Source organism: Nocardioides ginsengisoli (assembly GCF_039537225.1).
Taxonomy (GTDB): domain Bacteria; phylum Actinomycetota; class Actinomycetes; order Propionibacteriales; family Nocardioidaceae; genus Nocardioides; species Nocardioides ginsengisoli.
Genome location: NZ_BAABAC010000027.1, coordinates 1 through 43,559 on the forward strand (window position 1 = coordinate 1; position 43,559 = coordinate 43,559).

A 43,559-nucleotide genomic window follows, 5' to 3' on the forward strand; every position below is an offset into this window, starting at 1 on the left:
CGCGTCGGCCTCGGGGCGCTCGGGACGACGGCTCGCGACCGCGCCCGCGGTGCCGGCGGCCGGGCGGGACTCGGCCGGCGTCTGCGGCCGGCTCGCGTCACGCCGTACGGCGGTCTCGTCGCGGCGCTTGGGCAGGACGGCGTCGAAGCCGGCGGCGATGACGGTGACCCGGACCTCGTCGCCGAGGGCGTCGTCGATGATCGTGCCGAAGATGATGTTCGCGTCGGCGTGGACCGCGTCGGCGACCATGGCGGCGGCCTCGTTGATCTCGAAGATGCCGAGGTCGGAGCCGCCCGCGATCGAGAGCAGCACGCCGTGGGCGCCGTCGATGGACGCCTCGAGCAGCGGGCTGCTGATCGCCATCTCGGCCGCGGCCAGCGCCCGGTCCTCGCCGCGCGCGGAGCCGATGCCCATGAGCGCGGAGCCGGCGTTGCTCATGACCGCCTTGACGTCGGCGAAGTCGACGTTGATCAGACCGGGGGTCGTGATCAGGTCGGTGATGCCGGAGACACCCTGCAGCAGGACCTGGTCGGCCTGCTTGAAGGCGTCGAGCATGGAGACGTTGCGGTCGGAGATCTGGAGCAGGCGGTCGTTGGGGATCACGATGAGGGTGTCGACCTCCTCGCGGAGCCGCTCGATGCCCTCGTCGGCCGACTTCTTGCGGCGCGCGCCCTCGAAGGTGAACGGCCGGGTCACGACGCCGATCGTCAGCGCTCCGAGCGAGCGCGCGATCCGCGCCACGACGGGCGCGCCGCCGGTGCCGGTGCCGCCGCCCTCGCCCGCGGTCACGAAGACCATGTCGGCGCCCTTGAGCACCTCCTCGATCTCCTCCGCGTGGTCCTCGGCGGCCTTGCCGCCCACGTCGGGGTTGGCGCCCGCGCCGAGGCCGCGGGTGAGCTCGCGACCGATGTCGAGCTTGACGTCGGCGTCACTCATCAGCAGCGCCTGGGCGTCGGTGTTGATCGCGATGAATTCGACACCCTTGAGGCCGACCTCGATCATCCGGTTGACGGCGTTGACGCCGCCACCACCGATGCCGACGACCTTGATGATGGCCAGGTAGTTCTGTGCTGCTGCCACGGCTGCACCTCTCCAGATAGGTGTGTGTTGTCGTCGTCTGTAGGCGGTCGGCCACCCTTCCCCGGCGGCCGTCCGGCGTGTCGCACAACCCTTACCCTCAGCCTGAGGGTTATAGTTATGTCAACCTCGTCGTGCTCATGACAGTAGGGACGCCGACGGCCGTCGCGGCGCAGACACGCCGACTCCCTGGCCTTTACTTGCGCTTCCTGACGGTTGCAACCGTCAGGAAGCGCAAGAATCCCCGCTGAAGCGGGGATTCCTGCATCCGCTCAGCGCGTGGTCGGGGCGCCGGGGACCGAGACGTCGTACAGCGTGGCCTTGCGGTTGAGCAGCTGGAGCAGGACGGCGGCCTTGTCCTTGGCCCGGTCCGAGCTCCCCCACCGGACCAGCCGGCCGTCGCGCAGGTGGAGCACGATCTCGTCGACGGTCTGCACCTCGACGTAGTCGACGAGCTGGGTGACCTGTGGGTCGAGGGCGGCGACGACGGCGGCGCCCTCGGCGAGCGCGTCGCCGTCGGCGGCGGGGCCGACCTTGACGCGGGGCAGGCCGGCGGGGGCCTTGGCGAGGTGGCCGAAGGCGACGCCGGAGGCGTCGAGGTTGGTCAGCCGGTCACCCCGGTCGAGGACGGCGACCGGGGTCCGCTCGACGATCTCGATCCGCACCTGGTGCGGCCACTTGCGCGAGACGTCGACCGTCTTGACGGTCGCGAGCGCCTTGAGCCGCAGCTCGATGGCGTGCAGGTCGACGGTGGCCAGCGGCCCGTCGAGCGGCACCGCGGCGGTGGCCAGCACCTGCTTGTCGGTGAGCTGGGCGTTGCCGACGACGTCGACGCTCTGGGTGCGCAGCCACGACGAGAAGTAGATGGCGTAGACGCCGAACCCGATCGCGCCGACGATCAGCACGCCGGCCAGCAGGTAGCGCCAGGTCAGCCAGCGGCGGGCACGCTGCCGCCGGGCGAACGCCTTGCGGGTCCGCTCGAGCGTGCTGTCGGCACCGCCGGGGCGCTTACCCCTCGCCATCGCCTCGCTCCGCGTCTGCCAGGGCGGCGACCAGCGCGGGCGCGATCGTCGTGACGTCGCCGGCGCCGAGGGTGAGCACCAGGTCGCCGGGGCGCGCGAGCCCGACCAGCGTCGGTACGACGTCGGCCCGCTCGCCCACGAACCGCACCCGGTCACCCGGCAGCCCGACCGCCCCGGCCACCAGCGCGCCGGTGACGTCGGGGTCGGGGTCCTCGCGGGCGACGTAGACGTCCATCACGACGACCTCGTCGGCGGCGCTGAGCTCACGGCCCATCTCGGCGCCGAAGATCCGGGTCCGGGAGACCAGGTGCGGCTGGAAGCACACGATGAGCCGGCCGCCGTCGTCGGCACCGTCGACGAGCGAGCGGGCGGCCTCGAGGTCGCCGCGGATCTCGCTCGGGTGGTGGGCGTAGGAGTCGTAGACCTGGACGCCGGCGACCGAGCCGATCGGCTCCATCCGCCGCTTGGCGCCCCGGTGCTGGGCGAGCCCGCGGATCAGGGCGGCCGGGTCGGCGCCCAGCTCGAGGCCGACGGCCAGGGCCAGCAGCGCGTCCTGCGCGTAGTGACGCCCGGGGACGGCGAGCTCGACCCGGCCGAGGTCGGCGCCCCGGTGCGTGACCCGGAAGCGGGTGCGGCCGCCGTCGATGTTGAGCTCGGAGCCGTGCAGGTCGGCGCCGTCGAAGAAGCCGACCGTGACCGAGGCCAGGTCGGTGCGCTCGGCGAGGGTCACCTGCGCCCGCGCGGCGAACTCCGCGAACGCGGCCTCGTAGGCCTCCTCGGTGCCCCAGTGGTCGAGGTGGTCGGCGTCGACGTTGGTGATGACGGAGATCTCGGGGGTGTAGACGAGGAAGGCGCCGTCGGACTCGTCGGCCTCCACGACGACGACGTCGCCGGAGCCCACACGGGCGTTGGTGCCGAGGGTCTCGACCTCGGCGCCGATCGCGAAGGTCGGGTCGAGGCCCGCCTCCTGCAGCGCCACGGTCACCATCGCGGTGGTCGTGGTCTTGCCGTGGGTGCCGGCGACGGCGACCACGCGCCGTCCGGCGAGCACCGACTGGAGGCCGGCCGAGCGCGGCCACAGCCGCAGCCCGCGGGCGATCGCGGCGACGATCTCCGGGTTGTCCTCGCGGGCCGCGGTGGTCGCGATCACGGTGTCGACGCCGTCGAGGTGGGCGGCGTCGTGGCCGACGTGGACGGTGATCCCCTCGTCCCGCAGCGCCCGGACGACTGCGGAGTCGTTGGCGTCGCTGCCGCTGACGGCCACGCCGGACTGGTGCATCAGCCGGGCGATGCCGGACAGGCCGGCGCCGCCGATGCCGACGAAGTGGACCCGGCCGAGCCGGTCGGCGGCGAGGATCTCGCCGGGGACGGGGATCTTCACCGGGCGACGTCCTGGATGATCCGGGCGAGCTTGTCATCGGCGTCACGCGGCACGAGCTGCGAGGCGGCCGCGCCCATCCGCGCCAGCCGGTCGGGGTCGCCGAGCAGCGCCGGGACGGCGTCGGCGACGTAGTCGGCGGAGAACGAGGCGTCCTCGACGAGCAGCGCTCCCCCGGCCTCGACGACCGGACGGGCGTTGAGCGCCTGCTCGCCGTTGCCGATCGGCAGCGGCACGAAGATCGCGGGCACCCCGCTCGACGACGCCTCGACGACACTCGACGCTCCGGAGCGGCACACCATCAGGTCGGCCGCGGCGAGGGCGTAGTCCATCCGCTCGACGAACGGCAGGACGACGTACGGGACGCCGGTCGCCACCGGCTCGCGCCAGCTCGGGTCGCTCGCGCCGTTGGGGCCGATCACGTGCAGCACCTGGATGCCCGCCGAGCCGAGCACCGGCGCCGCGCCGCTGACCGCCTGGTTGAGCCGGCGCGCGCCCTGCGATCCGCCGGTCACCACGAGGGTGGGCAGGTCGGGGTCGAGGCCGAAGAAGGCCCGTGCCTCGGCGCGCAGCGCCGGCCGGTCGAGCGTGCTGATCATCCGGCGCACCGGCAGGCCGACGTACTCGGCCTTGCGCAGCGGCGTGTCCGGGAAGCTGACCGCCACCCGGCGCGCGACCCGCGCGCCGAACTTGTTGGCGATGCCGGGCAGCGCGTTCTGCTCGTGGACGACGAGCGGCAGCCTGCGGCGCCGGGCGGCGACGTAGGCCGGCATGGAGACGTAGCCGCCGTAGCCGACGATCGCGTCGGGCCGGATCTCGTCGACGATGTCGAGCGCGGCCTTGACCGCGGCGCGCAGCCGCGAGGGCACCAGCGCGAGGTCCTTGCCGGGCTTGCGCGGCAGCGGCACCGGCGGCACCAGCCGCAGCGGGTAGCCGGCCGCGGGCACGACCTTGTTCTCCAGGCCGCGGGGCGTGCCGAGGCAGGTGATCTCGACGTCGGGGTCGAGGCGGCGCAGGGCGTCCGCGGTCGCAAGCAGCGGCGAGGTGTGCCCCGCCGTTCCCCCACCGGCCAGAAGAATCCTCACGCGGGAGAACCTACCCGCGCGCCGAGAGCCCGGCCGACCGGGCCCGGCGCCGCTGCGCCAGCGCCCGCGCGGCCGCCGGCTCGCGCCGCGCGAAGCCGATCACCAGGCCGAGCGCGGCCAGGGTCGGGAGCAGGCTCGAGCCGCCGTAGGAGACGAGGGGAAGCGGAATGCCGATGACCGGCAGCAGCGCCAGCACCATGCCGACGTTGATCATCATCTGGCCGAGCAGCCAGACCACGATGCCGAAGGTGCAGTAGCGCACGAAGGGCTGCTTGGTCTCGCGGGCGACCCGGACGCCGGCGTAGGCGATGACGAGGAAGAGGCCGATCACCAGCAGCGTGCCGATCAGGCCGAGCTCCTCGCCGAGGACGGCGAAGATGAAGTCGGTGTGGGCCTCCGGCAGCCGGCTCCACTTCTGCTGGCTGGCGCCGATGCCCTCGCCGAAGATCCCGCCGCTGGACAGCGCGTAGAGACCGTGGGCGGGCTGCCAGCCGGTCTTGGCGAAGTCGCGGAACGGGTCGGTGAAGCTGGAGATGCGCTCCATGCGGACCGGGTTGGTCGCGACCAGGCCGAGGACGACGACCGTGACGCCCAGGAAGGCCATCAGGAACATCTTCCCGGGGGCGCCGACCACCCAGAGCATCGCGACGAGCAGCGCGAAGAAGATCAGCGCGGTGCCGAGGTCCTTGCCGGCGACGACCAGTCCGGTCGCGAGCATCATGCCGGGCACGACGGGCACCAGCATCTGGTGCATGTTGCCGAGCCGGCGCTCCTTGTTGGCGTAGATGTGGCTGGCCCAGATGATCAGCGAGAACTTCGCGATCTCGGAGGGCTGGATCTGCACCGGCCCGAGCACCAGCCAGTTGGTGTTGCCGTTGACCTCGCGCCCGGCGAAGGCGGTCACGACGAGCAGCAGCAGCGAGATCGAGAAGGCCGGGTAGGCCAGGCCTCTGACCCACTTCACCGACACCCGTGAGGCGAGGAAGGCGCAGGGCACGCCGAGCGCGACCCACATCACCTGGCGCTTGACGATGGCGTAGGAGTCGCCGGTCGCCCGGTAGGACGCGACGCTCGACGCGCTGAGCACCATGATCAGGCCGATGGTCAGCAGCAGCGCGGTGGCGCCGAGCAGCAGGTAGTAGGTCGTCAGCGGCCGGTCGAGCGCGTCCTTGAGCGAGCGGGTCCAGCCGTGGCGGGGGCTGCGCGCGGTGCGCAGGCTGCCGAGCTGGGGCACGCGGACCTGGGGCACCTTGGGCCGCGGGACGCGACGCAGCAGCGCGGCGACGCCGGGCCGGGTGCGCTCGGGGTTCGCGGTGGTGATGACGGCCCCCTTGCTCCTTGTCCGGTGGTGATCAGCTCGTGCCGACGTGCTCCCGCACGGCCGCGGCGAAGGCGTCGCCCCGGGCGGCGTAGTCGGTGAACTGGTCCATCGAGGCGCATCCCGGCGCCAGCAGGACGGTGTCGCCCGCCTGGGCGACCTCGGCCGCTGCCGCCACGACCCGCCTCATCAGGTCGTCACCGACTGCCCCACCAGTCTCAGGGCTCTCGACCTGGAAGACCGGCACATCGGGTGCGTGTCGCGAAAGCGCGTCGGCGATCACCTGACGGTCGCGCCCGATCAGCACGGCGGCGCGCAGCCGCCCGCCGACGGCGGTCACCAGCTCGTCGAAGGCCGCGCCCTTGGCGAGCCCGCCGGCGACCCACACCACGGGCTCGAAGGCGGCCAGCGAGGACGCCGCCGCGTGTGGGTTGGTGGCCTTGGAGTCGTCGACCCACGTGATGCCGTCGTGCTCGGCGACCACGGCGATCCGGTGGCCGTCGGGACGGAACGCCTTCAGCCCGTCGCGTACGGCGGCCTGGCTGATGCCGTGCGCGCGCGCCAGCGCCGCGGCGGCCAGCGCGTTGGCGACGAAGTGCGGCGCGCTGGAGGCCAGGTCGTCGAGCGTGCAGAGCTCGGCGGCGCTGGTGGAGCGCTCCTCGATGAACGCGCGGTCGACCAGGATGTCCTCGACCACGCCGAGCATGCCGACCGCGGGCGTGCCGAGCGTGAAGCCGATGGCACGGGCGCCCTCGATCACGTCGGCCTCGCGGACCAGCTCCTCGGTCGCCGGATCGGCCACGTTGTAGACGCAGGCCCGCTGGACGTTGGTGTAGATCCGCCCCTTGTCGCGGGCGTAGTCGTCCATCGAGTCGTACCAGTCGAGGTGGTCCTCGGCGACGTTGAGCACCACGGCGCTCTCGGCCGACATCGAGTCGGTGTAGTGCAGCTGGAAGCTGGACAGCTCGACGGCGATGACATCGTAGGGCTCGGGGTCCATGACGGCCTCGGTCAGTGGCAGCCCGACGTTGCCGGCCGCCACGCTGCGCAGCCCGGCGGCGCGCAGGATGCTGTCGAGCATCTGCACGGTCGTGGTCTTGCCGTTGGTGCCGGTGACGCACAGCCAGGGCGCCGGCTGCTCGGGGTCGCGCAGCCGCCAGGCGAGCTCGACCTCGCCCCACACCGGCACGCCGCGCTCGCGCGCGGCCACGATGATCGGGGCGTCGGGCCGGAAGCCCGGCGAGACGACGAGGACGTCGACGTCGTCGGGCAGCGCGGCCGTCGCGCCCTCGTGGATGTCGATCCGGGCGCCGAGCACCTCGAGCAGCTCGACGCGCTCGAGCAGCTTGGGGCTGACCGACTCGGCGACGGCGTGCACGTCGGCCCCGAGGTGGAGCAGGTTGTCGACCGCCGCGGCGCCGCTGGCGCCGAAGCCGGCGACGACGGCGCGCACGCCGTCCCAGGCGTCCGTGCGTCCGAGCGTGGAGACGTCTCGGCTCACAGCCGGGCCACCCATTCCGCGTAGAAGATGCCGAGGCCCGTGGCGACGAACAGGCCGGTGATGATCCAGAACCGGATCACCACGGTCACCTGCTCCCACCCGAGCATCTCGAAGTGATGGTGGATCGGCGCCATCCGGAAGATCCGGCGGCCCTTGGTGAGCTTGAAGAAGCCGACCTGCATCATCACCGAGACCGTCTCGAGCACGAAGAGGCCGCCGAGGATGACGAGGAGCAGCTCGGTGCGGGTCAGGATCGCGAAGCCGGCGAGCGCGCTGCCGAGCGCGAGCGAGCCGGTGTCGCCCATGAAGATCTTGGCCGGCGAGGCGTTCCACCACAGGAAGCCGAAGCAGGCGCCGGTGATGGCCGCGGCGATGATCGCCAGGTCGAGCGGGTCGCGGACGTTGTAGCAGCTCGCGCTCGGCGCCTTCTGGCACAGCTGGTTGTTCTGCCAGATGTTCACCAGAGTGTAGGCGCCGAAGACCATGACCGAGGCGCCGGCCGCGAGGCCGTCGAGCCCGTCGGTGAGGTTGACCGCGTTGCTGAAGCCGGCGACGAACAGCCAGATCAGCAGGATCGCCAGGACCATCGGCAGCACGAACCAGTCGAGCTCGCGCAGGAAGGAGACCTTCTCGCTGGCCGGCGTCCGGCCGTGGGAGTCCTCCAGCCAGGGCGACAGCGCGAGCCCGCCGAAGACGAGCGCGATCACGGTCTGACCGGCCATCTTCGCCTTGCTGCGCAGCCCGAGGCTGCGCTGCTTGGAGATCTTGATGAAGTCGTCGAGGAAGCCGACCAGGCCCATCCCGACGAACAGGAAGAGCAACAACAGCGCCGACGCGCTGGGCGTCGTCATCGTGATCAGCTTGGCCAGGAAGTAGGCGATGACCGCCGCCAGGATGATCACGACACCGCCCATGGTGGGCGTGCCGCGCTTGGTGTGGTGGCTCGTCGGGCCGTCGTCCCGGATCTCCTGGCCGTAGCCCCACTGGGTGAACAGGTTGATGACCACCCGGGTGCCGAGCAGCGAGATCAATAGGGCGATGCCACCACCGAGCAGAATCGCTCTCACGCCGTCGTCTCCTCCAGGGTCGCATCGGTCAGCGCTACCGGGGCATTCTGCCGCACGCGGGGCCCCGGCCCCGACTCCCCCGCCGTGACGCTCACCTCAGTCGCCCCGGGGCAGCGCGGCGAGCACCTCGCGGACGACGTCGCGGTCGTCGAACGGGTGGACCACGCCGGCGACCTCCTGGCCGCTCTCGTGCCCCTTGCCCGCCACCAGGACGACGTCGCCGGCGCCGGCGCGCGCCAGTGCCTCGGCGATCGCGGCCCGCCGGTCGCCGATCTCGAGGATCTCGGCGGTGCCGGTGCGGGCGCCGGCCAGGACCTCGGCGCGGATGGCGGCCGGGTCCTCGGTGCGCGGGTTGTCGTCGGTGACGACGACCAGGTCGGCGAGCTCGGCGGCGATGGCTCCCATCACCGGGCGCTTGCCGGTGTCGCGGTCGCCGCCCGCGCCGATCACGACGATCAGCCGGCCGCGGGTGACCGGACGCAGCGTGCGCAGGACGGCATCGACCGCGTCGGGCTTGTGGGCGTAGTCGACGACCACGGTGAGGTCGCGGTCGGTCAGGATGCGCTCGAGTCGCCCCGGAACGCCGCCGGAGCGGCCGATCCCGTCGGCGACCGCGTGCGGGTCGAAGCCGGCCTCGGCGGCCGACGCGATGGCGGCGAGAGCGTTGGCGACGTTGAACTCCCCCGCCAGCGGCACGCTCCCCGTCACCCGTACGCCGTCGGGCCCGTGCACCACGAACGTCGAGCCGTCGGCACCCAGGCTCACCTCGGAGACCGTCCAGTCGGCCGCGCGGTCGGCGCCCACCGCATAGGTGCGCACCGGGATCGACGCCTCGCTCACCAGCCGGCGGCCGTGCTCGTCGTCGACGCAGACCAGGCCGAACCGGGCGTGCTCGGGCGTGAAGAGCATCGCCTTGGCCTGGAAGTAGTCCTCGACGTCGGCGTGGAAGTCGAGGTGGTCGCGGCCGAGGTTGGCGAAGACGGCGACGTCGAAGACGACGCCGTCGACCCGGCCCATCACCAGCGCGTGGCTCGACACCTCCATCGCGCAGGCGGCGACGTCGAGCTCGAGCATCCGCGCGAAGAGACCGTGCAGGTCGGGCGCCTCGGGCGTGGTGAGCGCGGTCTTCACCTCCTGCCCGGCGATGCGGGTGCCGACCGTGCCGACCACCGCGCTGCGGACACCGGCCGCCAGGAGGCCGCCGTCGAGCAGCCGGGTGATCGTCGTCTTGCCCTGGGTGCCGGTGACGCCGATCGTGCGCAGCGCCGCCGCGGGCCGGCCGTAGACCTGCGCGGCGACCGCGCCGAGGACGGCGCGCGGGTGCATCACGACGAGCGCGGGCAGCCCCGAGGAGCGGGCCAGGTCGGCGCCCTCGGGGTCGGTCAGGATCGCGACCGCGCCGGACGCGGCGGCCTGCGCGGCGAAGCTCGCCCCGTGGGCCCGCGCGCCGGCGACGGCGGCGTACAGGTCGCCGGGCCGGACCCGGCGCGAGTCGAGGGTGATGCCGGTGACGGCGACGTCGGGCTGTCCGCCGGCCAGTCCCAGCGCCCGGGCCAGCTCCGCGAGGGGCGTGGCCGGCGGGTGCGCGGGACGCGCGGCGAGGGCGTCGGCGCTCACCACTCGACCGGCGTCTGGTTGGGCTTCGCGCCGGTGGGCGGCACGCCGTACCGGCGCAGGGTGTAGCTCATCAGCTTGGCGAAGGCCGGACCCGCCACGCTGCCGCCGCCGCTGCCGGCCCGCGGCCGCTGGACGACGACGTAGATCGTGAAGCGCGGCTTGTCGGCGGGCGCGAAGCCGGCGAAGGAGACTGTGGTCGAGCCGTCGTAGCGGCCGTCGACGACGCGCTGCGCGGTGCCGGTCTTGCCGGCGACCCGGTAGCCCGGGATCGCCGCCCGCGGCGCGACGCCCGCGCCCTCGGCGACCACGCGCTCCATCATCAGCATCGTCTCGTGGGCGGCCTTCTCGCTGACCACGCGGCGGCTGGCCGCGGTGTCGCTGCCGACCAGGGCGCCGGAGTCGGTACGGGCCTCGCCCTTGATCAGGCTGGGGCTGATGTAGACGCCGCCGTTGGCGATCGTGTTGACCGCCGCGATCATCTGCACCGCGTTGACCGAGAGCGACTGGCCGAACGCGATGCGGTCGCCGACCTGCGACGTCCACGCCGCGCCGGTCGGCAGGATGCCCGGGCTCTCGCCGCGGCCACCACCGAGGAGGTTGGTGCGCGCGCCGAGGCCGAACTGCGTCAGGTAGCGGCGCAGCTGGCCGGACTTGAACTGGTCGGCGGCGAGCACGGTGCCGATATTGGACGACTTGGCGATGATGCCGGCCAGGGTGAGCCGGATGGTGCCGTGCTGCCAATAGTCGCCGATCGGGCGGTCCTGCCGGTAGAGCCGGCCGGGGACCTTGAACCGCTGGTCCTTGTAGGCCAGGCCGGCGTCGACCAGGGAGCTGATGGTGAGCACCTTCTCGACCGAGCCGGGCTCGTAGGGGTCGGTCAGCGCGGACGACTTGTAGAGCTTGGGGTCGTACTCGTAGGGGTTCGAGGCGTCGTAGGTCGGATAGTCGGCGAGCGCGAGGAGCTGTGCGGTGCGGCTGTCGAGGATGAGCGCCATACCGGACTCGCCGCCTGCGTTGACGACGGTCTGCTGCAGCACCCGCTGCGTGTAGTACTGCAGGTCGCGGTCGATCGTCAGGTGGAGCGTCTTGCCGTCGACCGCGGGCGTGACCGTGTTGTTGCCGAGCGGGATCTGGGCGCCGTTGCTGATCTCGTAGGTCGCCTTGCCGTCCTTGCCGGACAGGTACTTGTTGAAGGTGTCCTCGAGACCGGCCAGCGCGCGGGCCGATCCGTCTGCGGTGGGCGTGCCGAGGAAGCCGAGCAGGTTGGCCGCGACCGTGCGGTTGGGGTAGACGCGCAGCGGGTCGCGCTCGGTCGACAAGCCCGCGAACAGCCGGCCCTTGTCGTCCTTGAACTGCTCCTTGATGTCGCCGACGACCTTCTCGGCCTTGGCGGCGGGCACCTGGCGGGCGATGTACTGGAAGCGGCCCTTGCCGCGCAGCCGCTCCAGCGCGTCGAAGTAGTCGACCCCGAGCTTGTCGGCCAGGATCGTCGCCAGCTGGGGCGCGACCTTCGAGGTCACCATCGGGTCGGCCACGATCATCCGGCCGTCGATGGTGTCGGCCATCGGGTTGCCGTCGCGGTCGAGGATCTGACCGCGGGTGGCGGGCAGCACGACCGGCACCGAGCCCTCGCGGGCGGCCATCTCGGCGTACGACTGCGGGTCGACGCCCTGCAGCTGGACCAGGCGCGCGGCGAACAGCGACAGCACCATGGCGATCAGGACGAACCCGACCTTCATCCGCAGGTGCGGCGACCCGCGCCGGACCTCACCGGTCAGGCGCCGGGCACGGCTGGGCTTGGGACGGTTCAACGCGTCGCTCTCTGGTCTCTCTCGGATGGGTGACGGCTGGCGTCCAACCTACGTCCGGGAGGTCAGTGAACGCGGTTGGGCGCGCCGTTCGTGCCGGCCTTCACCGGTGTCTTGCCCGAGGTCTTGCCCGAGGTCTTGCCCGAGGTCTTGCCCGAGGTCTTGCCCGGGGTCTTGGCCGGAGTCTTGGCCGGAGTCTTGGCCGGAGTCTTCGCGGGGACCTTCACGGTGCCCGGGTTGAGCGAGGCCGGCTTGCGCGGACCGGGCTGGTGGAGGGGCAGACGGTCGGCGGCCGTCGCCGGCGTCGGCGTGCCGGTGATCCTGCCCGACCCGAGGTGCAGGACGGCGGCCGGCGCGGTCGGGATGACCATGCCCTGCCGCTCCGCGCCCGCGGCGATGCGGGTGCCGTCGTTGAGGGTCTGGATGTCCTGCTCGAGCGCCTCCTGCTGGACGCCGAGGTCGGTGGCCTGACGCTGCAGCGCGCTCTCCCGGAAGGCCGCCTGCTGCATGGAGGTGTTGAACATGAGCAGCCCGATCACACCGCCGAGCAGGATCACCGTGACGAAGGCGATGAACGGCATCCGCGGGGCGGTCGAGCGGCGCCGCGGGACGACGGTCAGCCGGGCGCGCTCGAGGGCGGCCTGGGCGATCCGGGGCGCGACGTACGGGAGCCGGTTGCGGAGAGGTTCGTTGCTGGACATCAGACGGCTCCCTTGCCTGTGGATGTGCTGCTCGGACGGATGCGCTCGACGGCGCGGAGACGGACGGAGGCGGCGCGAGGGTTCTCCTCGACCTCCTCGGCGTTGGCCTGCTCGGCACCACGGGTGACGAGCCGGTACGACGGCTCGGCGCCCTCGGGGACGAACGGCAGGTCGTCGGGGACGTCGAGTCGGGTCGCGGCCGCGAAGGTCCGCTTGACCAGCCGGTCCTCGAGCGAGTGGTAGGACTCGACGACCACCCGGCCGCCGACGGCGATCGCCTCGACCGCCGCGGGCATCGCCCGCTGCAGCACCCGCAGCTCGTCGTTGACCTCCATCCGCAGCGCCTGGAAGGTGCGCTTCGCGGGATGGCCGCCGGTACGGCGCGCGGGCGCCGGGATGGCGTCGTAGAGCAGGGCGACGAGGCGGGCCGAGGTGGTGAACGGCTCCTTCTGGCGCTCCCGGACGACGGCGTCGGCGATCCGGCGGGCCATCTTCTCCTCGCCGTACTCCTTGAGGATCCGGGTCAGCTCGGCCGCGCTGTAGGTGTTGAGGACGTCGGCGGCGGTCGGGCCGCTGTCGCCCATCCGCATGTCGAGGGGCGCGTCGACGGCGTACGCGAAGCCGCGCTCGGGCAGGTCGAGCTGCATCGAGGAGACGCCGAGGTCGAACAGGACGGCGTCGACCTCGGCGAGGCCCTGGCCGGCGATCACGTCGGCGATCTCGTCGTACACGGCCTGGACGCCGACGAAGCGGTCGCCGAAGGGGGCGAGCCGCTCGCGGCTCATCGCCAGCGCCTGCGGGTCGCGGTCGATGCCGATGACCCGGGCCTGCGGGAGCCGCTGGAGCACCGCCTCGGTGTGGCCGCCGAGGCCGAGCGTGCAGTCGACCATGACCGCGCCGTCGTGCTCGAGCGCGGGCGCGAGAAGAGAGACGACCCGGTCCAGCAGGACGGGGACGTGGCGGGGGCTGCTCATGGTCCTCAGCGCCCCGCGACCGGGGTCAGCAGGAGCAGGAGGGCGCAGCCGACCGAGACCGCTGCGGAGAAGGCCATCAGGGCGACGGCGTCGCGGGCCTGCTCGCGCACACGACGCTGACCGGATGCCTCCGGCGGCTGTGTGCGGACCACGCTCATGTCTTCGACCCCTCGACCCTGGGAAATGGAGAGCGGATCCGCAGAGCCAGGTCCCTGCCCGCTCCCGGCCCGAGTTGTTCGGGGTGCCGTCTGGCGCCGGGGAAGGTGCCCCAGAAGGCGGGGTGCTCGGGCGCGGGTGCCGCCTGTGGCCGGGGAAGGTGCTACAGGTGGCGATGCGCCGGGAGCGATCGGGAGCGGGAGCGGGCTGAGACCTCGTCCTGCGGATCCGCTGTTGTGTTGTCAGTGCTGCTGCTGGTGCTGGTGCTAGTGCCGCCGCCGCGGTGGTGGTGGTGGTGGTGGTGCCTGGTATTGCGTGCGGATCAGTCGTCGTCCTCGTCGAGGTCGGCGAACTCCTCCAGGGCCTCGAGCTGGAACTCGCGCCAGGCGGCCGGGTTCCAGATCTCCAGGCGGTCACGGACGCCGATCACGACCACGTCGCGCTCGAGGTCGGCGTACTCCCGGAGGTGGGCCGGGATTCCGATCCGCCCCTGCTTGTCCGGAGTGCTCTCGTCGCCGCCGGCGAAGAGGACCCGGGCGTAGCGCCGGGCGGCGCGGTTGGTCATCGGCCGGGCGGCTGCCCGCTCGGCCTCCTCGGCGAAGACATCGGTCGGCCAGACGACGAGGCACTTGTCCTGTCCCTGTGTGACCACGAGGCCCTCCGCCAGTCGATCCCTGAACTTCGCCGGAAGGAAGAGGCGGCCCTTGTCGTCGAGCTTCGGGGTGTAGGTGCCCATGAAGAGCATCCGGCACCCCCAGCAGGTCGACGTGGATCACCTTTCCTCCACTTTCCCCCACACTACTCCACTTTCCCCCACCGTCAACCACCGAATCGCCCGTTTTCGCGGTCGTGTCACCCCACCGCGCCCGAAAAACCCCAGGTCAGCCGCCTGAGAGCGGCGGTGGAGCGGGGTGGAGGGCGGTGGAGGAGAGGTGGAGCGCCGGTGGGGAGAGATCGGCGTCGCGCGTCCTGGGGAGAAGGGAGGACCATGGAGGGGAAGATCCGCGCCGGCGGGCCGCGCCGGTTGGGCACCCTGTTCTAGGGTGTGCCCACCCCAGCAGCATCGAGAGGAAGTCATCGCCGTGGAGACGTCGTCCAGCGCCCCTGCACCGGCCTCGCCCGGGAGCACCGACGTCGACACCGTCGCCCGGGTCGCCGCCCGCATCCAGGCGAACGTCGAGAAGGTGATCGAGGGCAAGGGCGAGGTGGTCGCGGCGGCGATCGTCGTCCTGCTCGCCGAGGGCCACCTGCTGCTCGAGGACGTCCCCGGCGTCGGCAAGACGATGCTGAGCAAGGCGCTGGCCCGCAGCATCGACTCCACGGTGCGCCGGGTGCAGTTCACGCCCGACCTGCTGCCGTCCGACATCACCGGCGTGTCGGTCTACAACCAGTCGACGCGCGAGTTCGAGTTCCGCCCCGGCGGCGTCTTCGCCAATATCGTCATCGGCGACGAAATCAACCGCGCCTCCCCCAAGACCCAGTCGGCGCTGCTCGAGTGCATGGCCGAGCGCCAGGTGACGGTCGACAACGTCACCTACCACCTCGAGTCGCCGTTCATGGTGATCGCGACCCAGAACCCGGTCGAGATGGAGGGCACCTATCCCCTGCCCGAGGCGCAGCGCGACCGCTTCCTCGCGCGGGTGTCGATCGGCTACCCGGTGCCGGCCGCCGAGATCGCGATGCTCGCCAACCACGGCGAGATCAGCCCGCTCGACGACCTCGAGCCGGTCACCGACAGCGCCGAGATCCGCAAGCTGTGCGCGATCGTCAGCCAGATCCACGTCTCCGACGCGGTCCAGCGCTACGCCGTCGCGCTGACCTCCGCCACCCGCCAGAGCCCCGAGCTGCTGCTCGGCGCCTCCCCGCGCGCGACCCTCCACCTGGTCCGCGCCGCCAAGGCCCGCGCGGCGCTGCACCGCCGCGACTACGTGCTGCCCGACGACCTGCGTGCCCTGGCCCAGCCGGTGCTCGCACACCGCCTGCTGCCGAGCGCCGAGGCCGCCGTCGGTGGCCGGAGCGTGGCCACCATCCTGGAGGGCATCGCGGCCCAGGTGCCGGTGCCCGACGGCTCCGGCTTCTCCGGCACTTCGTGACGGGAGATCCCGTGCGCCGTGCCCTGTCCTCACTGACGCTCCGCGGACGCGCCTTCGTCGCCGCCGGGGCGACCGCGGTCGTGTGCGCCGTGCTCTTCGGCCAGCCCGCGCTGACCCGCGTCGGCATCCTCGTGGTCACGCTGCCGCTGCTCGCGTCCTTCGTGGTCGGCCGTCGCCGGCACGATCCCACCGTGAGCCGGACCGTGTGGCCGCGGCTGCTGCGGGCCGGCGAGACGGCGCGGATCGACCTCACCATCGCCAGCGATCGGCGCCGCTCCGACGGCGCGCTGCTGGTCGAGGACTCCCTGCCCTATGCGCTCGGCGGCCGCGCGCGCTTCGTCCTCCAGGGCCTCGGCAGCACCTGGGAGCGGACCGTCTCCTACCCGGTCCGCTCCGACATCCGCGGCCGCTACGTCATCGGCCCGCTGGTCGCCCGGATGGTCGATCCCTTCGGCCTGGTCGAGCAGCGCCGCACCATCGGCGGCACCGTCCAGCTCACCGTCACCCCGCGCGTGATCGCGCTGCCCGCCATCCCACTGTCCGGCGGCTGGCAGGGCGCCGGCGAGCACCGGCCGCAGGCGTTCGCCGCCGGCTCGGCCGAGGACGTCAGCGTCCGCGAGTACCGCCGCGGCGACGACCTGCGCCGCGTCCACTGGCGCAGCTCGGCGCGGATGGGCGACCTGATGGTGCGCCGCGAGGAGCAGCCCTGGGAGGCGCACGCCACCGTGCTCCTCGACAACCGGCACCTCGCCCACCGCGGCCAGGGACCCGCCTCCAGCCTCGAGTCGGCGATCATCGCCGCGGCGTCGGTCGCGGTCCACCTCGAGCGCCACGGGTACGCCGTCCGGCTGGCGACGGCCGACGGCGGCGCCGCCGAGGGTGCCGAGGCGGCCCTCGAGGAGCTCGCCACCCTCACCCAGAGCCACCGCTCGCGGCTCGACCTCAGCTGGTCCGGCGAGTCGGCGCGCGGCGGCGTGGTGGTCGCCGTCCTCGGCGGCTTCCTCGACGGCGACACCGCCGCCCTGCGCCGGATCCGCCACGACGCCGGCGCCGCGATCGCGCTCGTGCTCGACGTCGACCAGTGGTCGCCGACGCGGGTCAGCCCCGGACCGGCCGCAGCCGCCGCTCCCCTGCTCTCCATGTCGTGGCGCGCCGCCGGGCTTGGCCCGCGCGACCAGCTCGACGCGGCCTGGCGCGACCTCGGCCGCTCCCCGGTCCGCGGAGGGACGCTGCGATGAGCCGCCGCAGTGAGCCCTTCGGCCCCGCCTTCCTCCTCAGCGTAGTGGCCGCCGTCACCACCTGGCTGGCGCTGACCGCCTGGTCGGGCTTCGTCGTCGTCCAGAGCAGCTATCTCAAGCCGCTCGCGCTGCTCGCCTTCCTGCTCGCCTGCTCCGGCAGCCTGCTGCGCTGGTCCGGCACGCCGCGCTGGGCCACGGCGCTGGTGCAGCTGCTGCTCACCACCGTCATCGTCACCCACGAGATCACCGGCTCGCTGCTGCCGATCGGCGGCGCCGCCCACGAGCTGTGGAACGCCCTCGGCACCTCCGTCGACACCGCACGCCAGTACGCCGCCCCGATCGGCATCCACGTCCCGCCGGTCTGGCCGCTGCTGTTCGCCTCGGGCGCGGCGTTCATCGTCCTCGTCGACATCGTCGCCTGCACCTACCGCCGCGTGCCCGGCGCCGGACTCGCCCTGCTCGCCGTCTACTCGGTGCCGAGCGGCTTCCTCGACGACGGCCCCCAGTGGACCAGCTTCGTCGGCGCCGCCGCCGGCTTCCTCGTGCTGCTGCACCTCGAGGCCCGCGAGCACCTGACCCGCTGGGGCCGCCCGGTCGGCCCCGAGGAGGACTCCCTCTGGCACGGCCACCCCGTCGTCGAGGCGATGCGCGCCGGCGCCGGCCGGATCGGCATCACCGCCACCGCGCTCGCGCTCATCGTGCCGGCGTTCGTGCCGGTGCTCGGCGTCGACCTGCTGCACCTCGGCAAGGGCAACGGCAACGGCGACATCCAGATCCGCAAGCCGCTCGTCGACATGCGCCGCGATCTCGAGCGCGGCAAGGACGTGCCGCTGATCCGGATCAAGACCAACGACCCGTCGCCGTCGTACCTGCGGGTGTCGGTGCTCAACCGCTACACCGGCGACGAGTGGAGCAGCGGCGACCGCAATGTCGCGAGCAAGGATGTCGCCGACGGTCCGCTCCCCCGCCCGCAGGGACTGTCGCAGGACGTGCCGTTCACCAAGTACCGCTACCAGGTCGACGTCGGCGACGACTTCGACTCCACCTGGCTGCCGACCCAGTTCCCGGCGGCCTCGGTCACCGCCACCGGCGACTGGCGCTACGACCCCACCACGATGGACTTCCTGGCCGCGAAGGGCGACCTCGACACCCGGGGGCTGAGCTACACGATGGTCGGGCTGAACCTCGACTACGGCACCGACGGACGCTTCTTCGGCAACGCGCGCACGGGCGACGTCCCCCAGGAGCTGCTCAGCGTGCCGACCGGTGTCCCCACGATCGCGCGCTCGCTCGCGCAGAGCGTGACCCGCGGCGCGAGCGACGACTACGAGCGGGCGCTGCTGCTGCAGCGCTGGTTCCGTCAGGACGGCGGCTTCCGCTACGACCTGCGGCGCGCCCCCGACGGCACCGGCAACCAGACCCTGGAGACCTTCCTCGCACGCAGCGGCCGGGTCGGCTACTGCGAGCAGTACGCCTCCGCGATGGCCGTGATGGCCCGCATCCTCGGCATCCCGGCCCGGGTCGCGGTCGGCTTCCTGCAGCCGCAGCCGCTCGGCGACGGCATCTGGGAGTACAGCAGCCACGACCTGCACGCCTGGCCCGAGCTCTACTTCGAGGGCACCGGCTGGGTGCGCTTCGAGCCGACGCCCGCCGGCCGGGTCGACAGCGTGCCGGCCTACAGCCGGGTGCCGGTCGACGGCGGCTCCAACGAGCCGGGCGGACTCCCCTCGCAGAGCAGCCAGCCGCCCACCGGCAGCGCCACCGGCGCGACCACCGGCCCGAGACCGCACCGTCGCCCCGAGGTCGACACCACCAACGGCGGCAAGGTCACCACGCAGGAGAGCGGACCCTCCACGATCGTCGTCGTCGGCGGGGTCGCCCTGCTGATCCTGCTCCTCGCCGGGGCCGCCCTGGCCGGCCCGCGCTCCGTCCGAGCCCGGACCCGCACCCGCCGCCTCGCCGGCGACCCCGAGCAGATCTGGGCCGAGCTGCGCGCCTCGGCGATCGACCTCGGCCTGCCCTGGCCCGACGGCCGCTCCCCCCGCGAGATCGGGACCCTCCTCGTCGACCGGCTCGGCGACCCGGCCGAGCCGCCGCAGGAGCGCCCCCGCACCGGCGCCGACGTCGCCCCCGAGGCCGCCGACGCGCTGGAGCGGGTGGTGCGCGCCGTCGAGCGGCTGCGCTACGCCCGACCGGCCACCTCGGCCGCCTCGGCCGCCTCGGCCACACCCTCGGGCGGGGTCGCCACCCTGGCCGGACCGGCGACGCTCACCGACGACTCCGCGCTGGTGGTCGCCGCGCTCCAGGCGGGCGTGACGCCGCAGGCGCGGCGTCGGGCGCGCTGGGTCCCCCGGTCGACCTGGGGCACGCTGACCCGCCGGTTCACCCGGTAGGCGGTTTCCCCCCGAGACGCAGATGGCCCGCCCGGCGTGGGGCCGGCTCAGCGCCTGACGCTGCTGCAGGAATCCCCGCTTCAGCGGGGATTCCTGCGCTTCCTGCCCGTTGCAACCGTCAGGAAGCGCAAGTTTCCGTCAGGAAGTACGCCGCACGAACGGCGTCAGGTACAGGGCCGTGAGCGCCCCGATGGCTCAGCGGTGGTGGGTCAGAGTGATGGGACAGCGATGCGGACTCAGAAGTAGCCGCCGTCGCGGCGACGACGCCAGCGCGCCTGCAGCGCGTCCATGAAGCCCCCGTGCGAGCGACCCCGGCCGTGGTGGCCGTGGTGGCGGCGCCCGCCGTCGACGACGCCGAAGCCGGACGGGTGGGAGGTCACGTGCGGAGCGGATCCGCCGCGCTGACCGCGCAGCGAGCTCAGCAGGATGGTGGCCGAGGCCAGCATGATCAGGAAGCCGGCGATGCCGACGGGCCACAGGTGGCTGACCGCGCCGCCCATCATCACCGCGATGCCGCCGGCGAACACCACGCCGGCCATGATGGCGCGGCGGCGGGCGGCCTGGCGCAGAGTGGTGCCGCGCAGCGTCGAGGCGAACTTCGGGTCTTCCTCGCTGAGGGCGCGCTCCATCTGCTCCAGCAGTCGCAGCTCCTCTTCCGAGAGTGGCACCGGTTCCTCCGACACGTGCGAGGCGTATCGCTACGCCTTGTTTGACCTTCCTCCAAGTGTAGGCAGCCAGATCCAGCGGGGGTAGGGAGTCCCCCGAAATAGTCCTTCCGGCCCCTGTGACGCCTCAGAGGAGACTGGCCCGGCGCACCGCCGCGGTGCCGAAGCGACCCACCGCCCGGTCGACCGCCCGATCGGCGTCGGGCCAGCCGGGATCGCGCTCGCCGAGCGCCATCTGGCGCCCGTCACCCTCGCGCAGGTGGCGCAGCCCCTCGACCCGGACGCCGACCAGCCGCACCCCCGGCGGCCGGTACGACGAGCCGGGCGGATGGCGCTCGTCGAGCAGGCCGTCGAGCAGCACCACCGCGATGGCGTAGACCTCCTGGGTGACGTCGGTGGGCTCGGGCAGGGTCCGCGAGCGCTGCACCGTGGTGAAGTCGGAGAACCGGACGGTCACCGTCACCGTGCGCCCCACCCGCTGCGCGCCCCGCACCCGCGCCAGCACCCGCGCGGTCAGCCGGAGCAGCTCGCGGCGCAGCCCGGCGCGGTCGCGCAGGTCGACGGCGAGCGTGTGCTGGGCGCCCATGCTGCCCTCGGGCTCGCCCTCGCCGAACCCGAACACGCCCGCCCCGCCCGGCACCAGCTCGGTGCGGTCGAGCCCCCACACCAGCGCGTGCAGGTGGGCGCCGAGATGGTTGCCGAGCATCCGGCGCAGCTGGTCGACGGGCAGCGCGGCCACGTCGCCCACCGTGATCAGCCCGAGACGGTGCAGGCGCAGGCGGGTGGCCTCGCCCACGCCGTACAGGTCGCCGACGTCGAGGGGATGCACCTCCGCGACGAACCGCTCGGGCGTGATCACCCGGACCCCGTCGGGCTTGGCCTTGCGGCTGGCGAGCTTGGCTACCGACACCGACGCGGCAATGCCGACCGAGCAGGTGATGCCGTGCTCAGCGAGGATGCGCGAGCGGATCCGGGCGGCGATCGCCTCGGGCGGCCCGAACAGCCGGACCGCCCCACGGACGTCGAGGAAGGCCTCGTCGAGCGAGGTCACCTCGACGACCGGGGTGATGGTGCGGAAGGTCTCCATGATCGCCTTGGACACCGGCGTCAGCAGCCCGAAGTCGGGCGGCATCGTCACTGCCTGCGGGCACAGCCGCCGCGCCTCGGTGCCGGACATGCCCGAGCGGATGCCGAACCGTCGCGCCGGATAGTTGGCCGACAACACCACACCCCGGTGGCCGCCGCCGACCACTACCGGCACGTGGTGCAGCTCGGGCCGGTCGCGGATCATCACCGACGCATAGAAGGCGTCCATGTCGACGTGCAGGATCGGGCAGTGGGGCCGCTCGCCCGGCCCGACCGCGGCGCTCATGGCGCCGCTCGGGCGTCAGGCGCGCGTGGCGAGCAGGTGCAGCTGGGTGGCGAGGGGAAGGTACTCGGGGCGCTGGGCGACCGCGCGCTCCAGGTCGACGAGCGCCGCGGCGGCGCCGGGCTCGTAGTCGACGATCGCCGCGGGGACCAGGTCGGCGAAGACCCGGACCGCGTGGACGGTGACGCCGGTGAAGCCTGCCGCGGCCAACAACTCCTCGATCTCCGGGGCCGTAAACCGGCGGCCGGTGCGGGCGTCGACGGGGGCCGGGTCGTCGAGGAGCCCACGCGCCTGCTGGAAGTGACCGGCCATGGCGCGGGCGATGACGGCCGCGTGGCGCTGGCCGACGACCAGGCTGAGCAGGCCGCCAGGGCGCAGCACCTGGGCGATGCGGTCGAGCGCGAGGGCGGGGTCGACCACCTCGAGGACGCCGTGGCACAGGACGACGTCGGCGCTGCCGGCGCCGACGACCTCGACCAGCTCGGAGACGTCGCCCTGGAGACCGGAGACGGCGAGGTCGGCCTCGTCGGCGCGCCGCGCCAGCGCGGCGAGGGCGTCGGGGCTCGGGTCGACCACCCGGACCCGGTGCCCGGACTCCGCGAGCCGGACCGCGAACCCACCCGTGCCGCCGCCCAGGTCGACCACGTCGCGCGGAGCACCCGCCAACGCCGACTCCAGGGCGTCCCAGACCACCGCGGTCCGGACCGATCCACGCTGCTCGCGAGAGGCCATGCGCCGAACACTACTGATCCTCCGTTCCCCTGCCCCGGCGACCCGCTGCCCGACCGTGCTCAGACCGCGTGGCGCCCGGCGAGCTGGTCGCCGAAGGTCAGATGGGGCGCGAGACCGAGCGCGTGCTCGACCACCGCGAGGAAGCGGTCGGCGTCGCGGACCAGGTCGTCGGCCTCGCGCTCGGTCACCGCCCGCGAGGAGCCGGCCTCGGCCGCCGCGCGCTTGGTGGCGCCGGCCGCGAAGAAGGTGGCCCACTCGCCCAGCTCGGGCGCCACCTCGGCGAGCAGGACCCAGGCGTTCTTCTGGCCGCGGCGGCGCCCCGGCGCTGTCGGCCGGGCCCGGGCGGCCAGCAGCGCGGCGGCGGCGCGGAGCGCGGCGACGTGGGCGCAGGCGTAGCGCGTCGGCACGTCACCGGCGGCGACCGCCTCGCTCAGCGACTCGGCGGAGCGGAGCAGGTAGTTGTGGGTCGTCGCCGGCAGGGCGTGCGGGTGGGGCGTGAAGGGTGCGTTGTGCGGGGCCACGGCGGGGTCTCCTTCGGAATGGCGTTCGAACACATGTTCGAACAATCCGAAGGTACACCCGCCCTCCGACACAACGTCAAGAGTCGGCGGGAGCCTCCGTCGCCGACGCCTCCACGGGCTGCTCGGCGCCCTCGGCGGCCGCCTCGGCCGCGCCTTGGGCCGCCTCCTGGGCCGCCTCCTGGGCCGCCTCCTGGGCCGCCGCCTCCCGCAGCGCCCGCGGCGAGAACGACCGGACGTAGTCACGGCTCTGGGGGTGCCACAGGAAGACCAGGGTCACCGCGGCGACGACCGCCGCCGCGATGGAGATGCCGTCGACCAGCGTCGGCGGGTTGGTGCGGACCGTGGCGATCGCCATCACCACCACACCGGCCGAGATCGCTGCCAGCGAATGGCGCGCCCAGTTGAGGCCGGCGCGGAAGAGGGCGACCAGGGTCAGCGCGAGGCAGGCGATGACGCCGTAGAGGACCAGGATGACCGGCACGAACTCCACCGGCTGCACCGTGCTGTCGCCGACCTGCATCGGCGACCACACCGAGCCCAGCTCGTCGCGCTGGACGACGACCAGCACGCAGACGAGCAGACCGGCCCCCACCATGAACCACAGCAGCCAGCAGGCGAGCCGTACGGCGGGCGGGCGCTTGGTCATGGTTCCTCCAGGGGTGGGGGTCGGGTCGGGGTGGATAAGGTCAGCCCCATGTCGGCCGAGCATCCCTCGATCACCCGGTTCCGCGGCGAGCACGAGCGCCGGGGTGGCACCGGCGAGATCGTCATTCTGCCCGACTCGGTCCACACCGCCGCACTGGCCGCCGAGGCGCTCGGCTGCGAGGTGGGGGCGATCGCCAACAGTCTGCTCTTCGATGCCGACGCAAACCCCGTGCTGATCCTCACCTCGGGCGCGCACCGGGTCGACGTCGAGCTGGTGCGCACCACGATCGGCGGGCCGGCGCTGCGCCGCGCCAAGCCGGAGTTCGTCCGCGAGCACACCGGTCAGGTGATCGGCGGGGTCTCCCCCATCGGCCATCCCGCGCCGGTGCCGACGTACCTCGACTCGTGGCTGCAGCGCTACGACGTGGTGTGGGCGGCGGCGGGCCACCCGGCGGCCGTCTTCTCCACGACCTACGACGAGCTGCTCGCGATGACCGGCGCCGAGCCCATCGACGTCGCGAAGGACTGATCCGTGACACGCATCGTCGTCGTCGGCGGCGGCCTCGGCGGCATGGCCGCGGCCGCCCGGCTGGCCAAGCTCGGTCACGAGGTCGCCCTGCTCGAGGCCTCCCCCCAGCTCGGCGGCGCGCTCGCGCCGGTCGAGCACGAGGGCTACGTCTGGGACGCCGGCCCGACGTCCACGCTCCTGCCGGCCGCGCTGCGCGACCTGTTCCGCAAGTCGGGACGGCCGCTGGAGAAGGAGCTCGGCGCCGACCTCGAGCCGCTGCCGGTGCTGCGCGAGCACCGCTTCTCCGACGGGACGTCCGTGCGGCTGCCCGGCGGCTCCCGCGCCGACCAGATCACCGCGTTCGACGAGCTCGAGCCGGGCCTGGGCGAGAAGTGGGCGACCCACGTCGACATCTACGGCCCGGTCTGGGACCTGCTGCGCCGCCACTACGTGGAGGCGCCGTGGGACCCGTACACGAAGGGCGCGCTGCCCAAGGAGCTCGACTCGCTGTTCAACATCCGCGAGACGCTGCACAAGCGGCTGCGTCACGCCTTCCGCGACGAGCGGCTCGCGCTGGTGGCCGGCTATCCGGCGATCGCACAGGGCCACGATCTGCGCAACGTGCCCTCATGGGTGGGCGTCGACGCCTATCTCGAGCAGTGCTTCGGCGGCTGGCGGGTGCCGGGCGGGATGGGGCGGATCGCCTACCTGCTGCAGGCGCGGCTCACGACCCGCGGCGTGCAGGTGCGCACCGGCGTCGACGTCCGCGACCTGGTGGTGCGCGACGGCCGCGCGGTCGCCGTCCACACGGCGGAGGGCGACGCCGACGCCGACGCCGTGGTCGTCGCGGTCGACCCGCGGCGGCTGCCCGCGCTCGCGCCGTACGTCGAGAAGACGATGCCCGCGATCCCGCCCGTGGTGGCCCACATCGGGATGGTCGGCGACGTGCCGCCGATCGAGCACGAGCTGGTCATCCACGAGGAGCCGATGCTCACGGTCCGCCCGGGCGGCATCGCGCCCGACGGCGGCACCGCCTGGACGATCCACGGCCGCGGCAAGATCGCCGAGGACCTGCTCACCGCGCTGGCCCGCCACAAGATCGACGTCCGCGAGAATGTCGTCACCCGCGTCGACCTGTCGCCGCGCGACCTCGTCGAGCAGTGGCGCGGATCGCCGATGGGCGTGCTGTGGCAGGGCCGCGGCACGGTCCGGCACCGGCTGGGGCCGGCCACGCCGATCGCCGGCGTCTACGCCGCCGGCGCCCACGCCGCCCCCGGCGCGGGCGTGCCCTTCGCGACTCTCTCGGCCGCGCTGGTCGCGCAGCTGATCGGGCCCGCATAGTCGCCTTCGGCGACCCGGGCGCGCCAGCGCCCGCATAGTCGCCTTCGGCGACCCGGGCGCGCCAGCGCCCGCATAGTCGCCTTCGGCGACCCGGGCGCGCCAGCGCCCGGAAGGAGCTCGCTTCGCTCGCCGGCCTTCTTGTTTCGTCTGACAGGCTCGCTTCGCTCGCGTCAGACGATCAGACGGTGATCTGCAGCGCCTCGAAGATCTCGAGCGTCGCCTTGGAGCGGTTGAGCGTGTAGAAGTGCAGGCCCGGCGCACCCCCGGCCAGCAGCTCGTCGCACAGCTCGGCCGCGATCTTGATGCCCTCGGCCCGGACGGCGGCGGCGTCTCCGTCGTAGGCGCTGATCCGAGCGACGACGTCGTCGGGGACGCTGGTGCCGATCAGCTCGCCCTGGCGGCGGATCGCGCTCAGGTTCAGGATCGGCATGATGCCCGGCAGGATCGGGATGTCGACGCCGCGGGCGCGCACCCGCTCGACGAGCCCGAAGTAGTCGGACGCACGGAAGAACATCTGGGTGACCGCGAACTCCGCGCCGGCCCGGGCCTTCGCGACCAGGACGTCGGCGTCGGCGTCGAGCGACGCGGCGGACGGGTGGCCCTCGGGGAAGGCGGCGACGCCGACCCGGAAGTCGCCGCGCGAGCGGGCCAGGTCGACCAGGTCGACGGCGTAGTTGAGGCCGCCCTCGGTCGGCGTCCACGCGGCGCGCGGACCCTCCTGCGGGTCGCCGCGCAGCGCCATCACGTGGCTGACGCCCTCGGCGACGTACGCGTCGAGGATCGACTCGAGCTCGGCGCGGGTGTGGCCGACGCAGGTGAGGTGGGCCATCGGGACGAGCGAGGTCTCGCGGGCGATGCGGCCGGTGATGGCGACGGTCTTGTCGCGGGTGCTGCCGCCGGCGCCGTAGGTCACGGACACGAAGGTCGGCTGGTAGGGCTCGAGGGCGCGGATCGCGTCCCAGAGCTGCGTCTCACCCGCCTCGTCCTTCGGGGGGAAGAACTCGAACGAGAAGGATCGCCCGCCCTCGCGGATGATCTCGCCGAGGGAGCGTCCGGCACCAGTCGTCATGGCGCGGAGTCTAGGAGGCGCGAGCCCCTCGGGACCCGGCATCTCGCGGAATCCACTCGACATTAGGCTCATCACGTGACCAACCCCGCATGGGACCCGACCGCCTTCCGCGCCGAGGTCCAGGCCACCCTCGACAGCTTCCTCGCCACGCAGAAGGACCGGCTCGCGCCACTCGGCGACGACGCCGCCCGCCTGCTGGCCGAGGCGCGGGTGACCGTGTCGGGGGGCAAGCGGTTCCGTGCGGCCTTCTGCCACTGGGGATTCGCCGCGATCGCGGGCGCGCCCTCGGGCGCCGACGCCGAGTCCGTACGACGGGCCGCGGCCGCGCTCGAGCTGCTGCACGCCAGCGCCCTGGTCCACGACGACCTGATGGACGCCTCCGACACCCGCCGCGGCCGGGCCGCGACGCACCGCGCGTTCGAGGCCGAGCACCGCAGCGACGGCTGGCGCGGCGACCCGCGTCAGTACGGCGCCGCGGCCGCGATCCTGCTCGGCGACCTGCTGCTGTCGTGGGCCGACGAGCTGATCCGCCACTCCGGCTTCGGGTGGGACCGGGTCGGCCCGGCGCTCGACGTCTTCGACCTGTGCCGCTCCGAGGTGATCGCGGGCCAGTTCCTCGACGTCTCGGTGCAGGCCCGCGGCCGCGCCAGCGTCGAGCAGGCGATGACCGTGCTGCGCTACAAGTCGGCGAAGTACTCCATCGAGCGTCCGATCCACGTCGGCGCCGCCCTCGCCGGCGCGGACGCCGCGACGCTCGACCTGCTCACCGCCTTCGGCCTGCCGCTGGGCGAGGCCTTCCAGCTGCGCGACGACGTCCTCGGTGTCTTCGGCGATCCGGCGACGACGGGCAAGCCGGCGGGCGACGACCTGGTCGAGGGCAAGCGGACCGTCCTCGTCGCGCGGGCGCTCGACGCCGCGCCCGCGGCGGACGCCGAGCGGCTCGACGCCGCCCTCGGCACCGCTCTCTCGGAGACGGAGGTCGCCGAGCTGCGCGCGATCATCGACGGCTGCGGCGCCCGCGCCCAGGTGGAGACGATGATCGACGACCTGGCCACGCAGGCGATCGAGGCGATGCGCCGCGGCCAGGCCGAGGCGGGCTGGGACGCGCAGGCGTGCGCCGTCCTCGAGCAGCTCGCCACGGCGGCCACCCGCCGGGCCTACTGAAGCGTCGGGAGGCCGTCGGGTCCCGGGCCGCGCAGCAGCACCTCGAGCCGCGCCTCCCCCAGGATCTCGGCGACCACCGCGAACCGCTCCGGCTCGGCGCGCGCGTAGCCGCCCCAGGCGTCCCACAGCAGCACCGTGGGGCCGGGCAGGTCGCGCAGGCAGTCGCGGAGCGCATCGAGGTTGACGCCGTAGTAGTCGGGGAACGCCAGCGCGTCGCCGATCGCGCGAAGCACCGCGTCGGTGGCGTCGAGGCCGGCGCCGTCGACGTGGCCGAAGGCCCAGCCCGCGTGCTCGACGGTGCGCCGGACGTCGGAGACCGGCAGCGCCGACTCCCAGCGGTGGACGCCGGGCACATGCCGGCCGGCGAGGACGGCGGCGAGTCCACTCATCGGGTCACCTCCAGATCCGCGCGAAGGTCAGGTAGTGGTCGGCGGTCCAGTACAGCTGGCCGCCGTCGCCCGCGATGATCCGGCGGGCGCCGCGGGTCGAGGCGCCCGGCGTGGGCACGGTGTACTCCGCGTAGTAGCCGCGCGGCTTGCGGGGCAGCACGCCCTCGAAGTTGCCGAAGGTGGAGCCGTCCTTGCCCGGATAGGGAAACGGCCCGCCGTCGTCGATGAGCCGGACCGTCGCCTGCGCCTCACGCGGCAGCGCAGCCAGCGCGACGTACGGGACGCCGTCGCCGTCGGCCTTCGGCATGCTCGCCGGCGCACCGGACGGCGAGGACGTGTCGCGCGCCGCCGGCTCGTCGGAGCCGCGGCTCTGCAGCCACCACACCCCGAGCAGCAGGACGACGGTGACGACCGCCGAGGCGACCTGCCGCGAACGCCGCCCGAGACGGGGCATCGCGGTCAGAACCCGAGCGCCTGCGCGCGGCGCTTGACCTCGGAGCCGCGGTTCTCGCGCAGCGCGTCGATCGGCCGGCCGGGGAGGTCGGCGTCGAGGAAGATCCAGGCGATGCACTCGCGGTCGTCGTAGCCGTTGTCGTGCAGGACGGTGAGCAGACCCGGCAGGCCCTTGACCGGCTCGCCGTCGACGAGGAAGAGGGCCGGAACGCCCTGTGGGCGACCGTCACCGGGCACGGCGGCGGCGAGCTGGTGCTCGCGCACGAGGGTGCGGACCTTCGCGGGCGTCACGCCGAGCTGGGCCGCGGCCTCGTCCCAGGTCAGCCAGTCGTCGACGAGGGCAGCGAGGTCGTGGTCAGCCAGTCGCGGTTCGGTCATGACGCCATCCTCCCCCAATCCCGCGGCGAAAGCCCCGTCGGCGTGGCCTCCGCGCGGTCGTGGGGGCCACCCGTACGATGGTCGCTCCGGTCAACTTCCCCGTCCGGTCCAGAAGAACATGCACAGGAGGGTCGCTGTGCACGACGACCAGCGCGCCCGCGGCGAGACCGCCGCGCGGTCCGGCGACCCCTCGCGGCGCACCGAGGACCACCAGTTCGGCCGCCTCCTCGACGGCCGCTACCGGATCGGCACACGGATCGCGCGCGGCGGGATGGCCAGCGTCTACGAGGCGATCGACACCCGGCTCGACCGCACGGTCGCCGTCAAGATCATGCATCCCGGCCTCGGCGACGGTACGACGCAGCAGGACGACTCCTTCGCCCGCCGGTTCGTGAGCGAGGCCAAGGCCGCGGCCCGGCTGTCCCACCCGCACGTGGTGGCGGTCTACGACCAGGGGCGCGACGACGCCGACGGCACGATCTACCTGGTCATGGAGTTCGTCCCGGGCCACACCCTGCGCGACACCATCGGCAAGGAGGCGCCGCTGTCGCCGGAGAAGGCGCTGGCGCTGCTCGATCCGATCCTCTCGGCCCTCGCCTCGGCCCACCGCGCGGGGCTGATCCACCGCGACGTGAAGCCCGAGAACGTCCTTATCGCCGACGACGGCCGGATCAAGGTCGCCGACTTCGGGCTGGCGAAGGCGGTCAGCGCCGACACCCAGCACACCGCCACCAACGGCGTCCTGATCGGCACCGTCTCCTATCTCGCACCCGAGCTGGTCGTCGAGCAGCGCGCCGACGCGCGCGCCGACGTCTATGCCGCCGGCGTGATCCTGTTCGAGCTGCTCACCGGCACCAAGCCCCACACCGGCGAGACGCCGATCGCGGTCGCCTACCGGCACGTCCACCACGACGTCCCGGCGCCGTCGTCGCTCGTGCCCGGCATCCCGGCGTACGTCGACGCGCTGGTCGCCCGCGCCACCACCCGCGACCCCAGCCTGCGCCCGGCCGACGCCGCGGTGCTGCTGCACCAGGTCCACCGGGTCGCGCAGGCGCTGCGCGACGGCGTCCGTGACGACCCCGAGCTGGTCGCCGACCTGCTGCCCAGCGGCCGGGTCGCCGCGCCGGAGTCGCCCGAGGTCGAGGACGACACCACCCCCGAGCCGGTCAGCACGCTGTGGGCGGCGGGCGACCGCGAGCCGACGTCCGTGATCCGCAGCCAGCAGCTGCCGCCGCCCACCCCTGTGGGTCCGCGCGCGCCGCGGCCGCCGCGCCCCGAGCGACCGCGCCGCAGCCGGCGCGGCCTGGTGTGGGTCGTCGTGCTCGCCCTGCTCGTCGCGATCGCCGGCACCGGCGGCTGGTGGCTGGGCTGGGGCCGCTACACCTCGACGCCGAGCGTGATCGGGCTGACCTCGGCCGCGGCCCAGGCCAAGGTCGACCACGCCGGGCTCGCCGTCCGCACCGGCGATCCGGTCTACTCCGAGACCGTCGAGAAGGGGAAGGTGATCTCCACCGACCCCGGTCCCGGCGCGCGGATCCTGCCCGGCGGCGAGGTGACGATCGTCGTCTCCCTCGGCCCCGAGCGCTACGACGTCCCGCAGGTCGCGCATCTGACCCTCGACGCCGCCAGGGCGGCCCTGGCCGCGGTGAAGTTCGAGACCGGCCAGGTGTCGGAGAAGTGGTCCGACACCGTCCCGGCCGGGCAGGTGATCGGCAGCTCCCCGTCCTACGGCACCCCGGAGAGCAAGAACCTGCCCGTCGGCACCGTCGTCACCCTCGTGGTCAGCAAGGGCAAGAAGCCGATCAAGATCACCAGCTGGGTCGGCAAGGACGCCAAGCGTGCCGAGAAGGTGCTCGAGAAGCGCGGGCTGAAGGTCGAGATCAAGGAGACCTACGACGACGTCGTGCCCGAGGGCCGCGTCATCAGCCAGGACCCCGAGACCGGCACGCTCTACAAGGGCGACACCCTCAACCTGGTCGTGTCGAAGGGCAAGCCGTTCGTCACCGTGCCCGGCATCCGGCTCAAGGACACCCAGGACGCCGTCGCCCTGCTCGAGGGCCTCGGCCTCAAGGTGCGCACCGAGCACGCGTCGATCTACCTGACCGGCGGCACCGCCTGGAGCACCGACCCCGGCGCCGGGGCGAGGGTGCGCAAGGGCAGCACGATCGTCCTCTATATCGTCTGATCGTGAGTTCCCCCGTCCGTCCGATCGGCTCGCATGTGCCGGTCGGCAAGAACCTCGTCGACGGTGCCCTGCGGAGCGCGGTGGAGTCCGGCTGCGAGGCGATCCAGGTCTTCGTCGGCAACCCCCGCGGCTGGGCGCTGAGCGCCGGCGATCCCGCCGTCGACCGACGCTTCCGCGACCGTGCGGGCGAGCTGGGCATGCGGGTGCTCGTCCACACGCCGTACCTGGTCAACCCGGGCAGCCCGACGCCCGCGACCTACGAGAAGTCGCTCGCGCTGATCGCGCACAACCTGCGCCGGGCCGTCGAGATCGGCGCCGAGGGCGTCGTCGTCCACACCGGCTCCTATGTCGGCGGCGACCACGCCGAGGCGCTGCGGCGGATCCGCGACGGACTGCTCCCGCTGCTCACGACGATCGAGGACGACGCCGCGCCGTACCTGCTGCTCGAGCCGACGGCCGGCCAGGGCAACTCGCTGTGCGCGGGCATCGACGACCTGGCGGCGTACCTGGGCGCGGTCGACTTCCACCCCAAGGCCGGCATCTGCCTCGACACCTGCCACGTCTTCGCCGCCGGCGAGCCGCTCGACGAGCCGGGCGGCGCCAAGCTCGCGCTCGACCGGATCGTCGAGATCGGCGGCCAGAGGCGGCTGCGGCTGGTCCACGCCAACGACTCCAAGGACGTGCGCGGCGCGTTCAAGGACCGCCACGAGAAGATCGGCCGGGGCCACATCGGCGTCGACGCCTTCGCCGACCTGTTCGCGCATCCGGCCACCGAGGGCGTGCCGTTCATCCTGGAGACGCCGGGCTCGCGCGACGCGGGCGACCCGGACCTCGCGCTGCTCAAGGAGCTGCGGGGTGTCTGAGCGCCGTACGTCGCTGCTGGCGACGCTCGCGCTGCTCGCCATGACCGCCTGCTGGGGCTCGACCTTCTTCCTCATCAAGGACCTGCTGGACCGGGTGCCGACGCTCGACTTCCTCGGCGTGCGCTTCCTGCTCGCCGGAGCGGTGATGCTGCTCCTGGCCCCGCGCGCGATCGCCCGCCTCTCCCCCGAGGTACGACGACGCGCGCTCGTCCTCGGCGCCCTGTACGGCGTCGCGCAGATCCTCCAGACCGCCGGACTCGCCCACACCCCGGCGAGCGTGTCCGGCTTCATCACCGGCCTGTACGTCGTCGCGACGCCGCTCTTCGCCGCCGTCGTCCTGCGCACCCGCATCAATGTGGCCACCTGGGGCGCGGTGGTGCTGGCGACGGCCGGCCTCGGCGTCCTCACGCTCGACGGCTTCTCGATCGGCTACGGCGAGGCGATCACGCTGGTCGCCGCGCTGCTCTACGCCACCCACATCGTGGGCCTCGGCGCCTGGTCGCGGCCGGCCGACGCGCTGGGCATGTCGATCCTGCAGGTGCTGGTGATCGCGGTGATCTGCATGGTGGCGGCGCTGGTCGGCGGCGAGCCGGGCATCGTGCTGCCCGACCGGGCGGCCGACTGGGCGTCGCTGGTCTACATGGCGCTCTTCGCGGGAGCGGCCGCACTGCTCGCGCAGACCTGGGCGCAGTCGCACCTGCCGCCCACGCGCAGCGCGATCATCATGAGCATGGAGCCGGTGTTCGCGGCCTTCTTCGCGGTGGCGCTCGGCGGTGAGGGCGTGACCGGCCGGATGCTGTTCGGCGGGCTGATGGTGCTGGGCGCGATGCTGGTCGTCGAGCTGGTGCCGCGCCGGCACGTCGAGGGCGAGGTCACCCACCTCGCCGTGTAGCAGGTCGAGCGGGCCCCTGGCGCCGGAGCGGCGTCGGGCGCACCATGGACTCCGGAGGGATCGACACTCTGGAGTCACCATGGCCGGTCACATCATCCACGTGCACACCACCATCCCCGCTCCGCCGGAGCAGGTCTGGGACGTCATCACGGACGTCGCCCATGCCGACGACGTCCTGCGCAGCGTCAGCGAGACCGAGGTCCTCACCGAGGGCGGCTACGGCGTCGGCACCGCCTGGCGCGAGCGCCGTACCCTCTTCGGGCACCACGGCCCGGAGCAGCTGCAGGTCCTCGAGTCCGAGCCGCCGCGGCGCACGGTGGTCGAGGCGGAGGTCGGCAACGACCTCATCCGCACCGCCTACCGGCTCACCCCCGCCGGCCCCGACCACACGGCCACCCGGCTGGCGATGACCACGACCGTGGAGATGAGCCACCGGTCGCTGGTATCGAAGGCGATGTGGGCGATGTTCGGGGGCTTCAGCTACGACCGCACGCACAAGGTCCTCGAGCACGACCTGGAGGACATCGAGGCCGAGGCGTGCCGGCGAGCTGGCAGCATCTGACGAGCGTCCGAGGGCCGAATCTGCCGCCCGGACCGGCCATGGGGGTAGGTTGACCCCGCGATGACCACCCCGACGTACTGCACCACCTGCGGGCACGAGCTCGGGATCGGCCGGTTCTGCACCAACTGCGGGCAGCCGGTGCCCGGCCGGCACCCCGAGGCGGCGCCCACCTCCGCCGCGCCCGTGGTGCCCCCGCCGACGGGTCAGCTGCCCCCGGCCGCGCGCTATCCGCTGTTCGCGGAGGGCGCGCCCGCGACGCAGGTCACGCCGTCGGGGCCGCCGCCTCCCCCGCCCCCGTCGCCGTACGGGCCGCCGCAGCCGGAGCGCAAGCGGGGCGTCGCGTGGCTGCCGTGGGTCATCGCCGTCGTCCTGGTCGCGCTGGTCGCGGGCATCGGCGTCCTCCTGCTGGTCAACAGCGGCGGCTCCTCCGACGACACCGCGAAGCAGCGGCAGACGCCGGTCACCGACGGCGGCTCGCCCGGGCCGACCTCCGGCGAGCCGGCCCAGCCCGACAGCAGCGGCACCGGTGCGCCCGTCCAGGCCCCCGACCCGGCCGACGTGATCGACCTGACCGGCGAGACGACCGCCGAGGTGCCGGCCACCGCGCCGCCCAGCCGCGACCGCGGCAACCACCCGGTCACCTTCGGCGCCGCCAACCTGCTCGACGGCCGCCCGCGCACGTCGTGGCGGATGCCCGGCGACGGCACCGGCCTGACGCTCACCTTCGACCTCGGTCGGACCGTGGTCCTCACCCAGGTGGGGCTGATCAACGGCTACGCGAAGGTCGACGGCGCCGACAACTGGTACCGCGGCAACCGCCGGATCCAGGCGGTGCAGTGGGAGTTCGACGACGGCACCCGGATCACCCAGGAGCTCGTCGACCGGCCGACCATGCAGCCGCAGAGCATCGACCCGGTCGAGACCCGGACCGTCAAGCTCCACCTGATCACCGTCAGCGCCCCCGGCAAGGGTCCGAACGGGCGCGACTTCACCGCGATCAGCGACGTGCTGCTCCGCGGCGCTCCCGCCTAGCCCACCGGGCCCGGGTCAGAGCGAGCCGAGGATCTTCGCGGCCCGCTCGGCGTCGTCGCGCGAGACGTCAAGGTGGGTCACCGCGCGGATCGTGGTCGCGCCGACGGCCCCGACCAGGACGCCGGCCTCGCGCGCCCGGGCGACGTACGACGGCGCGTCGGCCACCTCGAACGCGAGGATGTTGGTGTCGACGCCGGCCGGGTCGGCGCCCACGGCCTCGGCGAGCAGCCGCGCATGGGCGTGGTCGTCGGCGAGCCGCTCGACGTGGTGGTCGAGCGCGTGGCGACCGGCCGCGGCGAGGATGCCGACCTGGCGCATGCCCCCGCCGAGCCGCTTGCGTCGCACCCGCGCGCCGGCGATGTGCTCGGCGCTGCCCAGCATCAGCGAGCCGACCGGGGCGCCCAGGCCCTTGGACAGGCAGACGGACATCACGTCGGCCACGGCGCCGTACGACGACAGCGGGGTGCCGGTCGCGACGTGGGCGTTCCAGATCCGCGCCCCGTCGAGATGGACGGCGACGCCGCGCTCGTCGGCGAACGCCCGCAGCGCCTGCAGGTCGGCGAGCGGGAGCACCGCGCCGCCGGCGAAGTTGTGCGTGTTCTCGACCGAGAGGGCCGCGGTCTGCACGAAGTAGGGCCCGAGATCGGGCGCGAACAGCTCACCGAGCGCGGCCAGGTCGACCTGCCCGCGCGGGTGCGACCAGGTGCGCATGGTCAGCCCGCTCACCGCGCCGTGGGCGCCCAGCTCGGCCCGCGCGATGTGGGCGCGCGCCTCGCAGAGCACCTCCTGGCCGGGCGCCACCACCGCGGCGACCGCGAGGACGTTGGCCATCGACCCGGTCGGCATGAACAGCGCCGCCTCGTGGCCGAACAGCCCGGCGACGTGCTCCTCGAGCGCACGGACCGTGGGATCCTCGCCGTAGACGTCGTCGCCGACCTCGGCCGCGGCCATCGCGGCGCGCATCGCCTCCGTCGGGCGGGTGACGGTGTCGCTGCGGAGGTCGATCACGCTCAACGTCGCTGGAGCATCGAGGCGACTTGGAAAGCCATCTCCAGCGACTGCACCCGGTTGAGCCGCGGGTCGACGACCGACTCGTAGCGGTGGGCCAGGCCCTGCTCGTCGAGCTCCTCGCCGCCGCCGACGATCTCGGTGACGTCGTCGCCGGTGTTCTCGACGAGGATGCCGGCCGGGACCGTGCCGAGCGTGCGGTGGACGTCGAAGAAGCCCTGGACCTCGTCGAGGACGTCCTCGAAGCGGCGGGTCTTGTAGCCGTTGGAGGCCTCGAAGGTGTTGCCGTGCATCGCGTCGCACACCCACGCCACGTCGACGCCCTCGGCGGTGACCTTCTCGACCAGCGGCGGCAGGCCGTCGCGGATCTTGGCCGCGCCGAAGCGGGTGATGAAGGTGAGCCGGCCGGGCTCGTTGGTCGGGTTGAGCTTGGCGGCCAGCGCGAGCGCGTCGTCGGCGGTGGCGTTGGGGCCGAGCTTGCAGCCGATCGGGTTGCTGATGTGGCTGAAGTACTCGACGTGGGCGCCGTCGAGCTGACGGGTGCGCTCGCCGATCCAGACCATGTGGCCCGAGACGTTGTAGGGCTTCTCGGTGCGCGAGTCGATGCGCGTCATGGCGTGCTCGTACTCGAGCAGCAGCGCCTCGTGGGAGGAGTAGAAGTCGACCCGGTGGAACTCCTCCGGGTCGGCGCCGATGGCCTTCATGAAGGTCAGCGCTCGGTCGATCTCGGCCGCCATCGCCTCGTAGTGCTGGCCCACCGGGCTGTTGCGCACGAACTCGGAGTTCCAGGTGTGCACCTGGCGCAGGTCGGCGTAGCCGCCCGTGGTGAAGGCGCGCACGAGGTTCAGCGTGGACGCGGACGCGTGGTAGACGTCGAGCAGCCGCTGCGGGTCGGGACGACGCGACTCGGGCGTGAACTCGAAGCCGTTGACGGCGTCGCCGCGGTAGGCCGGCAGCGTGACGCCCTCGCGGGTCTCGGTGTCGGACGAGCGGGGCTTGGCGTACTGACCGGCGAGCCGGCCGACCTTGACCACCGGCACGGACGCGGCGTAGGTCAGCACGACGGCCATCTGGAGCAGCACCCGCAGCTTGTTGCGGGTGTTGTCGGCGGTCGCGTCGATGAAGGTCTCGGCACAGTCGCCGCCCTGGAGGATGAAGGCCTCGCCCCGGCTGGCCGCCGCGATCTTGGCCTTCAGCTCGTCGCACTCGCCCGCAAACACCAGCGGAGGCAGCGTGCGCAGACGGTCGACGGTCGCGGCGAGGGCCGCGGGGTCGTCATACGTCGGCTGCTGCTTCGCTCCGATGGCGTGCAACTGCTCGAGGGACGGAAGGGTGCTCACCGCCCAATCGTACCCAGTGGTCAGTCGTCGGTCGGGTCGATGTCCATGTGCTCGATGTCCTCGAACTGACCGCCCTCCGGCTTGTGGACGATCCGGGTGACCGCCCAGAGCACGATCCCGAGCCCGAGCAGGCCGGCGGCGATGCGGTACTGGATCATGTCGGCCTCGAGTCGCGCCCACGGGCCGAGCAGGTAGGCGCACAGGATCGCCCCGAGCACCGGTACGACGACCGGCGCGCGGAAGCCGTGCGGCCGGGCCGGCTCGCGGCGCAGGATCAGGCAGGCGATGTTGACGATCGTGAACACCGCGAGCAGCAGCAGCGACGTCGTCCCCGACAGCGAGCCGACGATCGTGCTCTCCGACCCGAGCCGGACGTAGACGATCAGGGCGAACGCGAGCAGCGTGGTGAACCCGATCGCGACGTACGGCGAGCGCCGGCCCGGCAGCACCTTGCCGAGCACGGGCGGCAGCACGTTCTGCTGCGCCATGCCGTAGACGAGCCGGCTGGCCATCAGCATGTTGATCAGCGCGGTGTTGGCGACCGCGAAGACGGTCATGAACGGGAAGAAGTCGTCGATCGGGATGCCCGGGGCGCCGATCTTGACCACGTCGAGCAGGATCCCGGCCTCGGCGTTGGTGGGCGAGCCGATCCGGTCGGCGGGGATCACCGCGACGACCGAGACCGCGACGAGCATGTAGATGATGACCGCGATGCCAAGGCCGGTGAGCATCATCCGCGGGAAGATCCGCTCGGGGTCCTTGGTCTCCTCGACCATGTTGACCGAGTCCTCGAAGCCGACCATCGAGAAGAACGCGATCGCCGTCGCGACCGTGACGGCCATGAACAGGCCCTTGTCGTCGGGGTTCTCGAAGACGGTGACCCTCCCGAGGTCGGCGTCCCCCTTGCCGATGACGTAGAAGCCGATGCCGATCACGATCGCCAGCGCGGCCATCTCGACGAGGGTCAGCACTACGTTGAACTTCACGCTCTCGCCGACGCCGCGCAGGTTGATCAGCGCCAGCACCAGCATGAAGCCGAGCGCCACGGCCAGCACCAGCCCGTTGCCCGGATCGTCGGCGCCGAGGCCGATCAGCAGGTTCGACGCGAGCAGCCCGGACGACGTCGACGCGCTGGTGATGCCCGAGCACACGACGGTGAACGCCACCAGGAAGGTCACGAAGTGCACGCCGAACGCCTTGTGTGCGTAGAGCGCGGCGCCTGCGGCCTGCGGGTACTTGGTGACCAGCTCGAGGTAGGAGAAGGCGGTCAGGGTGGCGATCGCGAAGGCCACCAGGAACGGCAGCCAGGCGATGCCGCCGACCTGTCCGGCCAGCCGGCCGGTCACCGCGTAGACGCCGGCGCCGAGGATGTCGCCGACGATGAAGAGGAGCAGCAGGCCGGGTCCGAGGACCCGCTTCAGCTCCGGCCGGCCGTGCTGTTCGGATGCGGTGTCACCGCTGATCTGCGTGGTCATGGTGGGTGGTTCCTTCCCCGAGGTTGGAAGTCCTGCCGGCTTCACCTTCGCGCAGGACGCGGCGAAAGGGAAGCACCGTGGGACGGCGCGGCGGGCTCGCGCGGCGCCGGCGGAGGGACGACGTCGAGGTCGCGCAGCAACCGCAGGAAGGCCTGGGCGAAGGGGTTGCGCGACGTCGCGACGGCGACCTCATCCCAGTCCACCTGCTCGCGGACCGCCCGCGCCACCGGCAGCACGACGGTGAAGTTGCAGGCGTGCTCCTCGAGCGCGCCGAGCTTGTCGGCCATCAGCGCCGTCGCCGACAGCACCGGCATCAGCACCGACTCCACCTCGACCTGGTCGGCGTCGGCGAACCGGGCGCGCGTGATCGGCTCGGTGCCGACCCGGAAGATGATGTCGACCATCGCCTCGTCGACGTACACCTTGAACAGCCAGTCCTCGGGTGGGTGCACCACCTCGAGCCCGCGTTGGGCGATCAGGTCCTCGACATGGGCGGCGTCCTCCTCGGCCACCACGAAGTCGACGTCGTGGTCGGGCTCGGGCCCGCCGCGCGCCCACAGTCCATAGCTGCCGGCCAGGGCGAACGGCACGTCGCCCTCCTTGAGCGCGACCGCCACCAGCTTGAGCGCCTCACGGAGCTGGCTCATCGATGCATCACCTCGCACCGCCGAAGTACCCGGACGGGTCGGGCGCATGCGCGTGGGTACCGGGGACGTGATGATCCGGATCGCGACCTTCAACATCCTCAACGGCCGCACCCAGCACGACCACGACGTCGACGTGGCCGTGCTGCAGGACGCGGTCGCCGAGCTCGCCCCCGACGTGCTGGCGCTGCAGGAGGTCGACCACCTCCAGCACCGCTCCGGCCGCGCCGACCTGACCGCGCTCGCCGCGGACGCGATGGGCGCCCCGCACCACCGCTTCGTCGCCGCATTGGCAGGCAGTCCCGGCGCCACGTGGACGGCGGCGACGGGCGACGAGCACCCGGACGACGCGGCGTACGGCATCGCGCTGCTGAGCCGGTTCCCCGTCGCCGGCTGGGAGGTGATGCGACTGCCGGCGCCGCGGACCCGCGTGCCGATGCGGTTCCCGGGGCGGACGCTGCCCACCTGGGTGCGGGACGAGCCCCGGGTCGCGGTGGCGGCGGAGGTGCGGACGCCGGCCGGGCCGCTGACCGTCGCGAACACGCACCTGTCGTTCGTGCGCTGGTGGAACGGGCGTCAGCTCACCCGGCTGATGGGCGCGCTGCGGGGAAGCACCCGTCCCCTGATCGTGACCGGCGACCTCAACATGGAGCTCGACCGCGCCGCCCGGCTCACCGGCCTGCAGCCACTGGCCGCGCACCCGACGTTCCCGGCCGACGACCCGGTCGAGCAGCTCGACCACGTCCTCGCCGACCCGGCACTCCCGGCCAGCTCGCAGGCCTGGCGGATGCGGCTCTCCGACCACCGCGCGCTGGTGGTCGACGTGGACCTGGCCGCCGCTAGCCGAAGAACACCTGCGCCTCGGCGTACTCCGCCGGGCTGACCAGCTTGAGCTCGCCGGTGCCCTCCACGAGCGGGACCCGCACGATCTGCGTGCCGCGCAGGGCGACCATCACGCCGTACTCACCGTCGGCGACGGCGCCGATCGCCTGCAGCCCGAAGCGGGTCGCGAGCCACCGGTCGAAGGCGGACGGCGTCCCGCCGCGCTGCACGTGGCCGAGGACGACGGCCCGCGCCTCCTTGCCGGTCCGCGCCTCGATCTCCTGCGCGAGCCGGTCGCCGATGCCGCCGAGGCGGACGTGGCCGAAGGCGTCCTTCTCACCGCTCGCCAGGGTCATGCCGGTGCCGTCGGCGGGGACGGCGCCCTCGGAGACGACGATGATCGGCGCGTACTCACTGCGGAAGCGCGTCTCGACGTGCGCGCAGACGGCGTCGATGTCGAACGGGCTCTCCGGGATGAGGACGGCGCTCGCTCCCCCGGCGATGCCCGCGTGCAGCGCGATCCAGCCGGCGTGCCGGCCCATCACCTCGACGACGAGCACCCGGTGGTGCGACTCGGCGGTCGTGTGCAACCGGTCGATCGCATCGGTCGCGATGTTGACCGCGGTGTCGAAGCCGAACGTGAAGTCGGTGCCGGACAGGTCGTTGTCGATCGTCTTCGGGACACCGACCACCTGGACGCCGAGCTCGGACAGCTTGGTCGCCACCCCGAGCGTGTCCTCGCCGCCGATCGCGACGAGCGCCTCGACGCCCGCGGCGGCGAGGTTGTCCTTGATCCGCTGGACGCCGTCGTCGAGCGCGAACGGGTTGGTGCGCGAGGACCCGAGGATCGTGCCGCCGCGGGGCAGGATCCCGCGACACTGCTCGATCCCGAGCGGCATCGTCAGCCCCTCGAGGGGGCCGCGCCAGCCGTCGCGGAATCCGACGAGCTCGAAGCCGTGCTCCTTCACCCCCTTGCGCACGACGGCCCGGATCACCGCGTTCAGGCCTGGACAGTCTCCGCCACCGGTCAGCACTCCGACGCGCATGCCGTCCAACCTACGACGGTTGCCGAGTCGTCTCTAGGGTGAAGCCATGACCTTCTCCATCGTGGCCCGCTCCGCCGACGGCGAGACGTGGGGCGTCGCCGTCGCCTCGAAGTTCCTCGCGGTCGGCTCCGCCGTACCGGCCGCGGTGGCCGGCGTCGGCGCCGTCGCCACCCAGGCCGACGCGAATGTCGCCTACAAGGGCCTCGCGCTCTCCCACCTCGACGAGGGCGCGACGGCGGCGGTGGCGCTCCAGCGGCTGCTCGAGGAGGACCCCGGCTACCCGCAGCGCCAGGTCGGCATCGTCGACCTCGACGGCAATGCGGCCTCGCACACCGGGGCGGAGTGCATCCCGTGGGCAGGCGGCGTGACCGGCGACGGCTACGCGATCCAGGGCAACTGCCTGGCCGGGGCCGAGGTGGTCGAGGCGATGGAGGCGGCCTGGCTGGAGAGCGACGCCGACGCTCCGCTGCAGGACCGGCTGCTCGCCGCTCTGGCCGCGGGCGACGCGGCGGGCGGAGACCGGCGCGGGCGGCAGTCCGCGGCGCTGCTCGTCGTACGGGAGGAGGCGGGCTACGGCGGCCTCGACGACGTCGCCGCCGACCTGCGCGTCGACGACCACCCGACGCCGATCGACGAGCTGGCGCGCCTGCTCGACCTGCACGAGCTCTACCTGACGGCCTCGACCGACGACGAGAAGGTCACCGTCGACGAGGCGCTGCGCGCCGAGTTGGAGGCCTTCGCCGCGGGCGCGGGGCACCGCGACTTCCACACGTGGGTCGGCACCGAGAACTACGAGATGCGCGTCGCGCCCGACCTGACGTGGATCGACCGGCGGATCCTGGCGATCGTCCGCGGCGAGACGGCCTGAGCGTGGCCGGGCTGGAGAGCCAGCGCGAGCCCGTCCCGCGCAACGACGAGGGCGAGCGGGACACAACTCTGGCATTCCTCACCTTCGCCCGGCACTGCGTGCTGAAGAAGGTCGACGGGCTCACCGACGACCAGCTGCGACAGCGTCTCGTCGTGTCCGACACGACGCTGCTGGGGCTGGTGCAGCACCTGGCGGACGGCGAGCGGTACTGGTTCGGCCATGTCGTCGGCGGCGACCCGCGCTGGGCCGGCGTCGACTTCTCGATGATGGTGCCCGACCACCGCACGGGCGCGGAGCTCGTCGCCGACTACCGGGCCGCCATCGCGGAGAGCGACCGGCTGCTCGCCGGTGTCGGCTCGTGGGACGACCGGGTCGCCGCGCCGCCCGACGACGAGCGTCGGTGGAGCGTGCGCTGGGTCGTCGCCCACATGACCGGCGAGACCACGCGGCACGCCGGGCATGCCGACATCCTGCGCGAGCACATCGACCAGGTCACCGGCCGCTGAGCCGGTCGCGCGCGGCCTGTGCGGCGTCCCGCTCGGCGGTGGCGGTGCGCAGCTCGGCCCCGGTGGCGTCGCGGACCTCCTCCGCCTCGGCGATCTCCTCGTCGAGCCCGTCGGACTCCTCCTCGAGATCCGCCAGCCGGCGCCGCAGCTCGTCGATCTCGGCCTCGAGCTGCAGCGAGCGCGCGGACAGCCGCTCGACCTCGCCGCTCGCCTCCTCGTGGGCGGCGCGGGCGGCCTCGTAGTCCTCGGTGGCGGCATCGAGCCGCTCCTCCGCGGCGGCGAGGGCCTTGGCCGCCTTGTCGGGGTCGGGTACGACGTGCAGCTCGGGCGGCCCCGGACGCGGCGCCTCGCGCGGCGTCGCGCTGAATCCGAGCGCCTCGGGAACCGCGATCGCCCCCGCCAGCTCAGCCGGATCCATCGGCTCGATGCCGGTCGTGCTCAGCGCGCTGACCAGCAGCCCGCTGCGGACCGCGCGTCCGCACTCGGCGTCGACCATCGCCGCCGTCAGCGTCGTCTCGACCTGCTCCGCCACCGCCTCGGTGACGCGCAGCCCCTCCTCCAGCGCGAGCCGTCGGGCCTGCGTGGTGACCGCGGCCGTGACCTGCCGGCGCTGCTTGGTCAGTGCTCGCAGCTCGCCGGCCGACATCGCCTGCTGCGCCTCGCGCAGAGCCGCCCCGACGCTGAGCACCTGGTCGACCTGCGCGCCCTCACGGCGTACCAGCAGGTCGACGACCCACGCCGCGGTGCTCGGCTTGCGCAGCGCCTTGACCTGCGCGGCCAGCGGCGTCCCCTTGAGCTCCTTGACCCGCGCGTCGCGTGCCGGCGTGAACTCCGCCAACGGCAGGGCATAGAGCTCGTCGGCGATCTCCAGCAGGTCGGTCACGCGGCGAGTCTCTCAGTCCTCGCCGTCGACATCGAGGCCCTGCTCGATGACGTAGCGGGTCAGCTCGACGCGGTTGTGCATCTGCAGCTTGCGCAGCGTGTTCTGGACGTGGTTCTGGACGGTGCGGTGCGAGATCACCAGCCGGTCGGCGATCTCCTTGTAGGACATGCCCTTCGCGACCATCTTCAAGATCTCGGTCTCGCGCTCGGTCAGCCGCTCCCCCGGCGGCATCGCCGGCTGGTCGATCTTGCGGAACTCGCCGAGCACCAGCGCCGCGAGGCCCGGCGTGAACACACTGTCGCCGGCGGCCACCCGTCGTACGGCGGCCAGGAGCTCCTCGCGCGAGGCCGACTTGATCAGGTAGCCGGTCGCACCGGCCTTCACGGCCGCGAGGACGTCGTCCTGCTCGCCGGACGCGGACAGGATGAGGACGCGCGACGACGGCTCTTCGGCGAGCACGGTCGCGGTGACCTCGACCCCGCTCGGCTCGGGGATCTGGAGATCGAGAACGACGACCTGCGGCCGCGTCGCGCGGAACCGGGCGATCGCCTCCGTGCCCGTCGCCGCCACCGCCACGACGTCGAAGCCCGCCGCCGCGAGATCACGCTCGACCGCGTCGCGCCACATCGGATGGTCGTCGACGACCATCACCCGGATCCGGTCCGTCATGGCTGGGACCCTATCCGGACGGGCGGGCGCGGTCGGGGTGGTGGGTTGCTGGGTTCGCCTATTTTTCAGCGGAAAAGGGCGGCAATTCCTACCCAGGTACCT

At 73.0% G+C, this 43,559-nt stretch carries 42 protein-coding genes and 1 pseudogene; 14 read left to right on the forward strand and 29 right to left on the reverse strand.

The features are described 5' to 3' along the window. The 13 genes from ftsZ to mraZ form a co-directional block, all read right to left on the reverse strand. The coding region (gene ftsZ, locus AB4880_RS15980; RefSeq protein ID WP_367920214.1) for a cell division protein FtsZ at positions 1-1,080 on the reverse strand (1,080 nt) is incomplete at its 3' end. Between the two features lie 269 nt (positions 1,081-1,349). Further along, positions 1,350-2,099: a cell division protein FtsQ/DivIB gene (locus tag AB4880_RS15985; protein ID WP_367920215.1), complete on the reverse strand. Its 750-nt coding sequence runs from the start codon at positions 2,097-2,099 to the stop codon at positions 1,350-1,352. Beyond that, the gene (gene murC / locus AB4880_RS15990) at positions 2,086-3,480 is read right to left on the reverse strand and encodes a UDP-N-acetylmuramate--L-alanine ligase (RefSeq protein ID WP_367920216.1); all 1,395 of its coding nucleotides are present in this window, start codon (positions 3,478-3,480) and stop codon (positions 2,086-2,088) included. Before murC ends, AB4880_RS15985 begins: the two co-directional genes overlap by 14 nt. Further along, complete coding sequence (murG, locus tag AB4880_RS15995) at positions 3,477-4,562, reverse strand: undecaprenyldiphospho-muramoylpentapeptide beta-N-acetylglucosaminyltransferase (RefSeq protein WP_367920217.1); 1,086 nt, start codon at positions 4,560-4,562, stop codon at positions 3,477-3,479. Before murG ends, murC begins: the two co-directional genes overlap by 4 nt. A gap of 10 nt (positions 4,563-4,572) precedes the next feature. Then, on the reverse strand, positions 4,573-5,796 hold the full coding sequence (gene ftsW, locus AB4880_RS16000) for a putative lipid II flippase FtsW (protein ID WP_367920218.1): 1,224 nt from the start codon (positions 5,794-5,796) through the stop codon (positions 4,573-4,575). Positions 5,797-5,914: 118 nt separating this feature from the next. After that, positions 5,915-7,396, reverse strand: a complete 1,482-nt coding sequence (gene murD / locus AB4880_RS16005; RefSeq protein ID WP_367920219.1) for a UDP-N-acetylmuramoyl-L-alanine--D-glutamate ligase — start codon at positions 7,394-7,396, stop codon at positions 5,915-5,917. Continuing rightward, the gene (gene mraY / locus AB4880_RS16010) at positions 7,378-8,448 is read right to left on the reverse strand and encodes a phospho-N-acetylmuramoyl-pentapeptide-transferase (protein ID WP_367920220.1); all 1,071 of its coding nucleotides are present in this window, start codon (positions 8,446-8,448) and stop codon (positions 7,378-7,380) included. Before mraY ends, murD begins: the two co-directional genes overlap by 19 nt. Positions 8,449-8,544: 96 nt before the next feature. Then, positions 8,545-10,065, reverse strand: coding sequence for a UDP-N-acetylmuramoyl-L-alanyl-D-glutamate--2,6-diaminopimelate ligase (locus AB4880_RS16015; protein ID WP_452440266.1), 1,521 nt, complete (start codon positions 10,063-10,065; stop codon positions 8,545-8,547). Continuing rightward, entirely contained in the window at positions 10,062-11,876 is a 1,815-nt protein-coding gene (locus AB4880_RS16020) for a peptidoglycan D,D-transpeptidase FtsI family protein (RefSeq protein ID WP_367920221.1), read from the reverse strand. The genes AB4880_RS16015 and AB4880_RS16020 overlap by 4 nt, the downstream gene beginning before the upstream one ends. A gap of 62 nt (positions 11,877-11,938) precedes the next feature. Beyond that, entirely contained in the window at positions 11,939-12,574 is a 636-nt protein-coding gene (gene ftsL, locus AB4880_RS16025; protein WP_367920222.1) for a cell division protein FtsL, read from the reverse strand. After that, positions 12,574-13,548, reverse strand: coding sequence for a 16S rRNA (cytosine(1402)-N(4))-methyltransferase RsmH (rsmH, locus tag AB4880_RS16030; RefSeq protein WP_367920223.1), 975 nt, complete (start codon positions 13,546-13,548; stop codon positions 12,574-12,576). Before rsmH ends, ftsL begins: the two co-directional genes overlap by 1 nt. Before the next feature lie 5 nt (positions 13,549-13,553). Further along, entirely contained in the window at positions 13,554-13,706 is a 153-nt protein-coding gene (locus AB4880_RS16035; protein WP_367920224.1) for a hypothetical protein, read from the reverse strand. Between the two features lie 320 nt (positions 13,707-14,026). Further along, positions 14,027-14,449, reverse strand: a complete 423-nt coding sequence (gene mraZ / locus AB4880_RS16040) for a division/cell wall cluster transcriptional repressor MraZ (RefSeq protein WP_367920225.1) — start codon at positions 14,447-14,449, stop codon at positions 14,027-14,029. A 418-nt stretch (positions 14,450-14,867) separates the two neighbouring features. On the opposite strand from mraZ, the gene AB4880_RS16045 reads away from it, so the two are divergent. From AB4880_RS16045 to AB4880_RS16055, 3 genes are read left to right on the forward strand one after another with little or no spacing between them, the layout of a single operon-like run. Beyond that, positions 14,868-15,797: an AAA family ATPase gene (locus tag AB4880_RS16045; protein ID WP_367920256.1), complete on the forward strand. Its 930-nt coding sequence runs from the start codon at positions 14,868-14,870 to the stop codon at positions 15,795-15,797. An 11-nt stretch (positions 15,798-15,808) separates the two neighbouring features. Beyond that, positions 15,809-17,035, forward strand: a complete 1,227-nt coding sequence (locus AB4880_RS16050) for a DUF58 domain-containing protein (protein WP_367920226.1) — start codon at positions 15,809-15,811, stop codon at positions 17,033-17,035. Beyond that, positions 17,032-19,428 carry a transglutaminase TgpA family protein gene (locus tag AB4880_RS16055; protein WP_367920227.1) on the forward strand — a complete coding sequence of 799 codons (2,397 nt, stop codon included), beginning with the start codon at positions 17,032-17,034 and terminating at the stop codon, positions 19,426-19,428. Before AB4880_RS16050 ends, AB4880_RS16055 begins: the two co-directional genes overlap by 4 nt. Before the next feature lie 236 nt (positions 19,429-19,664). Here AB4880_RS16055 and AB4880_RS16060 read toward each other — a convergent pair whose 3' ends face one another. The 5 genes from AB4880_RS16060 to AB4880_RS16080 form a co-directional block, all read right to left on the reverse strand. Beyond that, positions 19,665-20,096 (reverse strand): SCO2097 family morphological protein, encoded by a 432-nt coding sequence (locus AB4880_RS16060; protein WP_367920228.1) that lies wholly within the window; start codon positions 20,094-20,096, stop codon positions 19,665-19,667. 124 nt (positions 20,097-20,220) lie between these two features. Beyond that, entirely contained in the window at positions 20,221-21,465 is a 1,245-nt protein-coding gene (gene dinB, locus AB4880_RS16065; protein WP_367920229.1) for a DNA polymerase IV, read from the reverse strand. Between the two features lie 15 nt (positions 21,466-21,480). Continuing rightward, a complete protein-coding gene (locus AB4880_RS16070; RefSeq protein WP_367920230.1) occupies positions 21,481-22,194 on the reverse strand; it encodes a methyltransferase domain-containing protein in 714 nt (237 codons plus the stop codon). Between the two features lie 59 nt (positions 22,195-22,253). Further along, on the reverse strand, positions 22,254-22,715 hold the full coding sequence (locus tag AB4880_RS16075) for an SAV_6107 family HEPN domain-containing protein (protein WP_367920231.1): 462 nt from the start codon (positions 22,713-22,715) through the stop codon (positions 22,254-22,256). A gap of 76 nt (positions 22,716-22,791) precedes the next feature. After that, positions 22,792-23,361, reverse strand: a complete 570-nt coding sequence (locus AB4880_RS16080; RefSeq protein ID WP_367920232.1) for a hypothetical protein — start codon at positions 23,359-23,361, stop codon at positions 22,792-22,794. A 48-nt stretch (positions 23,362-23,409) separates the two neighbouring features. On the opposite strand from AB4880_RS16080, the pseudogene AB4880_RS16085 reads away from it, so the two are divergent. Together AB4880_RS16085 and AB4880_RS16090 are read left to right on the forward strand one after the other, a co-directional pair. Beyond that, positions 23,410-23,787, forward strand: a pseudogene (locus tag AB4880_RS16085) (YbaK/EbsC family protein); the annotation flags it as partial. 105 nt (positions 23,788-23,892) lie between these two features. After that, the gene (locus AB4880_RS16090; RefSeq protein ID WP_367920234.1) at positions 23,893-25,209 is read left to right on the forward strand and encodes a phytoene desaturase family protein; all 1,317 of its coding nucleotides are present in this window, start codon (positions 23,893-23,895) and stop codon (positions 25,207-25,209) included. 178 nt (positions 25,210-25,387) lie between these two features. On the opposite strand, the gene metF is transcribed toward AB4880_RS16090, so the two are convergent. Beyond that, entirely contained in the window at positions 25,388-26,278 is an 891-nt protein-coding gene (metF, locus tag AB4880_RS16095) for a methylenetetrahydrofolate reductase [NAD(P)H] (protein WP_367920235.1), read from the reverse strand. 75 nt (positions 26,279-26,353) lie between these two features. Between metF and AB4880_RS16100 the strand changes: the two genes are divergently transcribed. Further along, positions 26,354-27,442, forward strand: coding sequence for a polyprenyl synthetase family protein (locus tag AB4880_RS16100; RefSeq protein ID WP_367920236.1), 1,089 nt, complete (start codon positions 26,354-26,356; stop codon positions 27,440-27,442). On the opposite strand, the gene AB4880_RS16105 is transcribed toward AB4880_RS16100, so the two are convergent. The 3 genes from AB4880_RS16105 to AB4880_RS16115 are packed head-to-tail and all read right to left on the reverse strand — an operon-like array spanning position 27,436 to position 28,662. After that, positions 27,436-27,831 carry a barstar family protein gene (locus AB4880_RS16105; RefSeq protein WP_367920237.1) on the reverse strand — a complete coding sequence of 132 codons (396 nt, stop codon included), beginning with the start codon at positions 27,829-27,831 and terminating at the stop codon, positions 27,436-27,438. The two genes, AB4880_RS16100 and AB4880_RS16105, sit on opposite strands and share 7 nt — an antisense overlap. Before the next feature lie 4 nt (positions 27,832-27,835). Next, the gene (locus AB4880_RS16110; protein WP_367920238.1) at positions 27,836-28,285 is read right to left on the reverse strand and encodes a guanyl-specific ribonuclease; all 450 of its coding nucleotides are present in this window, start codon (positions 28,283-28,285) and stop codon (positions 27,836-27,838) included. A gap of 5 nt (positions 28,286-28,290) precedes the next feature. Continuing rightward, the gene (locus AB4880_RS16115) at positions 28,291-28,662 is read right to left on the reverse strand and encodes an Rv2175c family DNA-binding protein (RefSeq protein ID WP_367920239.1); all 372 of its coding nucleotides are present in this window, start codon (positions 28,660-28,662) and stop codon (positions 28,291-28,293) included. A 136-nt stretch (positions 28,663-28,798) separates the two neighbouring features. On the opposite strand from AB4880_RS16115, the gene pknB reads away from it, so the two are divergent. The 5 genes from pknB to AB4880_RS16140 all read left to right on the forward strand — a co-directional run bounded on the left by pknB (position 28,799) and on the right by AB4880_RS16140 (position 34,196). After that, positions 28,799-30,847 (forward strand): Stk1 family PASTA domain-containing Ser/Thr kinase, encoded by a 2,049-nt coding sequence (gene pknB, locus AB4880_RS16120; protein WP_367920240.1) that lies wholly within the window; start codon positions 28,799-28,801, stop codon positions 30,845-30,847. 2 nt (positions 30,848-30,849) lie between these two features. After that, positions 30,850-31,710: a deoxyribonuclease IV gene (locus tag AB4880_RS16125; protein WP_367920241.1), complete on the forward strand. Its 861-nt coding sequence runs from the start codon at positions 30,850-30,852 to the stop codon at positions 31,708-31,710. Continuing rightward, positions 31,703-32,602: a DMT family transporter gene (locus AB4880_RS16130; RefSeq protein ID WP_367920242.1), complete on the forward strand. Its 900-nt coding sequence runs from the start codon at positions 31,703-31,705 to the stop codon at positions 32,600-32,602. Before AB4880_RS16125 ends, AB4880_RS16130 begins: the two co-directional genes overlap by 8 nt. Before the next feature lie 79 nt (positions 32,603-32,681). Beyond that, positions 32,682-33,164: an SRPBCC family protein gene (locus AB4880_RS16135; RefSeq protein WP_367920243.1), complete on the forward strand. Its 483-nt coding sequence runs from the start codon at positions 32,682-32,684 to the stop codon at positions 33,162-33,164. A 60-nt stretch (positions 33,165-33,224) separates the two neighbouring features. Continuing rightward, the gene (locus AB4880_RS16140; protein ID WP_367920244.1) at positions 33,225-34,196 is read left to right on the forward strand and encodes an NADase-type glycan-binding domain-containing protein; all 972 of its coding nucleotides are present in this window, start codon (positions 33,225-33,227) and stop codon (positions 34,194-34,196) included. Positions 34,197-34,211: 15 nt separating this feature from the next. Here the strand turns inward: AB4880_RS16140 and AB4880_RS16145 are convergent, their stop codons facing one another. The 4 genes from AB4880_RS16145 to AB4880_RS16160 are packed head-to-tail and all read right to left on the reverse strand — an operon-like array spanning position 34,212 to position 38,666. Further along, positions 34,212-35,204, reverse strand: coding sequence for a threonine aldolase family protein (locus AB4880_RS16145; protein WP_367920245.1), 993 nt, complete (start codon positions 35,202-35,204; stop codon positions 34,212-34,214). Between the two features lie 2 nt (positions 35,205-35,206). Next, positions 35,207-36,544 (reverse strand): class II 3-deoxy-7-phosphoheptulonate synthase, encoded by a 1,338-nt coding sequence (locus AB4880_RS16150; protein WP_367920246.1) that lies wholly within the window; start codon positions 36,542-36,544, stop codon positions 35,207-35,209. 20 nt (positions 36,545-36,564) lie between these two features. After that, a complete protein-coding gene (locus AB4880_RS16155) occupies positions 36,565-38,019 on the reverse strand; it encodes an APC family permease (protein ID WP_367920247.1) in 1,455 nt (484 codons plus the stop codon). 41 nt (positions 38,020-38,060) lie between these two features. Continuing rightward, positions 38,061-38,666, reverse strand: a complete 606-nt coding sequence (locus AB4880_RS16160; RefSeq protein ID WP_367920248.1) for a hypothetical protein — start codon at positions 38,664-38,666, stop codon at positions 38,061-38,063. A gap of 46 nt (positions 38,667-38,712) precedes the next feature. On the opposite strand from AB4880_RS16160, the gene AB4880_RS16165 reads away from it, so the two are divergent. Further along, positions 38,713-39,546 carry an endonuclease/exonuclease/phosphatase family protein gene (locus tag AB4880_RS16165; protein ID WP_367920249.1) on the forward strand — a complete coding sequence of 278 codons (834 nt, stop codon included), beginning with the start codon at positions 38,713-38,715 and terminating at the stop codon, positions 39,544-39,546. Here the strand turns inward: AB4880_RS16165 and AB4880_RS16170 are convergent. Beyond that, positions 39,503-40,531 (reverse strand): 6-phosphofructokinase, encoded by a 1,029-nt coding sequence (locus AB4880_RS16170; protein ID WP_367920250.1) that lies wholly within the window; start codon positions 40,529-40,531, stop codon positions 39,503-39,505. The two genes, AB4880_RS16165 and AB4880_RS16170, sit on opposite strands and share 44 nt — an antisense overlap. 46 nt (positions 40,532-40,577) lie before the next feature. Here AB4880_RS16170 and AB4880_RS16175 point away from each other — a divergent pair, with 46 nt between their 5' ends. Together AB4880_RS16175 and AB4880_RS16180 are read left to right on the forward strand one after the other, a co-directional pair. Beyond that, positions 40,578-41,399, forward strand: coding sequence for a DUF1028 domain-containing protein (locus AB4880_RS16175; RefSeq protein ID WP_367920251.1), 822 nt, complete (start codon positions 40,578-40,580; stop codon positions 41,397-41,399). A gap of 2 nt (positions 41,400-41,401) precedes the next feature. Then, on the forward strand, positions 41,402-41,905 hold the full coding sequence (locus AB4880_RS16180; protein WP_367920252.1) for a DinB family protein: 504 nt from the start codon (positions 41,402-41,404) through the stop codon (positions 41,903-41,905). Here AB4880_RS16180 and AB4880_RS16185 read toward each other — a convergent pair. Beyond that, the gene (locus AB4880_RS16185; protein WP_367920253.1) at positions 41,892-42,788 is read right to left on the reverse strand and encodes a hypothetical protein; all 897 of its coding nucleotides are present in this window, start codon (positions 42,786-42,788) and stop codon (positions 41,892-41,894) included. The two genes, AB4880_RS16180 and AB4880_RS16185, sit on opposite strands and share 14 nt — an antisense overlap. Before the next feature lie 12 nt (positions 42,789-42,800). After that, positions 42,801-43,457: a response regulator gene (locus AB4880_RS16190; protein WP_367920254.1), complete on the reverse strand. Its 657-nt coding sequence runs from the start codon at positions 43,455-43,457 to the stop codon at positions 42,801-42,803. Positions 43,458-43,559 lie beyond the last annotated feature (102 nt).

Coding starts and splice junctions, on each gene's coding strand:
- AB4880_RS16175 (WP_367920251.1), top strand. CDS start 40,578: ATGACCTTCTCCATCGTGGCCCGCTCCGCCGACGGCGAGACGTGGGGC.
- AB4880_RS16135 (WP_367920243.1), top strand. CDS start 32,682: ATGGCCGGTCACATCATCCACGTGCACACCACCATCCCCGCTCCGCCG.
- dinB (WP_367920229.1), bottom strand. CDS start 21,465: ATGAGCGCCGCGGTCGGGCCGGGCGAGCGGCCCCACTGCCCGATCCTG.
- AB4880_RS16055 (WP_367920227.1), top strand. CDS start 17,032: ATGAGCCGCCGCAGTGAGCCCTTCGGCCCCGCCTTCCTCCTCAGCGTA.
- AB4880_RS16105 (WP_367920237.1), bottom strand. CDS start 27,831: ATGAGTGGACTCGCCGCCGTCCTCGCCGGCCGGCATGTGCCCGGCGTC.
- AB4880_RS16155 (WP_367920247.1), bottom strand. CDS start 38,019: ATGACCACGCAGATCAGCGGTGACACCGCATCCGAACAGCACGGCCGG.
- AB4880_RS16070 (WP_367920230.1), bottom strand. CDS start 22,194: ATGGCCTCTCGCGAGCAGCGTGGATCGGTCCGGACCGCGGTGGTCTGG.
- murD (WP_367920219.1), bottom strand. CDS start 7,396: ATGGGTGGCCCGGCTGTGAGCCGAGACGTCTCCACGCTCGGACGCACG.
- AB4880_RS16160 (WP_367920248.1), bottom strand. CDS start 38,666: ATGAGCCAGCTCCGTGAGGCGCTCAAGCTGGTGGCGGTCGCGCTCAAG.
- AB4880_RS16190 (WP_367920254.1), bottom strand. CDS start 43,457: ATGACGGACCGGATCCGGGTGATGGTCGTCGACGACCATCCGATGTGG.
- AB4880_RS16140 (WP_367920244.1), top strand. CDS start 33,225: ATGACCACCCCGACGTACTGCACCACCTGCGGGCACGAGCTCGGGATC.
- AB4880_RS16165 (WP_367920249.1), top strand. CDS start 38,713: ATGCGCGTGGGTACCGGGGACGTGATGATCCGGATCGCGACCTTCAAC.
- rsmH (WP_367920223.1), bottom strand. CDS start 13,548: ATGAGCAGCCCCCGCCACGTCCCCGTCCTGCTGGACCGGGTCGTCTCT.
- metF (WP_367920235.1), bottom strand. CDS start 26,278: ATGACGACTGGTGCCGGACGCTCCCTCGGCGAGATCATCCGCGAGGGC.
- mraZ (WP_367920225.1), bottom strand. CDS start 14,449: ATGCTCTTCATGGGCACCTACACCCCGAAGCTCGACGACAAGGGCCGC.
- ftsL (WP_367920222.1), bottom strand. CDS start 12,574: ATGTCCAGCAACGAACCTCTCCGCAACCGGCTCCCGTACGTCGCGCCC.
- AB4880_RS16115 (WP_367920239.1), bottom strand. CDS start 28,662: ATGACCGAACCGCGACTGGCTGACCACGACCTCGCTGCCCTCGTCGAC.
- AB4880_RS16170 (WP_367920250.1), bottom strand. CDS start 40,531: ATGCGCGTCGGAGTGCTGACCGGTGGCGGAGACTGTCCAGGCCTGAAC.
- AB4880_RS16080 (WP_367920232.1), bottom strand. CDS start 23,361: ATGACCAAGCGCCCGCCCGCCGTACGGCTCGCCTGCTGGCTGCTGTGG.
- AB4880_RS15985 (WP_367920215.1), bottom strand. CDS start 2,099: ATGGCGAGGGGTAAGCGCCCCGGCGGTGCCGACAGCACGCTCGAGCGG.
- AB4880_RS16035 (WP_367920224.1), bottom strand. CDS start 13,706: ATGAGCGTGGTCCGCACACAGCCGCCGGAGGCATCCGGTCAGCGTCGT.
- AB4880_RS16110 (WP_367920238.1), bottom strand. CDS start 28,285: ATGCCCCGTCTCGGGCGGCGTTCGCGGCAGGTCGCCTCGGCGGTCGTC.